Source organism: Hominimerdicola alba 8 (genome assembly GCF_000178155.2).
GTDB lineage: Bacteria > Bacillota > Clostridia > Oscillospirales > Ruminococcaceae > Hominimerdicola > Hominimerdicola alba_C.
In genome coordinates, this window is record NZ_ADKM02000062.1 from 57,672 (window position 1) to 115,342 (window position 57,671).

A 57,671-nucleotide genomic window follows, 5' to 3' on the forward strand; every position below is an offset into this window, starting at 1 on the left:
TTTTGAGTATTTCGTAATGACATCCGATCTGAGGTTTATGTTTACCAGTTCAAAATCTCGTTTCTGATTGAATATCAACTTTTTGAAATCATAGCTGGTACCGTTGCCCTCAGGCTTGTATAGCTTTGAACTGAGAGTCAGACAGTTGTTCTTCGAATCATCAACGTTGATGTAGCCCTCAAACTCGCATTTCATGTCGCTGTAAAGAGGCTCGCCGCCGACTATCTCCAGCTTATCCATATCGATACCGTCCTTATTGAGCGGTGCATACAGCAGTTGACCTCTTGCACGCTTTCTGTGAGCTACATTTCCGTTTTCATCGTAGCCTGCCATTACACTGCCGCGAAGACTGTCGTTATCGATCACTATAACATCAGTGTACTTCGCGTTGATAGCCTTACCGCCTGTCGAATCTCTCAGGTAGCCGTCAACGACAGCAGGCACACCCTCATAACCTTCAAGCACGCAGATATTTGTAGCATATCTGATCTGTGACTCAAAAGTATCCTGTAAGATATTTCCGACATCGTTGGCATCAGAATTGTAAAGTGTTCTCTGATAGAAATTATTCATCGGCTGAATAAAATTGAGTATCGCGCCCATTATCATGACCATTATGGTCGATACGATGATGAGTTCTATCAGGGTAAAACCTTTTTTGTTAGTCTTCATCGTTAAGCGCCCCCTTTACTCTCCCGCATGATTTGATTCATAGGTTTCCTTATTTACGAATTCACCATTCTCATAGTAAATCGAAACATAACCGGCGGTATTGTCAGTATTCTTCTCTGTAGCATAATCCACAAGATTAATAGTCTGACTTTTCGTAGAATTATCGCTTATCACCAGCGCACTGCTATTATCACCGCTAATATTCCTTATACCTATCTTCCTCATGCCGCCGTTAGCAGGATATATACGATCTAAGGATTCAGTACCTGCATCTTCTTTCTCATTGTTAAAAAATATAAAGCCGGGCTGAGCATAAATATCAAACGATTTGTCAGTCGGATCAGCATTATAAATGGTTATCCACCATTCGCCCGGAAGAACAGTTACACGCTCGATAGGTGAGATAAAGCTGAGCTGATAGGTCTTGTCTTCGGGATCAGCGAGCGCCGTGTAACCATAAACATCCTTGTTTACGACCTTAATAGTTCCGAAATCGAAGCTGACACCGTATTTTTCAGGCATTTCCTTAACGTTCAGCAGCGTAGGGTCAATGACCTTTGAATAATTGGAGAAATGTTCAAGGTTAGTTGTCTGTTCATTTGCGATACGGTTTCTGGCGTGCGACTTTATCTGCGCTCTTATGCAGCTAGTCGCAGCCATTGTAAAACCGGTAGTTGCAACTGCGAAAACAGCCATAGCGATGATACACTCAACCAATGTCATACCTTTGTTATTCTTTTTCATGAGTGACACCTCCTACGACTTAATAACTGTCATACCTGTCAAGAGTAAATGTTCTGTCTGCAAGTGATTCTGCGAAACCGTGTGCAACAGCCACCATACTCTTTGAAGATACGGGGTTGTAAACTATAGTATTGTTGTTGTCGCTTGTAACAAAGTTCTGTATGATACAGCTGCCTATGATGTTGGTCATTATGCTGTCCACACCGTCCTCAGCTGCCGGGTAGATCTTAAGACTCTTACCATTATTTGTCCACTGGAAAGTTGCTCTCGGACCATATATGGTGCACTGCATGTAGGTTTCCTGAGGTGCAACGAATGTAGCGCCCTCAGTCAGCAGCATGATTATGCAGCCGTGAGGCAGGTCGTAAATATCAGGGTCATTGTATTCCTTGTCTGTAGGATTCAGACCGTGACCTTTTTGAACCTCAAAATAGGTATCCCACTCCTGCAGATTAAATCTGTTGTTGGAGTTGAAGTAAGGTTTAGCAATGAAATTGCTGTAGGTGGATTCTTTGGTCCTTAAAGGTGCCTGAGTGGCATACTCATTATTTACAATACCAACGCCCGAATCAGATACAAGGTAGCAGAATCTCGGGTCATCGCCTTCAGAATCGTGATTCTGGTTCTTAACGATTATTTCGAGGTTATTCATAACAGTTGTGTTGTTACCCAGTATGATTACGATATCATGTCTGCCGTCTGCATTTGCTTCTGCATTATCAAGGTCAACAAGAATAGAAGCATTATTTATCTTCTGTCCATTGCCGCCCAGTACAAAACTCTTCTTGGCAACAACAGTAAAGTGCTTTGTATTGCCATTAGAATCTGAAACATCAACATCGCTTTCAAAATTCACGGTATCAGTAGGTTTACCATTATCATCTGTTGTCAAATGAGGTGTAGTGTCGCTTGCTGGTTTCAGAGTTACGCCGTCTGATTCATAGAAATTCTTGTAGGTATTGCAGATAGTCGAAACTGTCATACCCGATTCACCGGGCAGGCACATCATATGCTCAGGATAGTAGTAGTAAGGCAAGGGCGCGAAGTTGTTAGGAACAGTTGCTCTGCCTCCCAGAAGCGTCCAGTCTACAAACTCAACTTTGCCGCTGTTTTCAAACGTTAGGTTTGAATAACCAAATACCCTGTTAGCAATAGTATCAGCAGCACCACCCTTAGGCTTGATGTAAATGTTGCCATCAATTGTAAAACCCTTCAGTACATGTACATCGCCTTCAACATACAGGTCACCAATGATCTTACAGTTGTTGCCCTCTGAAGCAGCGCCCAAATAAGCTGAACCGTCAAAAACGTCATTCAGTTTGCGGACATATATGTTGCCATATACCTTGATACCATTGCCGTTACCACCGCCATTTACCGTTGCCTTATAATCATCTACTTTATTGGTAACTGACGCTGCCATTGCATCAAGCAGATTATCACCGTTTGTAAGTGTGATAGCACTGGGGTGAGAACCCATAGAGAACAGATGTGTGTAAATGTCGATCTCATGACTAGTTTCGCCAACAAAACATTGATCACCCATCATACACATTGCCTCATCTACCTGAATGTAGTTGAAAGCATTTTCACCCTTGGGTGCAACATCATATTTCGTAGGGTCGACAGCGTTTCGCTCTTTTACGTATTTACTGGTCAGACTGCCTGTGTTCTGGTTCATTGTAAAGGATCTCGAAACATAAAGTGTACAGCCCTTTGTCTGACCATTGTCCTTACCGGGTACATAGTAGGGGTTAGAAGTCATCTTAGGCGAACCGCCCGAAAATGCCAGTGTACCATAGATGCTGGTATCACCGTAGAACTTTGAGTTATTCTTTGTTACCGAATATATGGTATTTACATTGTGCGACTCTAACAGAGGTGCAGATGTATTACCATATACGCTGATGTTGTTGTACGATGAGTTACCACCGCCGTTAGTACCGATGATCTCCAGTGCACCCGGAACAGTTTTACCCATTGCCAGTTCCTTGGTAGACATGTAAGCAACTACCTTTGCCTCTTTGCCGAGATACTTACCAACAGCAATAGCCTTTAAGCTGTAATTGCTACCTTCTATCTTCACAACTCTCAGGGTTACTGTTATGTCGTTCCATCTGGCGTGTTTTGCACCGATAAGATTGCCCTCATCTACCTCGCCCGCACCATTCAGCTCGCCGATCTTGACCGTTGCAGTCGTACCCGACTTAGCTATGTCACGAAGTTCATCGAGCTTTTGCTGAATGAAATCATTCGTGTATGTGCCGTCAGCTATCATGTTCGTTTCCTTTACAACGAACGCCTCCAAACACGATGAAGCCGCAAAATACGCTTGTTTTTTGCGATACTCTTCATTGGTCCTGGAATTGGTATGCGCCACCAGCGAGATCGCTGCGCCCACGATAACTACCATCATTACCGCTACGATCGTCACTGTCATGAGAACTGCGCCCTGTCGATTGGACTTGTGTTTTCTTCTCATAACACAATTACCACCTTTCTTAATAAAATTTTTTCCCGACTTTCATGATCAAAATTAGAAATTTTAATCATTATTTATAGCAGTATTTGGCAGGCGGAGGTAGTTTCCGCCCACCAAATGCTATAACCTTGATCTGTGACCTTAATCCTTCTTGCTCTCTTCGGTTTCCTTAGTTTCCTTAGAATCCTTAGAATTGCCCAGAGTATCAGGATCAGGCAGCTTCTTGACTACCATCATGGTCAGTGTGCAGGAACCGGATACATCCTCTTCGGAGTACTCCTCGCCTTCCTTGCCTTCCTTGCCTTCCTCTTTTTCTTCCTTCTCGAACTGGTAGGAAATGCTCGATACGGTCATAGTCTTCTGATCGTTCTTGCTCTTCATGTGGTCGCAGAATTCCTGTACCTTATCTACCTTACCCTTAAAGTTGAAGGTTATCTCGTAAGAACCGATAGCCGCAGGTGCTGCAACGACCTCACCCTCAGTGGGAGCCGTTTCGGGTGTTACAACAGGTGCGCCCTCGTTAACATAACCCTCTACCAGCAGATCCGACTCAGTAACGATAGTTGGATCTACATAAACGTAAGGAGTGATCGGGTGGTTGGAATATGGCGAGATGGTGATATCAAGGTTTGTGATCTCGTCGCTTGCCAGCAGGTCATCTATCTGCTGCGATGCTACCTGAGTTTCCTGGATATCGTAGAACGACTCAGTCATCTTTGTAACTTCGTTGTATGCCTCTTTGATCCTGTCAGGAAGACCTTCGTCCTCCTTGATCCTCTTCTTCAGGTCAGATCTGGTGGACTTTGCATTATCCAGCGCTGTCTGTGAATCCTGAAGACCTTCTATCGCGGGCTTAATGAAAAACATTACACCAATTGCCCAAACAAAAATTACGATCAGTATAGTAAGTAAGATCCTATCACGATAATTCAGCTTCATTTATCATTCACCCTCTTCCATAAAATACAATACAAGATTGCTTATCTGAATAGTCTTATCCTCTTCCTTGACTTCTTCGTCACCCTTTGTCTGAGGTTCAACTACTCTGTAATCATAGTAGTCAACATTGGCAACGAAATCAATAGCCTTGAGATCATCGACCAGTTTCTTGACTTCTTCTTTTTCCTTTACAGTAACGGGTGAGATCGTGTAAGCGCCGTTGTTCAGATCGAATGCGATATCGGTGTATGTAGCCTCATGCTTGTCGATAACTTCCTGTATCTTGTCGAACTTATCCTTTGTAAGCTGAGGAAGTGTGTCGATATCCAGCTGAACCGTCTTAACATAGTTCTTATATGTATTGATCATTTCCAGTCTGTTATGCAGTACCTCGTTAGCCTTTACCTGCGCTTCGAGCTTAGCATTCTCAGCCTCGACCTTCTCGGTTTCCTTGTCGATGCCCGATGCTCTCAGCGAGATAAAGCCGTAAACAGCCGCGATCAGTATCGCAGATGCCGCAGCCAGTATACCTGCTGTGGTAAGCATAGAACTTATACCCGAAGATGCTTCCTTGCTGGTAGTTCTGTCAACTTCGAGGAGGTTTATCCTCTCAGTCTGCTTGTTTCTTCTGTAGAGTGCGCCGATCGCATTTGCGAAAACAGTGAACTCAAAGTTCTCGTAGCCTGTTATCTGAGCGGGTGTACCAAGAACAGAAGCCTTGATATCCAGACCGTCCAGAGCATCAACTATCTTCATGTAATCATCTATGAAACCATAGAGGATAACGTTAGCCAGACCTGAGCCGCCTCTTGCCTTGTTGAACTGCTCCATTCTGAAGATGTTCTCGTTCAGAGCTTCGAGCACGTAATCATCTGCATCATATTCATCAGGCGAGATCGGTACGTATCTTGCGAAAGCCATCTGTCCGTTCTCGAACAGTGTCAGACCCAGGAAGTTGTTGTCCAGCTGGCAAACCAGCAGCGGCATCTTGTCGGCATTCGACTTATCAGCCAGAACTATTCTCGCGATGGAGTTACAGCCGATGTTAACGCTTCTCAGATTGATGTTCATAACAGCGAACAGCTTTCTGAAACCTTCAACTATCGAACTCGGGCACGCAGTAGCCAGTACCTTTACCGCACCGGGATTATCTTCGCCTGCTTCACCTACAACAGTATATGAGATCGAATACTCGTTGGATATACCCATTTCCTGACTCATGTGGTTCTGTACCATCTGCAGGAACTCGGCACCCTTAGCCTTAGGAACGATAAGTTCCTTGAATACGATATTGCTGGACGAGAATGTTACGATAGCATCTCTGTCCATCATCTGCTCACTTCTCAGCTGAGTCAGCAGCAGTTCGGACAGACCCGAAAGCTGGATAACTTCACCGTTAACGATCATGTCCTCAGGCACCATTACGGAAGTCGAGTTGTCGATGCGGATCTTGTTAGCTGTATTGTCACCTTTTACGATGTTGATCTGCCTATCAGAAAAGTCAAATGATAGCATTTATTCCTTCACCTCAATATAAAAATTTTTACGATTTATCTCCGCCCTTTTCAGGACGGTAATTATATACGCGAGGCTTGAAGCCCCGACGTACATTATTCCTTTTCCATTTCTGCAATACCACCGTAAAGCATCGGGAATATAGCGGCAAGTACAAGACCTATGCCGACACCAAGGATAATGATCATAAGAGGTTCCATCAGACCGACCAGTCTTGTAACGGCTGCGTCTGCTTCTTCCTCGTAGAAGTCCGCGGTCTTTTCGAGTATGTCGTCCAGCGCGCCCGACTCTTCACCGACATAGATGATCGAGCAGAACATGCCCTCGAATATCTCAGTCTTTGAAAGTGCGGTCGAAACGGGAGAACCCTGCTTGACCTCGTCAACTACCTGAAGGAACATCTTATCGATATACGTATTGTTAAGTATCCTCGAGGATCTTTCAAGGCAGTCTACCATCGGTATACCGCTGGAGTAAAGGGACGAAAGTGTTCTTGAGAAACGGCCTTCGGCTATCTTTACCATCAGAGGACCTACCAGAGGCATCTTGATCTTCATGTAATCGAATTTCAGTTTTACCGACTCTACCTTCATCGCGTATGTCCATGCAAGCACCAGCACAACTACACCTATCAGCAGTGCATACCACTTCTTGATCACGAAATCACTGAAACCGAACAGAGCCTTCTGCAAAACGTTCAAGTTGTCTTCCGGCATCATACTCCTGAATATAGGCAGTATGAAAACGCTCATCGCAAGTACCAGAACGATTACCAGTACCAGCAGAACGCAAGGGTAGATCATAGCACCCTTGACCTTGTTGTTCAGCTTGTTGCTGTTTGCATAGTACTCCTGCAATCTCTTCATGGTAACATCGAGCGAACCTGAGATCTCGCCCGCATCTACCATCGAGATGAAGAAGTCGGGGAAGCAGCCTCGCTTTGCCTCCAGCGCACCCGAAAAGCTCTCGCCCTTCTGTACGTCTTCGTAGACATCTCTCCAGACTGCCTTAGCGCCCTTGTTCTCTTCCTCTTTATAAAGGATATCGAGCGCCTTGACTATCGTCAGACCTGACGACATCATTGCCGACAGCTGTCTGCAGCAGTATGCCAGTTCAGCCGTCTTGAACTTATGGGCAGTTTTTTTGCCGCCGCCCAAAGCCTCGTTATAGCTTACACAGAACAATCCCTGCTCATAGATCTTGTCAAGCAGTTCCTGCTCATTTTCAGCCTCGTAGGTACCTTTTATGGTCTTGCCCGTGGTATCCTTAGCGACGTAGCTATAATTCTTCATATTTGTAGATACACCTCCACCATTTTAATGCTTCACAGCCCATGCCGTCTGACTCTTCGATGCACCAAAACACATCAAGGCATAAAACCACAAAACATATTTTTATCATTATATCATTTTTTTGATTTTTTTACAAGACTTAATGCCAATTTTTTTGTAATTTTATTCACAAAATACTAATGATTTTTTTAGTCAGTTCTTACTATAAAGATAGCTGATTTAACATTTTTACAAAAAATTAAGCAGCACCGGGATTTTTTTTGTACCCGTTGACATAAACTGTTACCCGTCATTCTCAGCGGGGTCATTTTCATCATCATAAATACCGTTCTCTTCGCTTTCAGCCGCAGCCGAACGACCGCCGCCCGAAAGCAGTACAGGGTGCTTTTTGACATATATCTTGTAGGACGCCACATAAGTCACCAGTGCAGTGCCGAGCAGTACTATTATCGACCCCAGCACCCCTATCAGATAATTCCCGCCGCAGACTTCCGTCACCCATTTTGCGGGATAATAGAGCACCATGTAGAAGACTTCACCCTTGCCCTCAGCGTGGAAAGAATCGCGGAAGATAGCGGGGATGAAGTAAAACATGCCTATCAGTATCAGCACCGTCAGTATGGTCGTCATGCTCCACTCTTCATAAGCTGTATGCTTTCGCGCATCGTCAAAGAACACCCATATCAGGAACAGGCATATCACCACTGTTCCTATAACGGATTCCACATTCGGCTGTGTCAGGAAGTTCTTCACCCCGACCATCGAATAGGGCAGGAATGTCACCAGCGACGGGAACAATACCGCCCCCGTGAACGCCCCGAACAGCACCAGCGCCAGCAACAGACCAAGTCTTGCCAGAGTATAGCCGACTATGAAACGCAGCCAGTCATAGCTTTCGCTGCCCATGTCTATCAGCCTCCCGAATGTAAAGTATCGGCACTTTACTTTTCACCGTACTTACACAAACTTTTATTTATTTTATACAAATCAGTCGTTTGAAACATTTTGTTCAAAAAGATGCTCAACAAGCTCCTTAAGACCACTGTTCTGCGGGGTGTCCAGCTGCGGGTCTTTATCGAGTATCACCTTAGCCGCCGCCTGCGCCTTTACCAGAACATCCATGTTCTGCGACATATCAGCTATCTTCATCTTCGGCAGACCATGCTGCCTGCTGCCGAAGAAATCACCGGGACCCCTCAGTTTCAGGTCTTCCTGCGATATTTCAAAACCGTCATGGCTCTTTGAAAGTATCTTTAGCCGCTGAACGACTTCCTCAGTCGGGTTATCGGTTATCAGTATGCAGCTCGACTTGAACTGCCCTCTGCCCACACGCCCGCGCAGCTGATGCAGCTGCGAAAGCCCGAACCTGTCCGCATTTTCGATGACCATTATCGCCGCATTCGGCACATCTACCCCGACCTCGACAACAGTTGTCGAAACCAGCAGGTCAAGTTCATGTTCCTTGAACTGCTTCATGACCTTTTCCTTTTTGTCGGGTGCGAGCCTGCCATGCAGCAGACCCACACGGTAGTCCTTGAAAAAGCCCTCCGAAAGATTTTTCGCGTAGCTTTTGACATCTTGCAGGTCAGCCGCACTTTCCTCTATCATCGGGCAGACTATATAACCCTGCCTGCCTTCATCGAGATGCTGTTTCACATACCCGAAAGCCCTCTCCCTCAGCTTGCCCGTGACCGCGTAAGTTTCAACAGGCTGTCTGCCTTTGGGAAGTTCTTTCAGCACCGATATATCCAGATCACCGTATATCATCAGCGCCAGCGTTCTCGGTATTGGCGTTGCCGACATTACCAGCTTGTGGGGATTATCCCCCTTGCCCGCCAGCATCGCACGCTGTCCCACACCGAAGCGGTGCTGTTCGTCTGTTATGACCAGCCCCAGCTTTTTGAAAGTTGTGCTTGCCTGCACCAGTGCGTGCGTACCTACCACCACCGAGTACTCCCCTGCCGCGATGCCCGCCTTGACCTTTTCCTTCTTTTTGGCGGTCATCGAGCCTGTCAGCAGTACGACTTTCACGCCCAGCGGTTCAAGAAATCCGCACAGCGTTTCATAATGCTGTGCCGCCAGTATCTCGGTGGGAGCCATCAGCGCAGTCTGACAGCCGTTCTTGTAAGCGAAGAACGCCGCGCCCGCCGCCACAGCCGTCTTGCCCGAACCCACATCGCCCTGGATAAGGCGGTTCATCGGGAAATTCTTCTGCATATCGGCTATGCAGTCATTTATCGCATTTTTCTGACCATCGGTCAGTTCAAAGGGCAGACCGCTGTAATATTCATCGATGCTCTCGCCCGTCATCACACAGCCCGCATGTTCTCGGCACCTGCTCTTCATCATCAGCATACCCAGCGCCAGCGTCAGCAGTTCGTCAAACACCAGCCTGTCTTTCGCCATTTCGAGGGTGTGCATATCTGTGGGAAAATGAATGTTCTGCATCGCGAAGCCCAGCGAACAAAGTTCGTTCTCACGCAGTATCTCAGCGGGAACAGGCTCATATATCTGCGCCCCCAGTGAAGTCAGTGCCGCATGCACGTTCTGCCGCAGAAGATTTTGCGTGATGCCCTCAGTCAGCCTGTAAACGGGCTGAACGGGGTCAGTCCCCTCAGCGGGGTATATCTGCGGGGAATTTATCTCGCGCCGTATCAGGTTGCCCGTCAGCTTGCCGACCAGAAAATACTCCCGCTCGACTTCCAGCGATTTAAAAAGGTAGCCCGCGTTGTAAATGACTATCGTGAGATCGGCAGTATCATCGGTGAATACCGCCTTGTACACCGACAGCCCCCGCCTTATGGGAGCTTCGGGCAATTTGCGCACCACCCGCCCTTTCAGCACCACCGTTTCGTTCAGCGGCGCATCGCGAATGGTCTGCGGCGAATTCAGGTCGATGTAATAACGCGGGAAATGATACAGCAGGTCATAGACGGTCTTCACGCCCATATTCTCGTAAAGCTCGCTTTTCTTCGGACCCACGCCCGAAAGGTACATCACGGGCTTTGCAAGCTCCTTAATCATTCCCGACACCGCCTTGTCATACTTCTTCGTTTATATTATAACACATCTTCACAAAAATTGCAAGGGGGTTGGCGATGTTTTTTGTGATTAGTCCCTAAAACCCATAATAAAAAAAGAGAGCAGAACACATTCGGCTCTCTTAAATGGTATCTTTTTCCTTTTAATAGTTCACGGATTTATTTTTTTAACGACAATGTGCATAAAAAAAGCCTAATACATTTAAATAGTTTTCCAATTGAAATCAATAATATATTATGGTAAAATTTTAATAAGGAGGTGTACCTTATGTCAACAAATGAAACAAAAACCAAAATTTCCCACGATGACATAATGAAAATGCTTGATTCCTGTTACGGAAAGTGCATTAAAGGAATCCCTAAAGCTAGCAAACCTGTTGAAGAAATGGCTGATGACTATTTGCGAAAACACGGTTCACCGGACATAGCATGTAAAGCCATGCTAAAGAATCAAATTGCCAAATGCACCACTTCAGGTTTTTTATCAGGTTTTGGTGGTGCAATAATGTTGCCAGTAACTATTCCTGCTAACGTTGGTAGTGTTATTTATTTTCAGATGCGAATGATCGCATGCACCGCTTACATCGGTGGTTATGATCTTAATTGTGACCAGACTCAGACATTTGTTTACGCTTGTCTGGCTGGTGTCAGCGTTAACCAACTTGTCAAGCAGGCTGGTATTAAATTCGGGACAAAAATGGCAACTAGCCTTGTTAAAAAGATTCCCGGCAAAACTCTTACTAAAATCAATCAGAAAGTCGGATTTAGATTTTTGACTAAATTTGGTTCAAAAGGCATTGTAAATCTCGGCAAACTAATTCCCGGCGTCGGCGCTATTATAGGCGGCGGTCTTGATTGTGCGGAAACAACAATCATTTCAAACAGAGCCTATAAATGGTTTATAGAAGGAGATTTTTCTGGTAGTGATGATGAGCCGGAGGAAAAAGATATTATTGATTTAGAGATATAACAAAAAAGACCGCCCCTCACAGGACGGTCTTTCTTATTTCTATAAATCTATCAGCCCATCACAACAGTGATATTGGTCTGCTCGGTCATCTTGCACTCGCATACGAAGTCGCCCTCAACTGCCTCGCCGTTAACGGTTATCGACTTGATACCGCTCTGTACGTGGTCGGGGTTCTGTATGTCGATGGACAGGTGCTTGCCGCGGAAGTTCTTCTCTATCTTGAAGCCGTCCCACTCAGCAGGAATGGACGGGCTTATCACCAGACCCTCAGCGTTTGGCCTCATGCCGCAGATACCCTCAACACAGCCTACCATCACGGTCGAACCTGTGCCTGTCAGCCAGTGAACATGGCTCCTGCCCGCATAAGGCGAACGTGTGCTCTCGGTGAACTGACCGTGTACGTATGGCTCCAGCACTCTCTGCTCAGCCTTGTCGTTCATGCTTGCAGGCGCACTTTCAAGGAAGTACTCAAACGCCCTGTTGCCGTGACCCATCAGCGATTCTGCCAGTATTATCCAGCCCTGTGTCTGGCTGAATATACCGCCGTTCTCCTTAGTGTCGGGGTTGAATATGTGCATCAGCGCACCGTCAAAGTAGTGGTCTACATAAGGCGGTTCCATTATCTTTACGCCGTAAGGTGTGTTCAGTATCTCGTGAACGCTCTCCAGAGCCTTTTCAGCCTGCTCCTTGCTTGCAAAGCCCGAAATTACAGACCATGACTGAGGGTTCAGCCACATCGAAGCCTCAGGGTCAGCCTTCGCGCCGACTACCTCGCCGTTGTCGCGTATACCTCTGATAAATCTGTCCTCGTCCCAGCAGTCAGCCAGTGCCTTGCCCAGTTCAGCCTGAGCCTCAGTGATGTACCTGACATACTCAGCGTCCTTGCGCTCTTCTGCATAGCCCTTCATAACGCTCATCGCATAGTACAGCTGGAAAGCAACGAAAGTGGACTCGCCCTTCTTGCCCATTCTCAGACAGTCGTTCCAGTCAGCGTGCAGACCTGCGGGCATCTTGTGTGCGCCCAGTCTTTCCTGCGAGAAGCGTATAGCGTTCTTCAGATGATCGTAAACGGTAGCCTCTCCGCCGCCCTCTTCCGCATAAACGATGACTTCATCAAGGAATGCCTTGTTGCCTGTTTCACCGATATACTTAACTATTGTCGGGAACAGCCACAGCGCATCGTCCGCTCTGTAAGACGGGTGACCTGTTTCCTTAGCATATACGCTGTTCTCGTCGTTTTCATCGGGGCAAGTTTCGTGACCTGCTCTGTGGTCGAACTTAACGAGTGGCAGGCCGCCGCCGTTCGATACCTGCGCAGACAGCATGAAGCGTATCTTCTCAGCCGCCAGTTCGGGGTTGATGTGTATGATACCCTGTATATCCTGAACGGTATCTCTGTAACCGTAGCCGTTTCTCAGACCGCAGTAAATGAACGAAGCCGCTCTCGACCAGATGAATGTGATGAAGCACTGGTAAGCGTTCCATACATCGACCATGTTGTTGAACTCTTCGGAAGGTGTTTCTACCTGGAAGTTGTTCAGCTGACCATGCCAGTAGTCAACAAGTTCCTTGACCTCAGCATCTACCTTGCCCTCAGCCTTGTACTCAGCCATGATGTTCTCGGCAGTGATGGGGTCTTTCTGACCGAGAATGTAGATAAGTTCCTTAGTTTCGCCTGCCGCCAGTGTGAAGTCGGACTGCAAAGCGCCGCATGCGTTGGAGTTGTAGTTCAGTACGTTGTCGCACTTGCCGTTCTCAACAGCGATGGGGTTGCCGTAATCTCTGTAAGCGCCTATAAAGCTGTCAAGGTTGCCGTTGTAAGCCGAAACATCAGCGCCCACCAGACCGAAAAATCTCTCCTTGTGGTTAAAACCGTTCTCGTCCTTGCCGCTGTTCTCGTTTATGTGCTGAACTATCTTGTTGCCCTCAAAAGAGGTGCGTGTGATGAACAGTGTGTACTGTAAGTTTACCTGATCCTGCTCATAGTTGTTCTCGTTCGTGAACTCGATAAAGCCCCAAGTTGACAGGTTTCTCGCCTTGTCAGAGTCATTGGTGATCTTTATTCTCCACACCTCATAAGTCTTGTTGAGGGGCACATAGTAAGTCAGCGCAGACTTGATGCCCTTGTACTCAGAGTTGATGGTGGTGTAAGCAGTACCGTGATGGCACTCGGTCTTGTACTCATCAAGGCTCTTGCCTACAGGCTGCCATGTTGCAGACCAGTAATCCTTTGCATCGTTATCTCTGATGTAAACATATCTGCCCGGCAGACCGATGTTTGAATTGAAGCGATACCTTGCAATTCTGCCGTTTGCACCGCTCTTTACGAAGCTGTATCCGCCGCCGTTGTTTGAAACGATAGCGCCGTACTCAGGCGAACCGAGATAGTTTGCCCAGGGTGCGGGGGTATCGGGGCGAGTGATGACATATTCCTTGTTTTTCAGGTCAAAATAACCATACTGCATAGTCTTTCTCTCCTTTGAATTTTGAATTTCATATTATCCGCAAGCGATAAACGCCAGTCTCATTGTAACATATATCCGCATTTTTGACAAGGGGGTGCAGGGGCTTTTTTTCAAAAAAATCCGTAAATTTTTTAGTGCAAAGTGCAGTGATTTAAATTTATGTGGATATATTAAATCATTAAAAATAAATGAAAACGCACCCGCCACATTACAGCGGGTGCGAAAATTTTTTCGTTATAACAGTGATATCCTATTCAGTCCTGCTGATCTATGATCGCATATTTTCTGTCAATATTGTTGTCAGCAATACATTTCTCCACAGCTTCTTTGACATCTTCAAAGTACTTGTCCCAGTTCTCTATCTCATCGCGCCTGTAATGGTCAACTTGCATCCCGATGATCACGAACTCGTAATTCGGTTCGGAATCGGGATTCCATGCCTGTGAATCATGTATCTCTACTCTAACGCCAAGTTCATAGCCGTTTTCCTCTATACATTTATCTAACAGACGCTTTATCTCACCGGCATCAGTGATAAGTTCGGCAGAAGATGTTTCACTGTCGGCAGATACATCGGGCTTTTCGCCGCTGTTGTGCTTCACCGCAAATAAAACCACAATAGCCGCCGCTATAACGCAGAGTATGACCACTGTCAGCATCTTCTTTTTCATGCCGGCATCCTCCTTTAGTAAGAAATATTTGGGTCATTCCTGTAAAACCGAAGATGATACTCGCGGTAAAGACGCAAGTACTGTTATTTCGGGGATTATAGCATATATCCGCATCACTTTCAAGGGGGGGATATAAACATTCCTTAAACAGAATACAAATATTTTTCGCTGATATAAGTGCGGCTATTTCTTCTGACTGATAAGCGTATAAACAAAGTCCCCCGCTATCGCCGCCGCACAGATACAGCCGACTGCCGCCGTTATTTTCGGAAGTTTTCGGTAAAGCAGGCGCATCAGCGGGTGTACTGCTTTTACCAGCAAAAGACTGAGTCCGCCAAACATCAGCGAACTGTACAGTGCTATCCTCCCCTGAAAATTGAAACGCCACATGTGGTAGGACCATAGCTTTCTGCCAAGCGCCGCCTCTATGATATAAGATGCCGCCAGTTCCCCCGCTGTGGTGACAGCCATGCTGACAAGGAACACAAGCACCGCATTGTTCCTCTTACGGAAAACAAACAGCAGTATCAGCCCGAAAAAGCCGTAAATAGGCAGTATCGGCAGGTGCAGAAAACCTCTCGGTTCATAATGGCGGTACATGGCATACATCACTGCTATCTCATACAGCCACCCAACGAAACCGCACACCGCGAACTCGGCGGCATATGAAGCTGCAAGCGTAAGATCACACTTTTGTTTTTCTTTTTCCATCGCGTTCTCCTTTTGTACCAAAAAGCGGACTGCCGCATGACAGCCCGCGATATATCATTGTGTTCTGAAACAGTATCATACCGCTGTTGCCGCCCGCTGACGCAACATGCTATAGCAATCCAACTCTTTAAATTCACAAAATCCGGTCGCAAAAGCTGGGATTTATGGGTTTTGTGACTGGATTTTGTCTGAATTTTAAGGCGGATTGCTATAAACACAGTTCTTACAGACGATATGAAAACAGCGCCGCAATATCATCACTGTTCCAGCTTTTTGAGGAACGCCCTCGTCCTGTCATTTGACGGGTTGTCGATAACATCGGCAGGTGCGCCCTGTTCGACTATAACTCCGCCGTCCATGAAGACCACATGGTCTGAGATACTTCTGGCAAAAGCTATCTCGTGGGTGACTATGACCATAGTCATCTTCTCTTCCGCCAGTTCTTTCAGAACTTTCAGTATCTCGGCAGTAAGTTCGGGGTCAAGTGCCGAAGTCGGCTCATCGAAGAACAGCATCTTCGGCTTCATGTTCAGCGCCCTCGCTATGGCAACACGCTGCTGCTGTCCGCCCGAAAGCTGGTAGGGGTAATAATCAGCCTTACTGTCAAGCCCCATCTTTTTCAGCAGTACTTCCGCACTCTTTGCGACCTCTTCCTTATCGCGCTTCATGACATGTATCGGCGCATCGCAGATATTCTTCATGACCGAATAGTGCGGAAAGAGGTTGAAACTCTGGAAAACAAGGCTGAAATAACTCTTTATCTCCTTAAGTTCGCTTTTGGTAGCATATTTAGCATCTTTCACCGCTGTTTTGCCGCAGTAAGTGAGAGTGCCGCCGTCAACAGTTTCCAGCATCGACATGCACCTCAACAGTGTCGATTTGCCCGAACCCGACGGTCCCAGAATGGACACCACCTGACCTTCACTGACTTCAAGGCTGATATCTTTCAGCACTTCCAGGTCATCAAAACTCTTCTTGACATTTTTAACTTCAAGTAATTTCATGCAGCGTCCCTCCTATCTGTAATAGTTCATTTTCTTCTCGACAAGTTCCATAATGAAAGCCACGAGGAAGTTGAACACATAATAGAACAGACCTGCCACGAACAGCGGCAGTATGGTCGCCTGTGAAGCCGCCACCTGCTTTGCCACAGTGAACATCTCGGTATAGGCTATTGCAAATGCCAGCGAGGTATCCTTTACCAGCGTGATTATCTCATTGGTCACAGAGGGAAGGATATTCTTGACCATCTGCGGGAAAACTATCTTGAAAAAGCGCTGTGAGCGGGAATAACCCAGTATCTCACAGGCTTCGTACTGCCCTTTTGGCACCGCCTGTATGCCCGAACGGTATATCTCTGCAAAATAAGCCGCGTAGTTCAGTGAAAAGCCTATTATGACCGCATAAAAACGGTAGTCGGGCGAGATGGGCACTTTGAACAGGTAGTAAGGTCCGAACATTACCACCAACAGCTGGAGCATCAGCGGAGTACCTCTCACCACCGATATATACAGCTTTGTCAGCAGACTCAGCGGCTTGAATTTTGACATGCGCCCGAATGCTATCAGCAGACCCAGCGGCAAAGCGAACAGCAAAGTCAGAAAAAATATACTGAGTGTTGCGCCGAAACCTTCAAACAGCTTACGGCAAATGTCTATTATCTGCGGTACCAGCCCCGCATTTTCAGCCAGTATCATCATTCTGCCTTGTCAGCGGGGTCAAAGCACAGGCTTGCTTTGTCGATGCCCCTGTCAGCCCATTCATCGGCTATCTTTTCAAAGGTGCCGTCCTCATACATCTTTACAAGAGTATCCTGTACCTTATCTCTCAGCTCGGTATTGCCCTTGAGGAAACCAACGCCGTATCTCTCGGTAGAAACGTTCTCATCAAGGATAACATAAGCATCACCTCTGCTTGAAACTTCGTAGGCAGCAACACCGTAGTCCATGCAGATAGCATCTGCGGCACCGCTTTCGAGGTTCAGGAACGCGGTGTTATAATCACCCACCTGCTGGAGGTCTGCAAAAGTTGCAGCCAGCGCCTTATTTTCATCGCTGGCATCTTCACCGTCAAGTGCATGCAGTGCCGAAGAGTCAGCCTGAACGATGACTACCTTGCCTGCAAGACCCTTGAGGTCACTGATACCGCCGTCAGCCTTGACTACGACCACCTGTGAATTGTCGATATAAGGCGTACTCCATGTATATGAATCCTCTCTGCCGTTGATGGTGAAACCGTTCCAGATGCAGTCTATAGAACCCGAAGAAAGTTCCATATCCTTTGAATCCCAGTCGATAGGCTGCTTTACCAGTTCCCAGTCATTTCGCTTGCAGACTTCCTCAGCCAGCGACAGGTCAAAGCCAACATATTCACCGTTATCGTCCTTAAAACCGTAGGGCGGGAACTCAGCATCAAAGCCGACAGTAAAAGTCTTCTTGCCGTCAGCAGACTTTTTCTCACCCTTTTCACCCTTAGCGCCGCAGCCCGAAAAAGCTGCTGCAACAACTGCCATGCCAAGCACAGCAGCCATAACTCTCTTAAGAACCATCTTATGATCTCCTCCCGAAATTTATTGACATAAATTAACATTTTGATACATTTACCCAAAAAGTCCTTTACTATACTATCACATTAGCAGACCTTTGTCAATAGCATATTTCTCGGCAAATTTGTTAATTTTTCAGCCTTTTGCGGGCTTTTCGCACTTGAAAAAAAGCTGAGAACATGGTATAATAAAATACAGTCATCCCGCTGACACAACGCACTGAACAGCTTTTTAGCCGGCGGTTTTCAATAACCGTCCTTTGTTATACCATTATTTTTATGCTGTCTTAAAGGGATAACCATATACTATAATATAAAATTTGTTCCCGCGCTGACAGGCCGCACAGGCATGGCGGTTCAGCGGGGAACATTTGTTGTGAGGTTTTTCCTCCATGCAGGCGTTGGAAGAAACTTTAGCGGTGCATTTCGCATTTATTATTGCAATCCAACTATTTAAATTCACAAAATCCAGTCGCAAAAGCTCGGATCTATGGATTTTGTCTGAATTTTAAGGCGGATCGCTATAGTATGAAGCACCGTTCACGGCAGATATCGGGACAAACGGGAAGTGCCCATGTGGGTCTTGCGTTTTTAAACTTCGTCATTACACCGCGTTTCGGCGTCTGCCCCTCTTATGCACTTTGGCGTGGGCAGAGGCGGTGGGGTGCGTTCATTCTTCGTCTGTCATGTCGGGTGCGTTGTCAAGCTGCTGCGGGGAATACAGGAGTGTTCCTGCCGATAGTCGTACCGTAGTTCCGATAGGGGCGGCGAACAGCGTACATACTCTCCTACTGACAGCGAAAATCGGTCAAAAGTTGTACGTTTTTGTACAACTTTTAATGAAATATTTCCGAATTAAAATAAAAAACAGTTGTTTGCACAGGCTGTTGTGCGCCATTTTATTGCATATGCACATGAAACGGCGGTGGCTTTTTGAATTATTTTTTTCCTTTAACAAAAAAATTGGTACGACAAGGGGCAACGGCTGTGACTTTTCCGAAATGTGGTCAATTCTATATTGCGCTGCCTAAAAGTGCCTATATGACGCAGGAAATGACCGCCGAATATTTCAGCCCGATGCTGACGACTGCAAAACATTAACGAAAGGAGTGAGAATATGCCCATAGACCGCAAACACCGCCGCGAGATGCTTTTCGGGGCGGGCGCTGTGCTGTTCTCAGGGATCTTCAGGCTGGTGCTGGAAGATACTGTAATAAGTTACCACTGCATACTGGCGCTGATACTGCTGACAGTTTACCTGATATGGCTTTTCTCCTCACGCAGGCGTTTCCCGCAGAGGGGCATGCGGCGGCTGCTGACAGCTTCGGCGCTGCTGATGATGGTCTGGTGCATCGTAAAGACCATAAGGTACGAATTCATACCTGCTGACTCTTTTCTCAGCAGACAGATATGGTACTGGTATTACTTTCCTGTGATAATGCTGCCGCTGCTGCTGCTTATGGCGACTTTTTACATCGGCAGGACGGACAGCTATGAACTGCCTGCAGCATCGCCTGTGGCTTTCATACCTGCTACACTGCTGGCAGCGGGGATAGCCACAAATGACCTGCATCAGCTGGCTTTCAGATTTGAACACGGCATACCGAATACCGATGACCGCTACAGCTACGGTCCGCTGTATTACTGTGCCATCGGGTCTATGATATTCTGTCTGTGCGGGATACTTTTCAAGACACTGCGCGGCTGCACACGCAAGCAGTTTCGCAGGAGTTTTGTAATACCTGCTGGTGTGACCACTATGGCGGGTCTTTACCTGCTGCTGTACACCAACGACAAAAACCCGCTCCTGTTTCAGAGAATGTATGAATTTCCCGACATGACCTGTTTGTTCTTCGTGAGTTTCTGGGAGAGTCTGGTGATGACCCACATGCTGCCATCGAATGACGGTCATGAGGAGTTTTTCAAGGCTTCGCTGATAAATGCAGGGCTGGCTGACAGCGAGATGAACGTGGTGCTGCACGGTGAGAACAGTCCCCTGCCTGACAAGGAACAGCTGAAAGAAGCTGAGAACGGCGAAGTGATAAAAGACGGCATGCTGCTGAAAGTTCAGCCTGTGAAAGGCGGATATTTCTACTGGGCTGAGGATATACGCGAATTACAGCAGATAAACATGCAGCTGGAAGAAACGCGGTCATACCTCGAAGAAGAGAATGCGATGCTGGACGAGGCGCAGCACCTCGAAGAGGGCAGGCGGCGCACTGCTGAACAGAACAAGCTGTATGACAGCATATCACGAAGGCTGAAACCGAACTTTGACAGGCTTTCGGAGAGGCTGGAAGTTCTGCCCGATGACGAAGAGGGCTTCCGAAACAGCATGAAGAGGGCGGCGATAGATGCCGTCTTCATAAAGCGATGCTCAAATCTTCTGCTGCTGGCGGGCAGCGATGGATATATAGACAGCGGCGAACTGGCGCTATCGGTCGGTGAATCGCTGGGATATCTTGAATTATCGGGGATATTCGGCAATGCTGAGATACCTCGCGGTAAAAAGCTGACGGCTGATACGGTACTGCTGATGTACGAACTTTTTCAGGCGGCGGTGGAGAACGCTCTGCCTGCGCTGAATGCTGTGATGGTCACGCTGGACTTCGGGAATGGCATTGATTACAGGATAGAACTTGACAATGAAGACAAGCCCGAACTTTCAGCATTTGAGAAGAGGACGGCGCTGTTGGGCGGCAGGATATCGGCTGAAAGTTCTGACGGCAGCTGCTTCATCACATTTTCTGTGAAAGGGGGCGGCGGCGAATGACACTGACAGATGCGCCGATATCTCTGCTATCGGTCATGGGTACAGGCACTTTCCTGCTGGATATACTGATGCTGGCATTGATAATAAGACGGCACATCGCGGGGCTTGGCAGGCGGATATACTTTGTCTGCATACCTGCGCTGACAGCGGGGATACTGCTGCTGTGGAACATCACAAAAGTCACCCGCTGGCGGATAATGGAGATGCCTGTTTCAGAATATGAAGACCGTTCATACTGCCCGAACACATATCTCTGTCTTGGGCTTATGCTGGTTTTAGCGGTGCTGGGCATCGTGCTGTGGACAAGGCAGGAGATGGACATAAAGAACAGCCTGACACCGCAATCGCTGGAAGAAGGGCTGAACAGTCTGCCTGACGGGGTCGCATTTACCACTCCGCAGGGCGTGCCGCTGTTCGTGAACAGCACCATGCACCGCACCTGCATAGAGGCTATGGGCATACCGCTGTTTGACAGCAATCTGCTGGAACTCAGTTTGCAGAGAAACAAACTGCGAAAGGGGTGCAGTTCTGAGGTACGCGGCAAGAGGTACTTCCTGCACCTGAGAGATGGAAGTGTGCGCGATATACACAAGCGTCTTATAAATGTCGGCGGCGTAAAGGTATGGGAACTGACTGCTTATGATGTCACGGAACGGTATCAGAAGAGCCGTGAGCTGGAAGAGCGAAATGAACATCTGAAAGAAGTGAACCTCCGGCTGAGGGATTACAACAACGAGATGAACGCGCTGATACGCGAAGAAGAAGTCCTTGCGGCGAAGATACGCATACACGATGATGTGGGCAGGGCATTGCTGGCGCTTAAAAGCTACCTGATACGCGGAGGCGACAGGGCTGCGCTGATGGAGTTGTGGCAGTTCACTGCGGGGATACTGAAAGGCGAGAACGAACCCGATGACAGCGCAGACCCTATAGGGGCGCTGAGAGAAGCCGCAGAAGCGGTCGGGGTAAGGCTGACGCTGAACGGTGAGATACCCGATGATATGCGCAAGGTGCTGGTGATAGCGATACACGAATGTCTGACAAATACGGTCAAGCATGCAGACGGCAGTGAACTGACCGTTGACCTGACCGATGAAGACGGCGTTATGACCGCAGTGTTCACCAATGACGGCAAGCCGCCTGAGGGCGAGATAAGCGAAAAAGGCGGTCTTAAGAGCCTGCGCACAGCGGTCGAGCAGGTGCGGGGCGAGATGGAACTGGCAGCAGTTCCGCAGTTCAGGCTGACGATAAGGGTGGACAGAAAGGAGTAATACAATGGAAAAATACAGAGTGATGATAGTGGACGACCAGTCCATTTCAAGGCACTTGTTTGAGATGTACGTTAACAATTCGCCTAAATACGAACTGGCTTTCTCGCTGAGTTCGGCGCAGGCGGCTGATGTTTATATACTGCGGCATCAGGTAGACCTGATACTGATGGACATTCTTATGAATGACGGTTCAAACGGGCTTGATGCGGCTGAGAAGATAAAATCTTTAAGACCTGAGATAAAGATAATCGCGGTGACATCGATGCCCGAATATTCGTGGCTGGAAAAAGCGAAGTCCATCGGCATAGAGAGTTTCTGGTACAAGGAAGCAGACGAACAGACCATACTTGAAGTTATGGACAGGACGATGGCGGGCGACCATGTATACCCGCGCAGCAGCCCGACCGTAAAGCTGGGACTGGCTGACAGTTCGGAATTCACAGAGCGTGAACTGGAGATACTGCGGGTAGTGACCACAGGTGCGACAAACCAGCAGGTCGCGGAACAGCTGGGGATATCCGAGAACACGGTGAAGTCACATGTGCGTTCGATGCTTGACAAGACAGGTTTCAGAAGCCGGACCGAACTTGCCATAAAAGCCCGCGTCATCGGCATAACCATCAGCAATTCCTGATACGGTCATCAAACTGAATATGAAAAAGTGCGCCTGCGGCAATTTCCGCAGACGCACTTTTATTTTACAATATGACTATCCCTTTAGAACACCGGCTGAAAATGCGGTAAACAAAAGAATAATTGAGCGCCTCACGCCAAGAACCTTAAGTTCTGTATAGCCGCTGTTTTTGTGGTGTGTCAGCGGGATAACCACATTTTACAAAAAAGGTGGGAGCAAGCCCCCACCCTGATGTATATTCGGTACAGATATCAGAGCATCGATGCTCTCAGTTCTTCGCCGCTCTTTGGCGAGAGGTATGCAGGTGCGATATCGAATACGGTCTTGCAGCCTGCTGCGCCCTCTTTCTGGAGTCTTACAGCTGCCCTTGCGTATGCTACCAGTATGCTGGAAGTGAACTCGGGGTTGGAACCAAGTTTCAGGCTGTACTCGATGATGTGACGAGTTTCGCCGTTCACGCCAGTCTTGCCGCTTCTGAATACGAAGCCGCCGTGAGGGATACCGCTGTGCTTTTCGTTCAGTTCTTCCTGCGAAATGAAGTTTACAGTGGTATCATAGTCGGAGAAGTAGTTGGGCATGGTCTTGATAGTTTCCTCTATCTTAGCCTTGTCAGCGCCCTCTTCGGCTACAACGAAGCACTCTCTTGTATGCTTCTGTCTGGTGGTCAGTTCGGGGTCTTCGCCGTTTCTTACAGCGTCCATAGCTGCCTGAACGGGAACAGTGTACTGCTTGCCGTCAGCAACGCCCTCAACTCTTCTGATAGCGTCGGAATGACCCTGAGATACGCCCTTGCCCCAGAAAGTGTAATCCTTGCCATCAGGCAGTATGCAGCTGCCGTACAATCTCTGTACAGAGAACATACCCGGATCCCAGCCCACTGAGATAACGCTGACATTGCCGCCCTCTTTAGCAGCGGCATCGACATTTGCGAAATGCTCGGGGATCCTTGCGTGAGTATCGAAGCTGTCGATAACGTTGAACAGCTTTGCAAACTGAGGTGTCTGCACAGGCAGGTCGGTAGCGCTGCCGCCGCAGAGTATCAGAACATCGATCTTATCCTTGAAATCAGCCACATCATTTACAGAGTAAACGCCCACACCTTCGGTGAGTATTTTCAGTGAAGAAGGATCTCTTCTGGTGAATACCGCAGCAAGCTCGGTATCGGGGTTCTGTCTTATAGCAAGCTCAACGCCTCTGCCGAGATTGCCGTAGCCAACAATACCTATACGAATGTTTGACATATTGATCATTTCCTTTCTAACTAAAAAAGAACTTTACTCTGTTATTTTACCACAAAATCCTATTTCCGTCAATAGCGCAGCAGACCTCAGGACTGCTGTTTTCCGCATTTTCTACCATAATTTTCAGAGATTTCGGGCGTTTTGACGCAAGTTCGGTTTACAGCGATAAAGCGGGATTTTAAAGCATATCGCTTTAGTATGTTATAATGCCATCTGCACAAAAACAAGCATTTATTTTTATGCAAAAGGCAGAAATTGTTATTACTGTGCCACGCTCTGCCGAAATTAGCCGAAAATATGTTATAATTTGAGTGAGGTGATGTTATGGACACGATAGACAGCATTTTTACACGGCACAGCTATCGAAAACATGCTTTTGGCGATACATGCACCGGGATATGCCTCCTGCCGGTATGAGGGTCACATAACAGATGATGACCGTATCTGTGACAAACCGGCTGCGATACCGGATTGCTATAATTATCCTTTTGTTTACCGCATTTTCAGCAGGTGTGCCAAAGAGGCAGTCAAGTGTGAATATGAAAAAACTCCCACCGCGTGAGCAAAGGGAGTTTTTTTGTACTATAGCTTATTTTTTCTTCTTTGCGGCGAGTGCGATGACCACACCGATGAGTGCAGCGGCACCGACCGCAATGGCGACTATAAGACCTGTGTTGGACTTCTTTTCGGTCTTTTCTTCGGTTTCGGAGGAGTTTTCTGCCTTTGATACAGCCTTGCTGTCAGCGGGGGCTTCTTCCTCTGCGGCGGGGGCTTCCTCTGCGGGTGATTCGCTTTCGGCAGTGCTTTCTGCGACCGACTCGGCTGTGCTCTCTTCGCCGCCTATCGGCGGGTCATTGGCGATATCGCCGTTGCCGCTGACCTTCTCGACCGTTTCATCGGCAAAGCCCTCTATCTTATCGGTGGGCAGACCTGATATCGTGAAATTGATGGTAATGGGGTCGGTGGTCTTCCATGCGTAGTTATCCATCGGCGGGTCGGTGACGGCAGGTTCGCCGTAGGCGTTCTTTATTTTCAGCATTTTACCGTCAAGTTCGGAATCTTCGGGGAGCGGCTGTTCGATGAACGTATACTTGACACCGTCGATGGTAACATCATCTATATTGACGACCACTGTCGGCTGAAAGCCCTCTTCCTCATCGGGGGCTTCAAGCGGAAGTTCAAGATACAGACCGAAGTAGCCGCAGTAGTAGTCACCGCCCGAAACATCTTTGCAGTCGTAGCCGCTCATATCAACGGTATAGGAACCGTTGCCTGTGATGTTGACATCGTGGTAGGTGCTGGAAACTTCCATAGTGCCCATCTCATCCATAGCGGGTTCACTGGTGCCGCGACGGTAGTCCCACCAGTCCATTATCATCCACGCTATACCTGCCTGACCGTAAACGCCGTTCTCATCGGGCTGAGGTATCTCCTCCTCTGCCGCATAAGCGGTCACGCCCGATGCCATCATAGACAGTGATGCGATGCCCGCACAGAAGACAGATGCCGTTTTTTTCAGTATGCTTTTCATATCAATATCCTCCATTATCACAAAGACAGCCTTACGCAGAAGGTCTGCCATACTGACATTATCCTTTATGACTATCCCTTTAGCACACCAACTATAGCAATCCAACTTTTTAAATTCACAAAATCCAGTCGCAAAAGCTGGGATTTATGGGTTTTGTGACTGGATTTTGTCTGAATTTTAAGGCGGATTGCTATAAAAATGCGGTAAACAAAAGGATAATTGAGCGCCCCATATTTTTCCCCCGCCTGCGGTATTGCAAAAAAACGCCAACTATTGCTGAAAAACTTTTTGGTACGGTGTGTCAGCGGGATAACCATATTCTTTTTACACTGCATTTTTTATGCTGAACTAAAGGGACGGTCAATTTTTGTTATATTTGATAACGATTTCATTATAAACTATTTCAGACTGCTTGTCAAGCAGATATCTATATAAATCAGACAAAAATTCTGGTAAGTTTTGCAAAAATATAATAAAATTAAACAGTTTGCTCTTCAAGCTGAGATTTGGCGGTATTTTTACAAGAATTGTGATGTCTTTATAAATTTTGTCTATGTTAATAATATCTATTTGCTTATGTCTATTTTTGTTCACAATCACGAAATTTTTGTTTTTTCCGCTTCGGTTAATGACAAATAGAGATTTTTCTGCTATTATAATATGTGTATACGGCGTAAACATGAAGGGGTTGTTGAATATGTTTACATGGAATTTTCAATATGTGTCAAAAGCTAGGCTGGAAGAATCTTTCAAACAACTGATGCTCGACCCGCAAAAAGGCGATATCCTTATAAGGATACACACAGCTATCCATCTGGAAGAGGAGGCTGTGGATCTGGCGAGATTCATATCAAATCTGGTGCCGCAGGCGCACATCTTCGGGACAAGCACCTCAGCTATAATCAGCTGGGGCAAGCTGATACAGAATCAGTGCGTCATCTCGGTGACACAGATGAACGGCGGCAGGATAAGGACTGCACTGCTTCCCACATTTGAGGAGGACGGCATGCCCGTATACCCCGATCTGCTGTGCCAGAACGTGAAAGATGCTGTCATAGACAGGGATACCAAGCTGCTGCTGACTTTCCTGACGAGAAAGTATCTGGGCGTTTACAACTTTGTGGAAAAATGCAATTCACACTTTCCGGGTGTGCAGATGATAGGCGGACTTGCCAACACCTCTGAGATAAACCTTAAGCGTTTTTTAGATTCGGGGTTCGTCTTCAATGAGAACGGAAGCACCAACAAAGGCATACTGGTAGCGGCGATAAGCGGCGAGGGCGTTGAGTCTTACAGTTCCTACGCTACGGGCGTACAGACTATAGGCGATGAAGCCGAGATAACCGATACTTTCGGCACCTGCATACTCTCAATAGACGGCAGGGACGCGGCTGAAGAATTCCGCATCGGTGTCGGTGATGAGTTGAAAAACCGTCCTGAACTGACGAACCTTTTCCCTTATGTTTATTCGGACGCAAGCGACATACCGATATTCGTGCGATTCTCGGACGACCGTTCGATAAGCGATATATTCGACAAAAGTGTGGCGATAAACAGGCTGGCTTACGAGGCTCACCCATACCTGAACACGGAGACGAACCGCGAACTTATCTGTGCGAACCACAATGTCAGGGTGGGCAAAAAGCTCAGGCGTGCTTTCATTTATGACAGAAAGGTCATATCCGACAACCGCTCACTTTTCAGGCGCATAGAGAACTTCGAGAAGGCTGAAACTATCTTCGGGTATTCCTGCATAACGAGGTCGATGATATATTCTAACTGCGTAAAGTGGGAACTTTCCGCATATGAGAACTCAAACATGTGCGGCTGCATAACTGAGGGTCAGATAGCCAACGTTAACGGGCGGAACACTTTTGCGAACTGCTCTTTCGTGGTATCGATAATAGGTGAAGAGCCTGCAACTCAGATGTACAATCCCTACGCTTTCTCCCATACTGATACGCTGGTGGCTGACAACCGCGAACTGCTGGGCTACCTGTATGATGTTGAGAAAAAGCTGATACAGAAAGAACATGCTGCCGCTGCTGACAGCCTCAAGGCATTCGTGCGCGACTGCGAACTCAAGCTGCTTTATTCAGAACGGGACGAGATACCGAATGCCGCTGCGATGAACATGGATATACAGCTGAAAGGCTACGACAGGATATGTATGATAAACGTGTTTGACACTGCGGATATGAATGTGGTATTCTCTGAAAAGCAGCGAGATCTGACCTACAAGAACTATCTGTCAAAGTGCGTCAGCTTCGCAAAACAGAAGGGTTATACCATTTATCTGCTGAAAGACTGGCATCTTGCCATCGGTGCGCCATCTTACATGTTTGCGCTGTCTGAATTTGTGAACGACATGGAACAGCTGCAGCGGGAACTTTTTGAAACTACCGAAGACTACATCGCCATAGTGCCGATATTCTGCGTGATAGATGACTGCACGATGGATAATCTGGAACAGGCATACAGTTCTGAGAGGATAGAGATGGCGAGGAAGAACATTCAGTTCTCTGTGCGCGATGCAAAGTCGGGTCAGCTGGACGAGGACAGCATACGCGAGCGCTACCACATGGTAAACGTGATAAACTACGCCATTGCCCACGACAAGGTCTTGCCGTATTTTCAGGGCATACACGACAACCGCACAGACACCATACACCACTACGAATCGCTTATGAGGCTGATGGACGAGAACGGCAAGGTGTACTATCCGGGAAGTTTCCTCGATGTGGCACGTTCTTACGGTCTGCTGTACGATTCGCTGTCAAAGATCATGATAAAGAAGGTCTTCGGGCGTTTCAGCGGCATAGAGGACAAGAGCGTGAGCATAAATCTGGGCATGCGGGATATCAAGAACCGTGATGTGGTGGATTTTATCTACGATTCACTGGCATCTGTCAGCCACCCTGAGAACTTCGTATTTGAGATACTGGAAAATGAAGATATAGACGACTACGACACGCTTGTCGCTTTTGTTGACAAGATACATGAACTGGGCGGACAGATATCCATAGACGATTTCGGCAGCGGTTTTTCAAATTTACAGCACATCGCAAGCATACATTCGGATTACCTCAAGATCGACGGTTCGATAGTGCGCAGGTGTGTGGATGACGAGCAGAGCGCTAATCTCATCGCGCTGATATCGGGCTGGAAGAAGATATCTGCACGCAAGGTACAGATAATCGCAGAATTCGTTGAGAATGCCGAGATACAGGAATTGCTGATGGGTTTCGGCATAGATTATTCGCAGGGATATCTGTTCTCGAAGCCTTCGCCCGACATAGAAGGGGTGTAGCGAATGGCAGGCAAGAGAAAAAACGAAAAACTGATCTGCATGCTGCTGGAAGATATCGGCAGTGACTTCTCAAAAGAACTGGTGAGAGCTGTCGCAAATGCCATACCACACGGACGCGGTATCAGGCTGACTGTGTTGCCCGGGAAATATGATGACGGTCTGGGTTCTGACAGCATACATAACTACAAGAGCGTGTACAACTCGGTATTCAGGCTGAGTTCGCTGTGTGATGTTGACGGGTTCATAATCCATCTGGGCAGTGTAAATGAGCGCGACCGCAACAATGAACAGATATATTCAAGCGTTATGAACAAGCACCGCGATGTGCCTAAAGTGCTGGTGGCTTCAGACCTGGAAGATGTGGTCACGGTCAATTACGACAACGAGTCGGGCATACGCGAGGCGGTGGAATATCTTGTCAACGCTGACGGGCTTACAAAATTCTGCATGCTTGGCGGCAGAGATGACAACAAGGACGCAAGGGCGCGCAAGGATATATTTGAGAAATGTCTTGATGTATACGGTATCGTGCTTGAGGAGAAAAATTTCGCATATACCGATATGACGAGCAACTGCGTCAGTGAAGCGGGCAGACTGCTGGACGACAACCCCGATGTGCAGGCGATATTCTGCGTAAATGATGCGGCTGCAATGGGACTTTACGAAGCTATGGCGCAGCGCAGTCTGGTGCCCGGCAAGGATATAATGGTGTTCGGATTTGACAACACACGAATGTCGGGTGAACTGATACCGCCGCTGACTTCCATCGGGTCGGACAAAATGTCGCTGGGGCAGCGGGCGCTGGAACTGCTGCTGGAAATGATGAACGGCAGCAGGGCGAAGTCTGACACTGTACCCACAAGGCTGTACGGGCGGGGATCTTTCCCGTATGAAACGTACGACTACAACCGCAAGGAGCTTGTGAGCGCTGACCCTGCTTTCATCTACCGCATGTTCGATGACTGCTTTTACCGATACAAAAGTTCTTACATAGACCGCGAAGCAATAGATCTGAAAAGGCTGTTCTTCGAGATATTCTCGCGAATACTGATGGCATCGAAGCGAAGATATATGAGCATAGAGAACTTTGAAGAGTTGGCGGTGATGGTGGACAAGTTCTTTGAGAAAGGGGCTATGGAGTACACAGATGCGCTGAAGCTGACCAAAAGCATCGAACGGATACAGGACGGCATCAACCGCGTACAGCGTTCGCTGGCGGCTACGGTGCTGGTGAACAGGCTTTTCGCGCGAATGAAGGACAAGGCGATAATCTCGCAGTCGAAGCAGATGACAGTCCGCGAATACGTATACGCTTTTGAAAGGTCTAAGATGGAGTCTTTCCTGATAGCGGGAATGAACGGCAGCGGCAGCGAAGCAGACATCTACCACAGTTTTGACCAGCTGGGGCTGAAAAACTCGGCACTGTATGTTTTCGATAACGCGGTGGACTACAGCGGCGGTCCTGACACGGTATTCCCTGAAATAATAAAGCTGAAATGCGTGATGCGTTCGGGCGGGCTGTACATACTTTCTGAGGAAAGACAGCGCTGCCGCGTGAGCGAAGTGCTGGAGCGTGACGAACTTTCGGCTAAATGCAAGGGATTTGTGGCATTTCCTGTATTCTGCGGCAAGATGATATACGGTCTGCTGATGTGCGAACTGACAAGCGACATCTACGAGCGCGGGGAGTTCATAGCAATGCAGTTGGGTCGGTCATTTGCGCTGTGCGACAAATACAAAATATGATGACAAAAAGGACGGTGCTGAACATCAGCGCCGTCCTTGTGTTTTATCTGCTGAGTTTTTCCATGAAAGCCTGCTTGTTCTCGATGGCGGTGGTGGTGGGTCTGCCGAGATCGTCCCTTGAACCGAGAGCGCACTTCACTTCGATGAAACTCAGTTCATGCCTGTCCTTTGCAGCTGAAAGTGCGCGGTCAAGGGCATCAAAGCTGTCTGCACTGACGGCATGGGGATAGCCGCAGGCTTTTGCTATGCCCACAAGGTCTGCCTGACCCGCAACGGTGGGCATGCCGCCGACAGTTTCGTGGGCTGAATTATTTATCACCACATGGACAAGGTTTGCGGGCTTCTGCGCACCTATCACCGCCATCGCGCCCATGTGCATCAGCACTGCGCCGTCACCATCGATGCACCAGACGCGCTTTTTTGGCTTATTGAGTGCAACGCCCAGCGCTATTGAAGAACTGTGACCCATTGAACCTACTGTCAGCAGGTCAAGTCCATGACCCTGTGAATTCGCTTCTCTTATCTCGAAAAGTTCACGGCTCGCCTTGCCTGTGGTGGATATTACGGGGTCATCGCCGCTGACTGCTGTGATATGCTTTATGACATCTTCGCGGGTCATGGTGCAGTCGTTTTTATAGGTGACTTTCGGGGCATCGGTCAGTGCGCCCTTGCGTATGACGAAAGCCGCCTGTCTGCCTTTTCGGAACACCTCGCGGAACTCTGCCATAGCCGCGCTGACTTCTTCGTTGGGAGTATCCGCGCCTATCACAAAGACAGATATGCCCATATCTTCCAGCAGTTTCACCGTGACCTCGCCCTGATAGATGTGCTGAGGTTCGTCATGGACACCCGGTTCACCGCGCCAGCCGACCACGAACAGCATCGGTATGGCATAGACCTTTTCATTCAGCAGACTTGCCGCAGGGTTTATGATATTGCCCTCGCCGCTGTTCTGCATATACACCACAGGCACTCTGCCCGTTGCCAGGTGGTAGCCTGCCGCCAGCGCCGCGCAGTTGCCCTCATTTGCGGCTATGATGTGGTGTCTGCTGTCGATGCCGTACCTGTCCATGAGGTAGTTGCACAGCGCTTTCAGCTGACTGTCAGGCACGCCTGTATAAAAATCTGCGCCTATTATTTCTGCAAATTCCTGTACTTTCATATTTTCCTCCTGCGGCAGACCTACACTTCGTCCACCAGTGTTATTATCTGCTTTATCGGCATCAGCATTTCATCTGCCTCTTTTGCACGATGGTTTATAAGTATGCTCTCAGCGGTTTTCTGCATGGCGGGAAAAGCCGCCCGCGTCAGCTGATTGGCATATATCACTATGCTGACCCCATGCGCCGCCAGTTCTTCTTCGGTGATGCTGTTGAAACTGCTGGGCACGACCACAAGAGGGGTCTTCTTGTCCACCGCCCTGAACCTGTCGCAGAAATCCAGTATCTCCGTCGGGTCAGTCCTGCGGCTGTGTATCATTATGCCGTCAGCACCCGCCGCTGTGTATGCGAACGCCCTTGTCAGCGCATCTTCCATGCCCTTTTCGAGGATAAGGCTCTCTATCCTTGCTATTATCATAAAGTCATCGGTCAGCTGTGCCCGCTTGCCTGCGGCTATCTTGCGGGTGAAGTCCTCTATATCAGCCTGTGTCTGGCTGACATCGGTACCGAAGAGGCTGTTGCGTTTAAGACCGCACTTGTCCTCGATTATGACTGCCGAAACTCCCATTCTTTCCAGCGTGCGCACCGTGTAGACGAAATGCTCGGTCAGCCCGCCTGTATCGCCGTCGAATATAAGCGGCTTTGTGGTGACCTCCATTATCTCATCGATGGTGCGGAAGCGGCTGGTGAGGTCAACCAGTTCAATATCGGGCTTGCCGCGCGCTGTGCTGTCACACAGGCTGGAGAGCCACATGCCGTCAAACTGGTCGAGCCGCCCACCGCGCTCTACCACAGTGCGCTCAACTATCAGCCCTGTAAGACCGCTGTGGGCTTCCATTATCTTGACGATGGGTGTCAGCCCGATAAGCTGTCTGAGTCTTTTGCGGCGGTATTCGGGCATAGCTAGTTTTCTTCTCAGCTGCATGTCTATCTTATGCACGTTCACGTTATAGGTATAGGGGATATTCACCAGACTGCCGCCGTACTTTGCAAGAAGTTCTTCAACATGCGCCCTGATGGCGGCGGCGGGACCCTCAGTCCAGTTGTCGCCGTGTACCACATAGTCGGGTCTTAAAGCGGGTATCACATCATCATAGAGCATATCCTCCTGCATGATGACCTCATCTACGCCCTTGATACTGCGGTAAAGCGAAAGCCTTTCCTGCTGGCTTATGGTGGGAAATTTGTTATAGCGTATCAGCGCCCTGTCAGACAGGCACCCCACCACGACTCTTCCCAATGAAGCCGCCTGCGCGATGACTTTCATATGTCCCTCGTGTATGACATCGGTGCAAAAGCATGTGTATGCTGTTTTCATTTCGTTCTCCTTTTTCTGATATATGGTCTATCCGCTGACACACCACAAAAACGGCGGTTTTACAGAACTTAAGGTGGTTGGCGTATATCTCTCCCCGAACACGCGGGCAAGGGATAGCGCTGACATGTCTGTTTTCAGCAGTATTCCAAAAACAGCGCCGCCCTCGCAGGACAGCGCCGCTGTATATCAGTTATTCCTGTGAGCGTCTTCAAACTTTTTGGTGCGCTTCTCCAGTTTTTTCTTGGCGTAGTCTTCTTTTATGATCTCTTTGCCGCGCTCGATAGCAAGTGCATCTGCGGGGACATCGCCTGTTATGGTAGAACCTGCCGCAGTATATGCGCCCCTGCCCACCGTCACAGGTGCGACAAGGTTGGTATTACAGCCGATGAACGCATTATCACCGACTACAGTCCTGTACTTCTTCTCGCCATCGTAGTTGGCTGTAGCCACACCACAGCCGAAGTTTACGTTACTGCCGACATCAGAATCGCCCACGTAGGTCAGGTGCGAAACTGCCGTACCCTCACCGATGGTGGAATTCTTTATCTCAACGAAGTCGCCTATCTTAACGCCCTTGCAGATGTGTGTATCGGGTCTTAGCTGGACGAAAGGACCTATCTTCGCGCAGTCATCGACCACCGCATCATACGCCTGTACGTTATTGAGGTTCACGCCATTGCCGATGATGGTGTTTTCGAGGATACAATTCCTGCCGATGATGCAGTTTTCGCCTATCTTAGTGCCGTTTCTCAGTTCAACACCTGCATCGATGCGGGTGCCTGCGCCTATCTCGACATTTCTGCCGATGCTGACACCGTCAAGGCAGGTGAACTCGATACCGAAGTCAAGCCACTTGTCTATCACCGACATTCTGGCTATATCGTTGAGTTTCAGCAGACCGCGCCTGTCATTTGCACCCAATGCAACATTCGGGTTCTCGGATATGTAAGCGTCAGCCGATTTGCCCTTGTTTATCATAAGTTCAACGCAGTCGGTAAGGTAATACTCGCCCTGTGCGTTGTTGGGCTTTATCTCGAACAGCACTTCCAGCAATGCTTCGGTGTTGAACCAGTAGCAGCCCGAATTTATCTCGTTTATCTTAAGCTGTTCAGCAGTGCAGTCCTTATGTTCAACTATGCCTGCGATACCGTCGGCAGTGCGGACTACTCTGCCATAACCTGTGGCATCATCGACTTTGGAAGTGACTACGGTTACACCGCAGTTCTTCTTCTCATGAAGTTCAAGTGCGCCTTTTATGGTATCGGCATCTATAAAAGGAGCATCGCCGCACAGCACCAGTGTGCTGCCGCCCACATGGGCTTTAAGAAAATCAGCCGCCATCATGACTGCATGACCTGTACCCAGCCTTTCAGCCTGCAAAACGGTGCTTACCTTGCCGACAGAACTGCGCTTTGCAACATATTCATCTATCATTTCGCCTGCAAAGCCCTTTACGATGCAGATATCGCTCAGACCTGCGTCCTCACACGCACTCATGACCCATTCGAGCATCGGTTCGCCCAGCACATTACAAAGTGCTTTAGGCGAATTTATCTTCATGCGCTTGCCCTGTCCGCCTGCAAGTATTATAACATTATTTGACATAACTCTAACCCCTCATAGCAAAAATTATGCTGCCGCGCAGCTGTGACTTTACCCTTTATTATAATACTTTCAAACGTTTAAGTCAATCGCTATTTTTCATATATTTTTTGCTCTCTGTTTGGCGTTTTTACTGCGTTATGAGGGCATTTATCACTTTCGTCTGCTTAATCTATAAAAGTCGCATTCGAGATTTGTAAAAGATACACAAGAATGTTTACGCTTGGGTTAAATATTGTGAAAACCTCTTGAAAAATTCGTGAAATATGGTATAATATCTAAGTAAGGATATATGGTATAGGCTGTCATACAGGCAGTTTGAGAAGAGAGGAAATGAATATGAAAATAAGAAACAGATTTATCGCAGGTCTTTGTTCTGCGGCGCTGGCGGCATCGGTGATGCCTGTTTCGGCAGACAGCGCAAAGACCGATTTTTATGAGGCTACTGCTGATAACGTGAAGATACTCGGCAGGACGGTATATGTTGAAGATGCGCTGTGGTTCGCAAATTCTGTGGCAGGTGTCGAGTTCACTGCAACAGGTTCGCAGGTCACTTTCAATCTGAAAATTTCGGGCGACCCCACAAGGATAGGCATTTTCGTTAATGACAAGCTGGTACAGCGCGGTCTTGCAAAGGGCGCAAAGAAGATGTGCAGTGTAACAGTACCTCTTGAAGACGGCGAGAACACTGTGAAGTTCCTTAAGCTGTCTGAGGGTCCGCAGTCGAACATCTCGATACAGAGTATCGAGATAGACGAGGGTGCTGAGATAAAGCCAGCAGCTGCAAAAGCGCACAAGATGGAATTCATCGGTGACTCGATAACCTGCGGCTACGGTATCGACCTGCCGCTGAAAGACCCCGAAACGGGCAAGAACAACACTTTCTCCACTTCAAGCGAAGATGCTTCAAAGACCTACGCTTATCAGATAGCTGAGATGTTCGATGCTGATGTGAATTTCTTCTCCGGCAGCGGCTACGGCATCTGGTGCAGTTACGGCGGCAGCAAGGAGAACACTATGGACCAGTACTACAACCAGTGCGGTCCCCATACATGGAACAGCATAACTGCTGAGGGCTACACGCTGATAGAGTCTTACGACTGGGATTTCAGCAAATACCAGCCCGGATGCGTTGTGATAAATCTGGGTACAAATGACTGGTCGTATTTCCAGAGTCAGGGTGACACGACTGATTTTGAGGAAAGCTACATAGATTTTCTGAAGATGGTACGCGCAGGAAATCCCGATGCAAAGATAATCTGCACACTGGGGCTGATGGGCGCTGACCTGTTTGGCGAGATAGAGAGCGCGGTCGATGACTACAAGAGCGAAACTGATGATGAAAATGTTTATACCTTTGAACTGGAGCCTATAATGTCAGGTTCGGAGGGGTACGCTGTTGACTATCACCCGACTGCGGCATCAAACACCCGCGCGGCGAGCAAGGAACTGGGTCCGTATATTGCAGAAGTGATGGGCTGGGAGTTGGGAGAACTGCCTGATAACGGCACGCTGACACTCGCACCCGACAATCTGGTGACCGGCGAGTTCCACGAGCAGCCTGCGGAAGAGCCTGTGGAAAGTCAGGCGGAAGAGAGCAGCGCTTCTGAAGCTGAGAGCGAGAGTTCAAGCGAGGCTGAGTCATCGAGCGGGGCTGAGTCTTCTTCGGCTGATGACAGCAAGGCTTCGAGCACCGCTGACAGCAAGGCAAGTTCGGCTGCTGCAAACAACACAAGCAGTGCAAAAGCCACAACAAATCCCAACCAGACCGCGAACCAGAACCCTACGACCGGCATGGCAGGCGGCATGGCTATGATCGCTCTTATGGGCGGCGCAGTGATAATCTCCAAGAGAAAGAAATAACTGATCTATACCTATAGCAAAAGGCACTTATGCGGTGCCTTTTGCAGTTTAAAATAGTCATACTGATATATTATTAACAAGCAGAATTCAATTTCAGATTTTTGTGAAAAATTTTCAAAATTGCTTGCATTTTTGAAAATAATATGCTATAATATATTTGTGGATATTTATACAGTATTTTTCGTGGCTGCTGCCATGTGAATTATAGTAAGTATATGATCAGGGAAGGAAGATATTTATGACATATATGCTCAACAGTATAGATGAAGCGATCGACAGAAAGTTTCTTGTAACTAAGCAGATGAAGGCTCAGGCTGAACCGGGCAGCATCATACATGTGCTCAACGCCACCAAGAAGAAGGACGGTATCGTTGTAGATTACCGTGTTACCGATGTTGGCAAGGGCTACTCTTTCAGAGATTACGCAGCAAGGTTTGGCAGCGTGAGCGAGTTCTGCAAGTGGGCAAGACCCGATAACTTCATTGCAAGACATTATGAGTCATTTGATCTTAAGGAGATCCAGAACTACATCAAGGTCACTGACAGGAGTTTTGTAACTTTTGCTCTGCCGATAATCATTGTAGGTGTGCTGATATTTGCTGCACTGGGCATCTTCGTTGTCAAGGGTGTTGGCGGTATCGTTCTGGCAGCTATCGGTTCTCTGATCGTAATTTTCGGTATGACATGGTTCTTCCGCTGGCAGAAAAACAAGGTCAAGCTGGATCTGTACAGCAAGATCAGTTCTGACTGGGGCGTTCAGTTCAAGTAATTTTCAGACCATACATCGCGTGATGTATGGTCTTTTTTTACATATACTAACTAGTCTTTAACTATGTGATACAACAAAACCGCCGTCAGATATTTCACCTGACGGCGGTTATTATTTTCGTATCAGAAGCCTGAATCTCTCATCTTCTTCTTGAAGTTTGAGTTTACTTTGGCGTTCTTTTTCTTCTGCTTAGCGAGTTTTCTCATCTCGTCGAGAGTCATTGGAACTTCTTCCTCATCGTCATCGTCATCATCATAAGATGTCGAAGCAAAAGATGGCTTGCGCATCAGATCATCGGTAGTTACCGACTTAATGCTCTGGCTCACCGCCGGTCTTGAAGAGATATCACCGACCTGAATAGATGTCTGACCAACGCCCGGCATCTTCATCATGTTGGATACGCCGCTGCCTGCGGGACGAACTGTAGTGCCTGCGCCCTGGAAACCATTCTGCATAGGCTGCTGGAAGCCCATATTCTGCTGTGGGTAGCCGCCCTGCATGCCCCGCTGGAAGCCCATGTTCTGCTGAGGATAGCCGCCCTGCATGCCCTGCTGGAAGCCCATATTCTGCTGAGGATAGCCGCCCTGCATGCCCTGCTGGAAGCCCATGTTCTGCTGAGGATAGCCGCCCTGCATGCCCTGCTGGGGATAACCCATGTTCTGCTGAGGATAGCCGCCCTGCATGCCCTGCTGGGGGTAGCCCATGTTCTGCTGGGGATAGCCGCTCTGGACACCCTGCTGAGGATAGCCCATGTTCTGCTGAGGGTAACCGCTCTGCTGCATACCCTGTCTTGGATAGCCCTGCTGCATCGTAGGAGGAATGCTGAAACCTGCTGCGCCCTGTGCTGTAGCATCATCAGGGTGATCGAACATAGTCTTGACACCGCTGTTGGCAGCGTTTACGCCTGCATTTGGTGCTGCTGCTTCCTCAAAGAAAGGATTGCTTGAATCTACGCTGAAACCGTCAGCAAACTCGGCAGGAGCACCGACTGTTTCGGTCTTGACGCTGTTTGCAGTTTCGGCAGGCTTTGCTTCGGAAGAAGAAGTATCAACATCAAAGCCATCCATAAGATCCATCATGCTTGGCTCTGCCGCAGGTGCTTCGGGAGCGGGTGCTGCTTTGCTATCGGGTACAGGAACGATATCCCTGAGCAGTGTACCTTCTTCGGGAGAAGTAAGCACGCAGCAATCGCCGTTTGCGGGATCATCCTGTGCAAGTATCATAAGGCTTGCTTTGCCTGTACCTGCAACGCTGCCGTCCCTGAAATTCAGTGTTACCATCTTTTTGGCTACCGCACCGTTGGGGCTGTCGATAAAACGTCTTACAGCAACAGTTTCAGCGGGGATAGTTTCTACCTGACCGCCTTTTACTGTAATGGTCGTGATGCCTGTGGTAGGCTGTTCGTCGCCGTCAACGATAACACAAACAGCAGACTCGTTCTCGGAAATATACTCAGGCTTGTTCTGCATTATCATGTCTGCATACTGTTTTGCCAGATTATAGAGTTCGTTTATTTCCATAGTATTATACACCATTCACCTTTCCGCAATTATATCTTAGCCCTGTCTTGTGTAGAAGCAAAGCTGGTTCTTACCGCTTTCCTTTGCGTTGAACATTGCAGTTTCTGCGCATCTGAACAGGTCATCTGCGGTCATAGCATTCTCCGGGAAGCTGGCTGCACCGTAGCTTGCTGCAACGGTGTATACGTTACCGCCCATTGTGATAGGCTCACTGAAAATGCCGCTGATGCCCGCAGCGTACTTGTAGATAGCTTCATTTGTCATACCGCTGCCGAGTATTATACCGAACTCGTCGCCGCCGATCTTAGCTGCGAAATTGTTGCCGCCGCAGTAGATCTTGATCTTCTCGGCGTACTGCTTGAGAAGGTCGTCGCCTATTGCGTGGCCGAAGTTATCGTTGATGCGTCTGAAATCGTCCAGATCTATGTAGATCATTACGCAGTCGCCGCTCTGTTTGATCTGCTTTTCAAGGCGCTCCATGAAGTTCTGTCTGTTGGGCATGCCTGTCAGCTTATCGTAGTAAGCCATGTACTTCATGCTCTCTTCCTGCTCTTCTATGATGCGGTTCTTCTCAATAGCTTCCTGATAGCTTTCTTTCAGTTCTTCGGTCATCTGCTCACTCTTGTTTGTATAGAAGTAGATAACTGCTGCGATGCCGATGGTTATTACGTTTACGACAAAGCCGGGCAGAGCGTTTCTTCTGCCCATTGCGACCATCTGTATCAGCAGATACAGCGCGTTCAGACCGTTGAGAGTCGCTGCTGCGATCATACCTTTCTTACGTGCGAAAAGGGTCATTACTACAGTTGCAACAACTTCGATCTGTCCGACTACGCCTGCCATCGCACTGTTGCCCTGCGGTGCACCGCCTGCTGCCTTCACTGCTCTAGCGTTATCTGCTGACATTTTTCCCTGTATTGCAACACACGCGAGATAAACAACAATGCACACTATCATTATTATAAGATTCCTGGTTTCCTTTTTCTTTTCCATTATGAATACACTCCGTTAACCAAATTTTCCAATATTACCTAATTTTCCATATATGGGTCACTTCATCAGAAGTTAGCCGTATGAAGTCTTGCCTTTCTTTCGGCGGCAAGCTTCTTGTTCCGCTCTATCATTTCTTTGAGCAGATCCACTTTTTCCTGAGCAAACTCAACATCGTAAACGCATGCCAGCGAGATATCATCTTCTGTGCCGAAATGCGACCTCTTGGTTATGTTCTTCACCACTGATGCTTCCAGAGAGGGCGAGTTGACCTGCGATGCGAGTATTACATGATAATCCCTGAAATCGTACTCACTGCCGAAAGACGTATAAAGTCCGTCAGTCGAAGAGAACAGCGCTATGGGGCGCTTGTCATCGATATAGAAACTCTCGAACATCGAAGCTGCGTTAGCGTTACACATCGATGAAGTGATATTGGCAGGATTTGCCTCTTCATACTCCATCGGCATTACAGCCTCGCCGTCTTCAAATATCGCAACGAAGCTGCCGTCGCCTATCTGCACGCCGAAAGTAAAACCTCTGCCTGCCACAGCCGCGATAAGTGTTGTGCCGTAGTAGGATTCCGGGTTTATCGCCTCGAATTCTTCCTGCGTGAAAGGCTTCTTCTCGACAGCAGTTACAGGATTTTCTTCAAGGTGCTTCATCACCTTAGTATTCCATGCTGCGATTATCTGCCTTTCGATATTTCTGATTATCATTTTGTGATTTTTCGGCAGATTCTCTTCAAACGCATCCGGGTCTTCATAGAACCTGTCGATAGTTTCGATAGTGGCTTCAACAGCGCACTGCGAACCTATATTACTTCGGAAGTGTTTTTTACTTCCGTGACCGTCCGCCACTACAGCGATAGCGTAACGGTCGGTTATCTTGTGTGCCGAACTGTCCTGACACACTATTCCTTTTGCCACGTGGCTGGCACCCATTACCGAGTGGCTAAAGCCATTAAAAGACATTTTCTTCCAACACTCCTTCCGACATCTTACGATTTACCAGCCCGTATCGTAAGGAACGTCGCCTGCGTCAGTCTGGTCACCGACCAGTTCCTGGATCTGCTGACCCAGCATCTTCTGCTTAGCTGCGTATACGTCCTCATCGCTGAGTTCTTCGTTAGTTTCGTCGGAAAGTGTCATTGACTTACTTCCTATCTGGGAAGCTGTTACTGCGATTATCTTGATCATCGCAGCAAGCTGTCCGCCTGTGTAAGCGTGAACAACAGTGTCCTTAGAGCCTGTGAACTCTTCCAGCATATCATCGTTTGCTTCATCACCGATACCCAGTGCAGCCTTAAGACCGAACTTATACCAGCTGTTGGCCTGAAGTGCCTTCAGACCTGCCTTATAGTCATCAGAAGGATAACCGTCTGTCATAAGGAACATTACGGGTGCGAACGAAAGTGAAGGTGAATTCAGGAAGCTGTTTCTGGACATTCTTGCAGCCAGTTCGGTGAATGCAGCGCCCATGCTGGTAACGCCCTGTGCGCCCAGTCTTGCCCACTCGAACTCTTCGATGGAGATAGGTGCTGAGTACATCCACTTAACATCTGTATCGAAAGTCAGAACTGCGACCTTAACATCAGTATCAGCTTCACCGACTCTTCTTATCTCAGGTATCAGCTCTTCCATAACGGTGTTCAGCTGACCCATCTTCTTGCCCTTCATGCTTCCCGAAGTATCTATCAGGAAGAAGATAACAAGGCTCTTTTTAGATACCGCTGTGGCGCCGAGGGGATCATCATCGTCAAAATCCAGCAGATCATCAACAGTGGTGTTTTCCTTGACCTCATTGTTATTATTATTCATAAATCATTTCGCCCTTTCCTAAAAATTTATATTTTCGCGGTGACTTTACCGAAATCGACCTCTAAGTCCTTCCATATAGGGAAGCCTTTACCCGGCTGTATCGGATAATACTTACCATCGGGAAGTTTTGCGTTCCATGTATCCTCAGTACAGTTCTTGATACCCAGAACACCTGGCTTGAGCTTGTTCTCGACCAGCTCACCTGCTACTGTCAGGAAATCATCGCAATCGGGGTCTATCTCGCACTTATAGAACTTACAGCCAACGTAAAGCGGCATTCTGTTCTCTCTGTTGCTGAAACCGAGTGTTGCGAACTCTGTGCCGCACTTGGGGCAGCGGAAGGTCTTTTCATCGGTCTTGGCAAACATGGAGGTGAAATTTGTTCTGCCGCACACGCACTGTATTATCTCAGATCTCAATCTGATGAACAGCTTCTGCCATTCATTCTCGATTATACGCTTATTGGGGTCTGAGATACCCTGAGTGAATGAAAGTATGAAAGCATCTCTGATATACTTGGGGTATATCCTCCAGAACTTGATAACATTGTCGTGGATGCCTCTTACAGGTCTGTTCGTGGCGTTGTCGGGGTCATAAACGAACACAGCGTCCTGACCGTAGTGTCTGAGTTCCGAACTCTCGGTCAGGCAAACGTCCTTAACGACCTTTTCGCCCTCCATCGGGTCACCTCTGAACAGCAGCTTGAAGAGTACGACTGCCAGCGAGTATTTATCTGTCTGCACATCAGGCTTTGCGATGCCTCTGACTACTTCGGGTGCCATGTAGCCGGGCTTACCGCCGATACCGAAGTTTGAACCTTCGGGCGCGATATTATCGCAGTCGCAGACCAGTACGGCACCTGTATTGACGTTGATGAAGAAACCACCGTCGTTAAGGTCCTGATAGCTCTTGCCTGCGCGGTGCAGCTGTCTGAACGTATTTGCGATATTGATGACCGCAGTCACCATAGCGTACAGGCTTTGAAATCTTACAGCCTGTTTGGTCGCCCTGCCTGTCAGCGGGTCGATGACCAGCTTATAGGTATTGAGTATATCCACAAAAGAGTCAAAACTCTCAGGTTTCAGCTCCATGATATAGCCGAATGTGCCGTCAGCATTTTCCTTTGTGAGATATTTTGGCCACAGGAACTTATTGCTGGGCGCACCGTCCTGGATATTGTTCTTGATATTCTGTCTGAATTCCTTCGGACGCTTTATCTTATCGACATCATACCATTTCAGCGCCCATTTCTGGGAATTGAATTCTACGAGGTAAACGATACCCTGACCACCGCTGCCGATGACCTTGAGGACTTTCGCTCTTCCTCCGAATTCCATCTCGACCTCCTGGCCGATCTTTAATTCAACCATCTGATACTTCCTCCAATTTCTTCCTTATATCGGCTTCTGCTTCAGACCCACGCCTACCTGCACCGTTTCAAAGTCAATGTTATAAGTAAGGCAATACTTATGTACATATGAATTCTCGTAGCAGCGTATAGTAAGCTCGGGACAATAAGAAAAAGCATTCTTGTCGATGAACTTGACACTGTCGGGCAGGAACAGCTTTTCGAGTTTTTCACACCCTGAGAAAGCCTCGACACCGATACTGCTGACAGTATTGGGTATATCTACCACGCTAAGGTTAGCGCAGAACTCAAAGGTATTATCCGGTATTTCCAGTATACCCTTTGGTATCTTTATCATCGCCAGCTTACCGCACTGGCTGAATGCGCCCTGCTCGATGACCCTAAGGCTTTCGGGCATCTCAACGCCCTTTAAATTCTTGCACTCGGAGAACGCATAGTCGCCTATAGCTATCATAGTAGAAGGCAGCTTTATCGAACGCATGAAGTTGAATCTGTCAAAGCAGAAGCTGTCGATCTTTGTAAAGCCTTCGGGGATCGTTACATTCCTTGCGAGCCTGTATCTGGTAGCGTCGGATGACTTGAATATCTTGGTATCAGGTCTGAGCTTCGGTGCTTCGGGCTTCTTTTCTTCCTCAACGGGTTCTGCGGGCTTTTCGGGCTCTTTGTTCTTCGACATGGAAGAATCGTATGGCCAGCCCAGCGTATAGGTGAAGCAAGCCAGCACGAATTCTGCCGCATTCTCGGAAACGAACAGTTCGTTTATCATATAACTCTTGGCGCTCAGCAGGGCATATTCCCTGTTGGTCTTTTCTTCCTTGACCATGTTTTTGAGCACGCCTGCCCTCATAGCATTTACCAGCAGTCTGCGTTCCTTGTCGTAGGCTGCGAGGTAGTCGTTCAGCATCGACACGAACTGAGTCGGGTCATTGATAAGTATGCTGCCATGCTTTTCCATGATGGTCTTCAGTATATGCTGGATCTCAATGGTATTTTCAAAGCCTTCGATATTCTGCGGAGCGGGTGCGCCGCAATTGGGACATTCTATGGCTTTGGGCGGCAGCTCAGCATTACATCTTTCACACTGCATAAATCTTCTCTCCTGACATATAAAATTTATTTACGCCGTTCATTTTCTGCCTGCGCAGGCTGTTCTGCCATGCGCAAAATGTTCAAAATCATATCACACGAACGACGTCGTAATGGTAAATATTTTATCTAAATTGCACTCTAAATACATTTATTTAAGTATAGCACTTTTTGATAAAATTGTCAAGTAAAAATGACGCTCTAAGGCTGGATTTTACCGAAATTAAACAAAGATAACGTTTTCGACAAAAATTCAGCGGCAAGGTTCTGAGAACATCAGAACAATGCCGCTGAAAATATTATCCTGCCGAATAAACAGTGTATCACGAAATGCCGACAAGACCCTTAAACTGCGGGTCATTTCAGCTATGGTATCCCTCAGCGGCATCAATAGCTATGCCGATGCGCCTTTTTACGGCTCCCATCGAGGCGAAAGCGGCATCAGATACCATGATACACCTGCCTTTCCGTTACGCAAAACGACTATTCGCGCGGCTTATCGGATCATTTCTTCTCGGTGGTCTTATGGAGAGTCTTATTGATCTCATCGACCAGATTGGTGATATCACCGATCGAACTGTTGATGATGCCTGAACTCTCATTGGTGACATTTACATTATCGTCCAGTGCGCTGAAAGCATCTATGGTAGTTTCCAGAATGGTAACGAGCTGACCGACACTGTCTGCGTCCATCGTGGAGTTATCGTTACAGAACGCCACGACATTCTCCAGCAGATTTCTTACGACGCCCGCTCTCTCGCTGGTCTTGGTGGTAGACTCACCGATAGTTTCCATATTCTTCATGATATTATCAACGCCCTCTTTCAGCTTATCTGAAAGTTCAAGACATTCGTAAGTGATCTCTGCCAGTTTCTCATGCTGTTCTGCCAGCTGGCTGTGTCTTGCCACCATTATGCTCTTGGCATGGATAACGCAGTTATCGGGCGTATTCAGACCTCTGTAGATAGCTATAGCCATATCGCGGCATGATCTGTAGCCACATGCACGACAGTCAAAGTGCTTGTCATCTTCTTCGATCTTGCCCATGCTCTCATAAACATTTTCAAGCTGTCTTTCAGTGGGGACGGGTGTAGGAGTCACAGGCTTATAGTTTCTCAGGAAGTCATTGAGTTTCAGTTCATCATCGAACTTCTTGAAAAGTCTGTCATCGCCTCTGCCCATGAAGCCTGATTTACGGCGGCTCTTCGCCTCGTTCTCGACTTCTTTCATGGTTACCATCACATCGAACATTGTCTGGTTAGCGCCTGCGCCGGGTCCGATATTACAGCCGAACTCACAGGAGAGCACATCAAACACTTCGGGGTGTTTGAAGTCGGGCATCTCGGCATACATATCCAGTTCACGGTACACCTTGCCCACGCCCTCTGATGTAGTGATATTGATATCGGGGTTGTGGAGCCAGAGGTTATCTCTAAGTCCGCCCGGACGCGAATAGACAGCGCCCACCTGACCCTGCTGGTCATCGAAGCGGTACTCATAGTCATCGGTATTTGAAACGGGTATGCTTATGCCGTTTTTCTCGAAATACTCGCCCAGTTTCTTGAAGGTGACGTTATAATCAACAAGACCTGTTTCCTCGAACTCATATTTCTTGGCGATACATGAAGTCAGCGCCGCGATGGGGTTATTTCTGTTAAGATACTTCTTTATGTAAGTCGCGCTGCACAGAGTAGGGCTGTGTATAGGCGAGAGGTTAGCCAGCAGTTTAGGCTGATAAGTTTCAACATACTTGACGATGGAAGCGCAGGGCTGTGTTATCACGTTGCCTACCTTTTTCTGCTCGATAGCCCTCAGATGTGCCCATGAACAGATATCTGCACCGAAAGAGCCGTCATATATCATGCAGCCCTGTTTACGGAACCAGTCAAGTATGCCCTTCCACTTTGTGGGGAAGACCGCCTTGATAGCCGGGGTCGCAAGTATTATCATTTTCTCTTTCTTCATTCTGCTCATGCACTCATCGGTATCATCGATATAATCTCTCGCACCGTGATTACAGTTTTTAACACATTCGCCGCAGCCTATACACCTGTCATTATTGACCATTGTGATAAATCTGCCGCCATCGATTATCTTTGTGATATTCGCCTCAGGCGCAGGACATGAACGCACGCAGGCATTACAGCCAACACACTTATCAGGTCTGACAATAAGTAACTCACTCATAATACACACTCCTTACCGCCCGCACTGCGGGCATGCTAACACCCAATTTACCCTAAAAGTAAAATATATTTTATGACTATCCCTTTAGCACACCGATCATGTCAGCAATATCCTCTTTTCCCCGATATCAGGGGAAAATAAGACTGCCTACCATTGTCTGAGCCATCGGGACGACACTATCATTTTTTCAACTCATTAGCCTGTTTCAGCAGAGCACTGAGGTCAACGCCCGACTTTTTGCCGCCCTCAGCCGCTTTCTTTTCTTCGGGCTTTTTCTCTTCCGTCTTTTCTGCATCTTCGGCTGTTTCTTCTGTTTTTTCTTCTGTTTTTTCTTCGGCTGATCCTTCAGCCTTTTCATCAGCGTTATCAGCTTCGCTGTTCTCGGTTTCGCCGCCCTTGAGCGCACTTGCCTGCTTCATCAGTTCTTCGAGTTTCGCATTGGACTTTTTCGGCTGCTCGCCCGCTTTTCTCGATTCGGGAGCTTCGGGGAGATCCGCCTCGACCAGTTCGGGCACCTTAAATTCGGGAATGCCGCCCTCAGTCAGCTTGCTCTCGGTCTCTTTCAGCAGTTTTTCAGCTTCTGCGCCCCTTTCGGTTATGGCAGCAAGAGCCTCATTCAATGCAGCCATCTGCTTGCCGAGTTCCTCGACATCTGTGAGCATCGAAGCCCTGAGGTTATTGTTTGCTACCTTCATCTTCTCGGAAGAATTCTTTGTTTCCGCGTCAGTTTCGGCAGCCTTTTTCTCGGCTTCGTAGATTATCTCGGCAGCTGTATGGTTGGCATCTTCAAGCATCTCCTTGACCAGAGCCTCAGCCGCAGCCTTTTTATCTTCCGCTTCCTTATTGGCATTGCCGACCAGTGCATTAGCGGACTGCTGTGCTGCTATGAACACCTGACTCAGTGCCGCAGCTTCATCATCGGATTCATAAGCGCTCAGTTTAGACTTGACATCTTCCAGTTCCTTGACAGCAGCAGCGTGGCTCTCTTTAAGAGCAGCAAGTTCTTCTGCCAGCTTTGCCTTGTCTTCCTCAGCTGCTTTCAGCTTTGCGGAATTTGTTTCATTCTGCACCTGCAGGCTGGTCAGCTTGACCTTTTCCTGTGCAAGCACAGTTTCATGGGCTTTTTCCTCATCGCTGCCCTTCTTGTATTCTTCCATTATAAGTTTTGTTTCACGGAGTTCATTCTTGAGGTCAAACACCTGACCGTTCAGAAATTCCAACCTTTTTATAACTTCATTTCTGTCATAACCGCCGAACTCGACAGTCTTTATAAACCTGGTTTCCGCCATTCTATCATTCCTCCTGAAGCCGCATTTTTTTGCGGCAGCCTATTGAAAATTATACACAAATAAGGCTTATGCCTACCCTTTCATATAATTTATACTATTAAGTATAAAACTTTTTTTCACAATTGTCAATAGATTTTTTCACATATAAAGAAGTTTTTTCTACGTTTTATGCAAATAAGTTCAGTTAGTTTAGATTTGTCTTGTGTGACTGCCCAAAATTTGCGCCTTTCAACCAGTTTTGTCATTCACGATTTATTAAAACTGTACAAATTCATTCAGCTTTTCTGAACGCAGAAATTAGCTAAGTCTTTTTGTGCAACTTTGCTAAAATCACAGATTAACTCCGCCCATACATTTGTACGAACGGAGTATATCAACATATATTCAGATATTCTTATCTGTATCTGTTTTTTTCGGGCTTTACCAGTCATCTTCGCAATCTTTGATAAGCTGCTGCACCTCTTCATTAAAATACAGTCCGATATCGAACAATTTATCTGCCTGCTGCTTAGTGATCCTGCCTGTCAGCGAATAGACGAACTGCCCATGCTGACGCTGCATACCGTCCCACGAGTCGATTATTTTTATCCAGCCCGCCTTGCCCAGCGCCCTTTCGGGGAATTTTGCGCCCGGTATGAACCTGTCAGCCAGCATGATAGCACAGCGGTTATGGTTATAATAATCACAGGAATATGTATCGCCCTGCGGCGACATCCAGCCCAGCTTGAAGCTGTCGCTGTTCTTGAAAAACATCTTTTCCAGCGGGAGGGGGTATTTCTTATCCGACTCTATCACTTTGACGAAATTATAGTCGTCCTCTTTAAAGCGGTAATAGCCGCCTTTACCATCGAGCACTACGGGCAGCTGTTCTTCCTTGACCATCGTTTCAAAAGGAGTACCTTTCAGTGTTTCAAGTGTATCATGGTACTCATTGCAATAATAGCCTGCCGATGACTTATAAACAGCATATTTCTTCATAGTGCTCACCGAGCTCACCACCTTCCTGCTCACAGACTTTCCGCGCACAAGCTATGTGCCTGTTTCTGTCCATTCATTCACTATTCTATCACATTCTACCCGCTTTTGTCAATAGTTTAAACATACCATAACGGAAATCGCACATATCAGACAAGGCATATCTGCGAATAAGCGCGCAAAAAGGCGCGCAGACCTTTCATTCCGCGCGCCTGACATATATCATTTTCAGATATTTGCGAATGCCTGTTTCAGGTCATCGAGGATATCCTCGACATTTTCAAGACCAACAGAAAATCTTATCATGCCGCCGTCGATGCCTGCTGCTTTGAGCTGTTCATCGCTGAGCTGGCGGTGTGTTGCAGATGCGGGGTGCAGAACGCAGGTACGGATATCTGCGACGTGCACTTCGTTGGAAGCCAGTTTCAGGCTATCCATGAACTTGACAGCAACTGGTCTGCCGCCCTTTATCGAGAAGCTGATAACGCCAGATGCGCCCAGCGGCAGGTACTTCTGCACCAGAGGATAGTACTTATTGCCTTCTAGACCCGGATAGAACACGCTCTCGACCTTATCGTTGTTATTCAGATATTCTGCTACTATCTTAGCGTTCTCAACATACTGCTTCATACGTACAGGCAGTGTTTCCAGACCCAGATTGAGCAGGAAGGAGGAGTTAGCCGCAGGGTAGCAGCCGAAATCTCTCATAAGCTGCATCCTTGCCTTTACGATGAAAGGTGCGAACGGGTACTTCTCGGTATATACAGTGCCGTGATAGCTTTCGTCAGGCTCGGTCATGCAGGGGAACTTGCCGCTTGCTGCCCAGTCGAACTTGCCGCTGTCAACGATAACGCCGCCGACCTGTACAGCATGGCCGTCCATATACTTTGAAGTGGAGTGTATAACGATATCAGCGCCCCACTCAATAGGTCTGCACAGTATGGGGGTAGCAAAAGTGTTATCTACCACCAGCGGCACGCCGTTTGCGTGTGCTGCTTTTGCGAACTTCTCTATATCAAGTACAGTCAGTGCGGGGTTGGCGATAGTTTCACCGAACACCAGCTTGGTATTGGGCTTGAATGCCGCCATCAGTTCTTCTTCGGTGCAGTCGGGGTCAACATAGATGCACTCGATGCCCAGCTTCTTCATGGTTATGCTGAACAGGTTGATAGTGCCGCCGTAGATGGCAGTCGATGCGATAAAGCTGTCGCCGCTCTCGCAGATATTCAGTATAGTGCAGAGGGTAGCCGCCTGACCCGAAGAGGTACACATTGCAGCCACGCCGCCCTCCAGTGCTGCTATCTTCTTCTCGACAGCATCGGTGGTGGGGTTTTCAAATCTGCCGTAGATAAGGCTAAGTGTGGGGTCATCAAACACAGCCGCCACCGCATCGGTGGAGTCATAAACGTAGGTCGTGCTCTGTACTATCGGCACAACTCTCGGCTCTCCGTTTTTAGGGGTATAACCCTCATGCAAACATTTGGTTTCGATCTTCATTATTATCTGTCCTTTCGATCATATGTATATTTCAAGCTGAAATCGTTCAGCCTAATGTCGTATATTTTTGGGGGACTTTCCTGCCGACGCTATCGCTCATAAGATCTCAGCGAAGTTTTCATGCGCAGGGGGAGGTCGGCATCTGCACTGCGGGCATCACCTGTATAGGTATAGCTCAGTGTCAGCGTGCCGCCGTCTTCTGTCGGGTAGACAGCTTCCGCCGTCTGACTGCCGCTGTCGTTCTTCCCCAGAAAATATCTGCCTTTTACGCCGCATCTGCTTATCAGGTCGCCCTGTTCGCGCTCATCATATCCACCTGATCTGTCAGAAGCCTTAGCGCAGGCAGTTTCAAGGCTGACAGACGGGGCATACACCGCCCTGAATGTCAGTGCGGCGCTGTTGTCGGGGGCGTACAGTTCGTCCGTATCATTTGATGTCAGATAAAAGCCCGCTGTTGGCACGACTTCTTCAAGTCTGCCCTGTGCGCCGAAGTCAGCCGTGACTGTCAGGCTGTCATCAAAGCAGAAAGTCAGCAGGCTGTCCCATGCTTCACGCACGCGCTGTTCCTGCAAAGACTTGCGGACATTCTTATTTATCCTGTAGGTCAGGTTGAGGAAACTGCCGCTGTCAAGTTCGTATGAACCCGATATAAGGTCATAATCAGACAGCGAGGAATTGTGCAGGACATAGCCCCGTCTGCCCGCACCGACTTCATCGCGCCGCACCTCAACACCTTTTGACGGCGAATCAGCTTCGATGCCGAAGCCCAGAAATGTGAAAGCATTGGCACTGCCGCAGGGCATCACCATAGCGCCGAAGTCGCCCGCGTCACCTGCACTGCTGTACATTATCAGTCTGCCGCCGCTGTCGGGGTAGAGGTCGCACTCGCCCGTCAGGTCTTCATCGGGGCTTGTTTCGAGGTCGGCATAAAATTCTTCGGGCATACTGAAACGGAAGCCGTATTCCTCACTGCAAACTTCAAATTTGCTTTTTTCACGCCCGCTGACAGAACTGCCCGTATCGGTCTTTGCGGGCAGTTCATCTATACTGCCGTCAAACCCGCAGGCTGTCAGCCCAAAACACACCGCAAGGGCGATGATAGGCGCTCTTTTCATTTACAAGACTCTCTTTCTATCCGATATTATCTCACAGGTTCTTTCATGCGTCTGATGCACAGCACCCCTGCGGTCACCATGCCGACAAGCACCAGCACAGGAAAGCCGAAAAGCGTGATATACAAGGCGCTTTCGGGCGACATATCTTCGGTAAAGCCCAGCACGCCTATAAGCACGACCGCCTCCGCGAACAGTGTCAGGAACGCTGTCAGCAGTGCCGCGCCGAAATACATCACCCAGAAAGGCGGTATCATATCACGGTGAGCGGGAAACCTCTTTTTTGATGTGATGAATCTTATCGCAAACACAAAATGTGTCAGAAACAGCAGACAGCCCGCCGTGTATGCTATGGCGTTGTAGCCGTACACATAACCGCCCAGAAAGCCGACAGAATGACCGCCTATGCTTTTTTTGCCGAGAAGCTGCACCGCCGATGCCGCCGCACCGACGGGAACAGCCGCCAGCATACAAAAAATATCCTTTAAAAGTGTTTTTATATTTGTCTTTTTCATTTTGTCACCTCGCATCAAAGTCAGTTCACATGTATCGAATTGTAATCGACTTTGCTCATGCTGACTGCGCTTTCCATAGCTATCCTCGCGGCTTCGGTGACATTCATACTGCCGCCTGCCGTGAACACAGCCTTTTGCAGTGCTATGCCGAAAACTATATGCAGTTCGCCGTCCTCAGCGTAGTGATTTGCGACTTCTGCCAGCGGCAGCCACAGCCGCCCCAGATAGTCTGTCATGCTTTCGCCCACCTGACATGCACGCGGTCTGCCGAACTGTTCGCCGCCTGCCGTGTAGGAGATGTATCTGAAAATGTCGTTGACATCGGGCAGAGTGCCCCCGCGCTGTTTGACAGCGCCGCCTATCATCGACCACACCGACAGCTTTTCATTGACCAGCGGCTCGTTCAGCAGGTCACCGAAAAACAGCTTTCTTCCCTGTTTATCGGTCATCACTGTAAATATCTGATCTTCTGTCAGGTGGTTCTTCTTCATGAACATCACCCGCACATCTTTCTGGCAGGCATACCCTGCCAGCGAACCAACTGCGCAGACAAGCGACTGCGGATGTATCTCGCCGCTTCCGCCGCGCATGGCATTGACCAGCCTTTCCAGCACTGCGTCAGCACCCTTTTGCAGTTTTGCTATGTCCAAATTTTTTCACTGTCCTTATTACGTATTTTATGCCCTCAAAGTACAGCACAGCCGTACCGATGCCGCCTGCGATGCCTGTCACCAGTCTGCGCGGGTTGTCAGACTCTTTTATGCCCAGCTGTTGTATCAGCCAGTCGGTGAAAGTAACGCCGCACAGAGCGACAGCCGCCCATGACGGCAGTTTCTTCCGCTTAAACAGCAGTGCAGAAGCGATGATATGACCTGCCAGCACGCCTGTGCATCTGGCACAGACAGGCATCTGCCACTGACCGATGAAAAAGCTCCTGTCAGCCCGCTGGTGACAGCCGCATCTTTCGCCGTACTCCATCGCTTTGAGCCACAGCTGTTCCTTTTGCTGTGCCGTCATGCCTTGAACTTCTTATCACAGTTCGGGCAGACCCAGTATGCGCGGGTCTTGGTTTCGATCTTGGTATCCTTACCGCACAGACCGCACAGCAGTCCCACAGGACCCATTATAAGATACCCGCAAATACCGCTGCAAACGCCGTAATCGCCGCCTTTTGTGGTAGTTTCGTTTATAAGGCGGCAGTCGGGACAGCCGCACTTGGGGCAGACTTTGCCTGTGTAACCGTAGTTATTATAGCCGTAATTATTATAATCCATGTTATCTCCTTAGGTTTATGTATATGTCCCCGCACAGTGCGGGGACAGCATCGCTATATTCTTTTATCATTTATGACTATCCCTTTAGCACAACATCTGAAAATGCGGCAAACAAAAGGATAATTGAGCGTTGTATATCTTTCCCCCGCCTGCGGCGGGGGAAAGATATACGCCAAGAACCTTAAGTCCTGTATAGCCGCTGTTTTTGTGGTGTGTCAGCGGGATAACCCTGTTATCTTTTATACGTTTATCTCTGCCACATCGTCGGAAACGCCGTTAGCTTCGATTATGGGCTTTACGACATTATCGATGAACTCATCGACCTGCTGGGGGCATCTGCCGATGTAGTTTTCGGGCTTCATTATCTCAGCCAGTTCTTCGCGTGTTACCATGAAGATAGGGTCAGCCGCAATGAGGTCTGCGAGGTCGTTGTCAAGACCGTCTTTCTTGACATGTTCGCCTGCTATCATCGAAAGTTTTCTGATATGCTCGTGAAGTTCCTGTCTGTTGCCGCCCTTTTCGCAAGCGTCCATGATTATGTTCTCGGTAGCCATGAAAGGCAGTTCAGCCATAACGCGGCGGGTGATCATCTTGTCATATACCACCAGACCGTTATCGGGGTCGGTAACGTTGAGCATGATGTTCAGTATAGCGTCAACGCCGAGAAAAGCCTCAGCCACAGAGATACGCTTGTTTGCGGAGTCATCAAGAGTTCTCTCGAACCACTGTGTACCTGCGGTGAATGCGGGGTTGAGGACATCGCAGATAACGTATCTTGCCAGCGAGCAGATACGCTCATCGCGCATGGGGTTTCTCTTGTAAGCCATAGCGGAAGAACCTATCTGGGTCTTCTCGAAAGGCTCTTCTATCTCCTTGAAAGACTGGAGAAGTCTGATATCGTTGCCGAACTTCATGGCACTCTGCGCGATGGCAGCCATTACCTGACAAACCGCAAAGTCAACTTTTCTCGAATAGGTCTGACCCGATACAGGAACGACTGCGTCAAAGCCCATTTCCTCAGCGATGAGTCTTTCAAGTTCCTTTACCTTGTCGGTGTCACCGTGAAACAGTTCCATGAACGATGCCTGTGTGCCTGTTGTACCCTTTGAGCCCAGCAGTTTCAGTCTGCCCATCTGGAAATCAAGGTCTTCCAGATCCATGACCAGTTCGTTGCACCAGAGAGTTGCTCTCTTGCCCACTGTGGTCAGCTGTGCGGGCTGGAGGTGGGTATAAGCCAGACATGGCAGACCCTTATACTTGTCAGCGAACTTAGCCAGCTGATCTATTACCTTTACCAGCTTTCTCTTGACTATCTTCATGGCATCGCGCATGATGATGATATCTGTGTTATCGCCCACATAGCAGGAAGTTGCGCCCAGATGGATTATCTTGTCGGCGTTGGGACAGCACTTGCCGTAGGTATGTACATGCGCCATTACATCGTGGCGCACCAGCTTTTCTTCCTCAGCCGCCATAGCGTAGTCGATGTTGTTGACGTTTGCTTCAAGTTCATCTACCTGTGCCTGAGTAACGTTCAGACCCAGCTTCATCTCAGCCCTTGCCAGAGCTACCCAGAGCTTTCTCCAGGTGGTGAACTTCTTGTCAGCCGAGAAGATGTACTGCATCTCCTTGCTGGCATATCTTGTGCAGAATGGTGATTCATAGCTGTTGGTTGACATAGTGATTACCTCTTTCGTTTTATCGTTTAGGGCGTTCTGCCTGTCCGCGCACGAACAGGTACAAAACATGAAATACAGATTTATTATAGCACATATCGCCTGAAAAATCAAGGCGGCGTAAGACATATGATATTACTCTGACATACCATAGCAAAAAACTCTGTATCTGAGGGTATTTTTGCACAAAAAAAGTGTGCAGTCAGCCTGTGACTGCACAACTCTGTCATGAAACTTTTGCTTTTTCAGCCATATCCTCAGCGAAGATGCCGTAGCCCCTTGTGGGGTCATCGATAAAGACATGGGTGACCGCCCCGACAAGCCTGCCGTTTTGTATCACGGGCGAACCGCTCATGCCCTGAACTATTCCGCCTGTTTCTTTCAGCAGGCGGGGGTCGGTGATGTGTACCACCATATCATGTTCGGCGCTCTCGCTGAGGTCGATATGCTCTATCTCGACATCGTAGGCAACGGGATTTTCGCCGTCCAATGAACTGTATATCTGTGCCGCGCCGCGCACTATCTCCTGCTTGTAGCCCAGCGGAAGGGCTTCTTTGTCATCGGGACAGTTTTGCAGAGTGCCGAACAGACCCTCACGGCAATTGAGAGTTATCTCGCCCAGCACTTCATCACCCGAAAATTCGCCCACCAGCTGACCTGGACAGCCCTCAGCAGAGGGGACAAGACCTGTTATCTCGATATCACCCACCGCACCCTCTGAAAGGGGGAGTATCTCTTTTGTGTCGCTGTCGCAGACAGGGTGACCCAGACCGCCGAATGCACCTGTGTCAGCGTCATAGAAAGTCAGTGTGCCGATGCCCGCAGAGGAATCCCGCACCCACATGCCCGCCTTATAACTGCCCTCGCAGTAGGTCGGCATAAGTGTGAGGGTCATATCTTTGCCGCCGCGTTTCAGCCTGACCTCACAGCCGTTTTCGCGGCAGGTTCGCACAGCTTCGGAAACATCGCGGTTAGAGCGTATATTCTCACCGTTCATGGAAATAATTATATCACCTTTTCTTATCCCGCATTCGCGGGCGGGACAACTGCCGCCGACTTTCGTCAGTTCGACCACTATGACACCGTCTGTCAGCAGTTTGATGCCGAAGGCTTCGCCGCAGGGCACAAGCATCGGGCGCGGTTCGCTGACTGCTGTGACATTCTTTACAGGGACGCTTCCGAACAGCAGAAGGGTGCTCTCGCCCGAATGTGAAGACCGCCCCGAAATATCTGTGAGGGCGGTGGTATAACACTTTCGGGCGGGGCGGGAGGATATTCCCAAAAAGGTGTTCAGGGTGAGTTCTTCGCCGCCGGCAATATTGTAGCTGTCGGGCAGTGCCTTGTCATAAAAGCCGACCGCTCCCATCAGCCCCATAACTGCCGCCGCGACCGCAGCGGCGGTGCGTCTTGCTTTTGTTTTTATCTTCATCTGCATCTTCCTTTGCTTTGATATCAATTTTTATGATCATCTCTTTAGCACACTGACAAAAACGCCTATACCTATATAAGAAACATCGAGTTGATGTCATACTTTGCCCGCCGCAGACGGGGAAGTAAGAGCGCCAACTGTTTCAAGTTCTTATATGACATCTTTTATTTTGGTGTGTCTGCGGGATAACCACATTCGTTTTTTGCATTAAGGCTGATATTTCATGAAAAGCGAACTGTGCCGATAAAATATCTGCCGATATTATTTTTGACCGATGATGAAATTTCATGCGGCGGTGTGCATAAGTATTATTTGTATTGGCAGAAGCGGCTGAAATTTGCGCGAATAGCAAAATTTTCAAAAATGCGCCTTGAAATGCCGTGAGATATGTGCTATAATATTTTACGTTTATTCGGTACGACCATTTAAATATGTGGTCATCCCGCTGACACACCACAAAAACAGCGGCTAAGGGGCGCTCAATTATCCTTTTGTTTACCGCATTTTTATAGCGATCCGCCTTAAAATTCAGACAGGATCCAGTCACAAAACCCATAGATCACAGCTTTTGCGACCGGATCTTGTGAATTTAAAAAGTTGGATCGCTATAGTTGGTGTGCTAAAGGGATAGTCATATTTAAATATTATCACGAAGCAGAGGTAAAATATGTCAAAAAAAGACAGACTTAAGGCTCAGGCACAAAAGCAGATACTTGAACGCCGTGAGTTGGAAGAAGAAGAGCGGGAAGCACGCGAAGCCGCCCGTCACAAGCAGAGCAAGTCGGCTAAAAAACTGCTCAACAAGACTAAATACGGCAGGTACGGAAAGGAACCGCTTGGCTTTCTGTTCATACGCCTGCTGATGCTCGTGCCGTTTGCGTGGTCGGGCATATACTACGGACTTATAATGATATTCGGCACTTTCGGCGGGTACATAGAACCTCAGCCTCCGACTTGGGTCGGGTGGTGCATGCTGGCGGGCGATCTGCTGGTGCTGGGCGGCATCATCACCGAGTTCTGCAAAAAGCACATACCCGCATTTATCGTCATTTTCGCAGGTACAGGGCTTTATCTGAGAGCGGCGCAGTATTTCATCGACTACCTCAGCGACAGGCTGGACAAGGTGTGGGTCGAGGAAGGCATGAAGTCGATAAACACCGAGTACATGAAGCACCATTACCCGATGGCGGCTGTGGCGGCGCTGGAACTGGTCATACTGGTATGGTGGATAATACTGAGGATACTTGCGGCAAAGCGGGCACAGCATCTCAGGGATACAGCGCCCGTCAAGTCGATAGTGGAGGAATGATGTATGTCAACAAAGAAAGTGTTAATTGTGATATTTACGGCGTTGATGGTGTTAGTTTCTACGGTAGCACTGGTGGTGGGGATATCAGCATTCAGGCTGATAAAGCGCTGTACCGAGAGCGTGAGCGCCGAATTCATCGGGTATGACATAGTCAAACGTTCAAGTACAGGCAAAAGCAGCTACAAAAACTACTACCCGAAATTCAGGTACGAATACGGCGGCAAGCTGTATGAGGTGACCGGAAGCAACACATACGCCCGCGACAAGGCTGAGGGCTATGTGCAGGAGATATACATAGACCCTGATTCGCCCGAAGATTTCATAGACCCCGAAAACAACAACAAGCTGATACCCACGAT

The 57,671-nt window shown here is 48.3% G+C and carries 47 protein-coding genes (2 of these 47 cut by a window edge); 11 read left to right on the forward strand and 36 right to left on the reverse strand.

What is annotated here, in order from left to right; all coding sequences use genetic code 11:
• The 8 genes from CUS_RS05660 to recG all read right to left on the reverse strand — a co-directional run.
• Positions 1-672: the start of a PilW family protein gene (locus CUS_RS05660; RefSeq protein ID WP_002848436.1), read on the reverse strand. Its footprint begins 1,506 nt before the window's first position; only the first 672 of its 2,178 coding nucleotides appear in the window; the start codon lies at positions 670-672; its stop codon lies beyond the left edge, outside the window.
• A 15-nt stretch (positions 673-687) separates the two neighbouring features.
• Entirely contained in the window at positions 688-1,416 is a 729-nt protein-coding gene (locus tag CUS_RS05665; RefSeq protein ID WP_002848652.1) for a type IV pilus modification PilV family protein, read from the reverse strand.
• 19 nt (positions 1,417-1,435) lie between these two features.
• Positions 1,436-3,898 (reverse strand): hypothetical protein, encoded by a 2,463-nt coding sequence (locus tag CUS_RS05670; RefSeq protein ID WP_002848526.1) that lies wholly within the window; start codon positions 3,896-3,898, stop codon positions 1,436-1,438.
• Between the two features lie 141 nt (positions 3,899-4,039).
• The gene (locus tag CUS_RS05675; protein ID WP_002848257.1) at positions 4,040-4,765 is read right to left on the reverse strand and encodes a hypothetical protein; all 726 of its coding nucleotides are present in this window, start codon (positions 4,763-4,765) and stop codon (positions 4,040-4,042) included.
• Between the two features lie 75 nt (positions 4,766-4,840).
• Positions 4,841-6,352 (reverse strand): pilus assembly protein PilM, encoded by a 1,512-nt coding sequence (gene pilM / locus CUS_RS05680; RefSeq protein ID WP_002848197.1) that lies wholly within the window; start codon positions 6,350-6,352, stop codon positions 4,841-4,843.
• Between the two features lie 95 nt (positions 6,353-6,447).
• Positions 6,448-7,644 carry a type II secretion system F family protein gene (locus CUS_RS05685; protein WP_002848482.1) on the reverse strand — a complete coding sequence of 399 codons (1,197 nt, stop codon included), beginning with the start codon at positions 7,642-7,644 and terminating at the stop codon, positions 6,448-6,450.
• 282 nt (positions 7,645-7,926) lie between these two features.
• The gene (locus CUS_RS05690; protein ID WP_002848192.1) at positions 7,927-8,550 is read right to left on the reverse strand and encodes a hypothetical protein; all 624 of its coding nucleotides are present in this window, start codon (positions 8,548-8,550) and stop codon (positions 7,927-7,929) included.
• Between the two features lie 81 nt (positions 8,551-8,631).
• Positions 8,632-10,668, reverse strand: a complete 2,037-nt coding sequence (gene recG, locus CUS_RS05695; protein WP_002848334.1) for an ATP-dependent DNA helicase RecG — start codon at positions 10,666-10,668, stop codon at positions 8,632-8,634.
• Between the two features lie 285 nt (positions 10,669-10,953).
• On the opposite strand from recG, the gene CUS_RS05700 reads away from it, so the two are divergent.
• Positions 10,954-11,655, forward strand: a complete 702-nt coding sequence (locus tag CUS_RS05700; RefSeq protein WP_002848610.1) for an EcsC family protein — start codon at positions 10,954-10,956, stop codon at positions 11,653-11,655.
• Positions 11,656-11,705: 50 nt separating this feature from the next.
• Here CUS_RS05700 and CUS_RS05705 read toward each other — a convergent pair whose 3' ends face one another.
• The 6 genes from CUS_RS05705 to CUS_RS05730 form a co-directional block, all read right to left on the reverse strand.
• A complete protein-coding gene (locus CUS_RS05705; RefSeq protein WP_002848532.1) occupies positions 11,706-14,120 on the reverse strand; it encodes a GH36-type glycosyl hydrolase domain-containing protein in 2,415 nt (804 codons plus the stop codon).
• A 254-nt stretch (positions 14,121-14,374) separates the two neighbouring features.
• Positions 14,375-14,791: a hypothetical protein gene (locus CUS_RS05710; RefSeq protein ID WP_002848515.1), complete on the reverse strand. Its 417-nt coding sequence runs from the start codon at positions 14,789-14,791 to the stop codon at positions 14,375-14,377.
• A 183-nt stretch (positions 14,792-14,974) separates the two neighbouring features.
• A complete protein-coding gene (locus CUS_RS05715) occupies positions 14,975-15,502 on the reverse strand; it encodes a putative ABC transporter permease (RefSeq protein ID WP_002848493.1) in 528 nt (175 codons plus the stop codon).
• A 257-nt stretch (positions 15,503-15,759) separates the two neighbouring features.
• Positions 15,760-16,506 (reverse strand): amino acid ABC transporter ATP-binding protein, encoded by a 747-nt coding sequence (locus CUS_RS05720; RefSeq protein ID WP_002848337.1) that lies wholly within the window; start codon positions 16,504-16,506, stop codon positions 15,760-15,762.
• 12 nt (positions 16,507-16,518) lie between these two features.
• On the reverse strand, positions 16,519-17,199 hold the full coding sequence (locus CUS_RS05725; protein WP_002848166.1) for an amino acid ABC transporter permease: 681 nt from the start codon (positions 17,197-17,199) through the stop codon (positions 16,519-16,521).
• On the reverse strand, positions 17,199-18,050 hold the full coding sequence (locus CUS_RS05730) for an amino acid ABC transporter substrate-binding protein (protein WP_002848335.1): 852 nt from the start codon (positions 18,048-18,050) through the stop codon (positions 17,199-17,201). The genes CUS_RS05725 and CUS_RS05730 overlap by 1 nt, the downstream gene beginning before the upstream one ends.
• Positions 18,051-19,163: 1,113 nt before the next feature.
• Between CUS_RS05730 and CUS_RS05735 the strand changes: the two genes are divergently transcribed.
• Genes CUS_RS05735 through CUS_RS05745 form a run of 3 tightly spaced genes read left to right on the forward strand, consistent with a single transcriptional unit; the run spans position 19,164 to position 22,724 of the window.
• Positions 19,164-20,819, forward strand: coding sequence for a histidine kinase N-terminal 7TM domain-containing protein (locus CUS_RS05735; protein WP_002848332.1), 1,656 nt, complete (start codon positions 19,164-19,166; stop codon positions 20,817-20,819).
• Positions 20,816-22,090, forward strand: a complete 1,275-nt coding sequence (locus CUS_RS05740) for a hypothetical protein (RefSeq protein ID WP_002848646.1) — start codon at positions 20,816-20,818, stop codon at positions 22,088-22,090. Before CUS_RS05735 ends, CUS_RS05740 begins: the two co-directional genes overlap by 4 nt.
• Before the next feature lie 4 nt (positions 22,091-22,094).
• Positions 22,095-22,724, forward strand: a complete 630-nt coding sequence (locus CUS_RS05745) for a response regulator transcription factor (protein ID WP_002848350.1) — start codon at positions 22,095-22,097, stop codon at positions 22,722-22,724.
• Positions 22,725-22,975: 251 nt separating this feature from the next.
• Here the strand turns inward: CUS_RS05745 and CUS_RS05750 are convergent, their stop codons facing one another.
• Both CUS_RS05750 and CUS_RS05760 read right to left on the reverse strand, forming a co-directional pair.
• The gene (locus tag CUS_RS05750) at positions 22,976-23,965 is read right to left on the reverse strand and encodes a diaminopimelate dehydrogenase (protein WP_002848248.1); all 990 of its coding nucleotides are present in this window, start codon (positions 23,963-23,965) and stop codon (positions 22,976-22,978) included.
• 589 nt (positions 23,966-24,554) lie between these two features.
• Entirely contained in the window at positions 24,555-25,547 is a 993-nt protein-coding gene (locus CUS_RS05760) for a hypothetical protein (RefSeq protein ID WP_002848415.1), read from the reverse strand.
• Between the two features lie 670 nt (positions 25,548-26,217).
• On the opposite strand from CUS_RS05760, the gene CUS_RS05775 reads away from it, so the two are divergent.
• Together CUS_RS05775 and CUS_RS05780 are read left to right on the forward strand one after the other, a co-directional pair.
• Positions 26,218-28,806 carry a bifunctional diguanylate cyclase/phosphodiesterase gene (locus CUS_RS05775; protein ID WP_227945241.1) on the forward strand — a complete coding sequence of 863 codons (2,589 nt, stop codon included), beginning with the start codon at positions 26,218-26,220 and terminating at the stop codon, positions 28,804-28,806.
• Between the two features lie 3 nt (positions 28,807-28,809).
• The gene (locus CUS_RS05780; protein WP_002848270.1) at positions 28,810-30,552 is read left to right on the forward strand and encodes a LacI family DNA-binding transcriptional regulator; all 1,743 of its coding nucleotides are present in this window, start codon (positions 28,810-28,812) and stop codon (positions 30,550-30,552) included.
• 43 nt (positions 30,553-30,595) lie between these two features.
• On the opposite strand, the gene aepY is transcribed toward CUS_RS05780, so the two are convergent.
• Positions 30,596-31,714 carry a phosphonopyruvate decarboxylase gene (aepY, locus tag CUS_RS05785; RefSeq protein ID WP_002848346.1) on the reverse strand — a complete coding sequence of 373 codons (1,119 nt, stop codon included), beginning with the start codon at positions 31,712-31,714 and terminating at the stop codon, positions 30,596-30,598.
• Positions 31,715-31,734: 20 nt separating this feature from the next.
• Positions 31,735-33,030, reverse strand: coding sequence for a phosphoenolpyruvate mutase (aepX, locus tag CUS_RS05790; protein ID WP_002848497.1), 1,296 nt, complete (start codon positions 33,028-33,030; stop codon positions 31,735-31,737).
• A 22-nt stretch (positions 33,031-33,052) separates the two neighbouring features.
• Between aepX and CUS_RS20365 the strand changes: the two genes are divergently transcribed.
• Positions 33,053-33,232 carry a hypothetical protein gene (locus tag CUS_RS20365; protein WP_080559523.1) on the forward strand — a complete coding sequence of 60 codons (180 nt, stop codon included), beginning with the start codon at positions 33,053-33,055 and terminating at the stop codon, positions 33,230-33,232.
• On the opposite strand, the gene glmU is transcribed toward CUS_RS20365, so the two are convergent.
• A complete protein-coding gene (glmU, locus tag CUS_RS05795; RefSeq protein ID WP_002848345.1) occupies positions 33,217-34,635 on the reverse strand; it encodes a bifunctional UDP-N-acetylglucosamine diphosphorylase/glucosamine-1-phosphate N-acetyltransferase GlmU in 1,419 nt (472 codons plus the stop codon). The genes CUS_RS20365 and glmU overlap by 16 nt on opposite strands.
• Positions 34,636-34,971: 336 nt before the next feature.
• On the opposite strand from glmU, the gene CUS_RS05800 reads away from it, so the two are divergent.
• Positions 34,972-36,495 carry a GDSL-type esterase/lipase family protein gene (locus CUS_RS05800; RefSeq protein ID WP_100084541.1) on the forward strand — a complete coding sequence of 508 codons (1,524 nt, stop codon included), beginning with the start codon at positions 34,972-34,974 and terminating at the stop codon, positions 36,493-36,495.
• 238 nt (positions 36,496-36,733) lie between these two features.
• The gene (locus tag CUS_RS05805; protein WP_002848631.1) at positions 36,734-37,264 is read left to right on the forward strand and encodes a hypothetical protein; all 531 of its coding nucleotides are present in this window, start codon (positions 36,734-36,736) and stop codon (positions 37,262-37,264) included.
• Positions 37,265-37,386: 122 nt separating this feature from the next.
• Here the strand turns inward: CUS_RS05805 and CUS_RS20630 are convergent, their stop codons facing one another.
• The 17 genes from CUS_RS20630 to spoIVB form a co-directional block, all read right to left on the reverse strand.
• The gene (locus CUS_RS20630) at positions 37,387-38,784 is read right to left on the reverse strand and encodes a hypothetical protein (protein WP_265335119.1); all 1,398 of its coding nucleotides are present in this window, start codon (positions 38,782-38,784) and stop codon (positions 37,387-37,389) included.
• 36 nt (positions 38,785-38,820) lie between these two features.
• The gene (locus tag CUS_RS05815) at positions 38,821-39,777 is read right to left on the reverse strand and encodes a diguanylate cyclase domain-containing protein (protein ID WP_002848553.1); all 957 of its coding nucleotides are present in this window, start codon (positions 39,775-39,777) and stop codon (positions 38,821-38,823) included.
• Positions 39,778-39,842: 65 nt separating this feature from the next.
• Positions 39,843-40,703, reverse strand: a complete 861-nt coding sequence (locus CUS_RS05820) for a PP2C family serine/threonine-protein phosphatase (RefSeq protein WP_242831541.1) — start codon at positions 40,701-40,703, stop codon at positions 39,843-39,845.
• 78 nt (positions 40,704-40,781) lie between these two features.
• Entirely contained in the window at positions 40,782-41,594 is an 813-nt protein-coding gene (locus tag CUS_RS05825; protein ID WP_002848630.1) for a vWA domain-containing protein, read from the reverse strand.
• Between the two features lie 26 nt (positions 41,595-41,620).
• The gene (locus CUS_RS05830) at positions 41,621-42,964 is read right to left on the reverse strand and encodes a serine/threonine protein kinase (RefSeq protein WP_037276716.1); all 1,344 of its coding nucleotides are present in this window, start codon (positions 42,962-42,964) and stop codon (positions 41,621-41,623) included.
• A gap of 24 nt (positions 42,965-42,988) precedes the next feature.
• Entirely contained in the window at positions 42,989-44,050 is a 1,062-nt protein-coding gene (locus tag CUS_RS05835; protein WP_002848591.1) for a leucine-rich repeat domain-containing protein, read from the reverse strand.
• Positions 44,051-44,553: 503 nt separating this feature from the next.
• Positions 44,554-46,236, reverse strand: a complete 1,683-nt coding sequence (locus CUS_RS05840) for a [Fe-Fe] hydrogenase large subunit C-terminal domain-containing protein (RefSeq protein ID WP_002848484.1) — start codon at positions 46,234-46,236, stop codon at positions 44,554-44,556.
• Positions 46,237-46,415: 179 nt separating this feature from the next.
• Positions 46,416-47,525 carry a hypothetical protein gene (locus tag CUS_RS05845; RefSeq protein WP_002848169.1) on the reverse strand — a complete coding sequence of 370 codons (1,110 nt, stop codon included), beginning with the start codon at positions 47,523-47,525 and terminating at the stop codon, positions 46,416-46,418.
• Positions 47,526-47,945: 420 nt separating this feature from the next.
• On the reverse strand, positions 47,946-48,503 hold the full coding sequence (locus CUS_RS05850) for a hypothetical protein (protein WP_037276757.1): 558 nt from the start codon (positions 48,501-48,503) through the stop codon (positions 47,946-47,948).
• A 225-nt stretch (positions 48,504-48,728) separates the two neighbouring features.
• Entirely contained in the window at positions 48,729-49,997 is a 1,269-nt protein-coding gene (locus tag CUS_RS05855) for an O-acetylhomoserine aminocarboxypropyltransferase/cysteine synthase family protein (protein ID WP_002848627.1), read from the reverse strand.
• 89 nt (positions 49,998-50,086) lie between these two features.
• Complete coding sequence (locus tag CUS_RS05860) at positions 50,087-51,112, reverse strand: hypothetical protein (RefSeq protein WP_002848654.1); 1,026 nt, start codon at positions 51,110-51,112, stop codon at positions 50,087-50,089.
• A gap of 26 nt (positions 51,113-51,138) precedes the next feature.
• Positions 51,139-51,624: a hypothetical protein gene (locus tag CUS_RS05865; RefSeq protein ID WP_002848246.1), complete on the reverse strand. Its 486-nt coding sequence runs from the start codon at positions 51,622-51,624 to the stop codon at positions 51,139-51,141.
• 20 nt (positions 51,625-51,644) lie between these two features.
• Complete coding sequence (locus CUS_RS05870; RefSeq protein ID WP_002848522.1) at positions 51,645-52,274, reverse strand: hypothetical protein; 630 nt, start codon at positions 52,272-52,274, stop codon at positions 51,645-51,647.
• Positions 52,243-52,641, reverse strand: a complete 399-nt coding sequence (locus CUS_RS05875) for a DUF2085 domain-containing protein (protein ID WP_002848556.1) — start codon at positions 52,639-52,641, stop codon at positions 52,243-52,245. The genes CUS_RS05870 and CUS_RS05875 overlap by 32 nt, the downstream gene beginning before the upstream one ends.
• Positions 52,638-52,898 (reverse strand): hypothetical protein, encoded by a 261-nt coding sequence (locus CUS_RS05880; RefSeq protein WP_002848310.1) that lies wholly within the window; start codon positions 52,896-52,898, stop codon positions 52,638-52,640. Before CUS_RS05880 ends, CUS_RS05875 begins: the two co-directional genes overlap by 4 nt.
• Positions 52,899-53,137: 239 nt before the next feature.
• Complete coding sequence (purB, locus tag CUS_RS05885) at positions 53,138-54,577, reverse strand: adenylosuccinate lyase (RefSeq protein WP_002848348.1); 1,440 nt, start codon at positions 54,575-54,577, stop codon at positions 53,138-53,140.
• Between the two features lie 223 nt (positions 54,578-54,800).
• Positions 54,801-56,003 (reverse strand): SpoIVB peptidase, encoded by a 1,203-nt coding sequence (spoIVB, locus tag CUS_RS05890; RefSeq protein WP_002848264.1) that lies wholly within the window; start codon positions 56,001-56,003, stop codon positions 54,801-54,803.
• A 667-nt stretch (positions 56,004-56,670) separates the two neighbouring features.
• Here spoIVB and CUS_RS05895 point away from each other — a divergent pair.
• Both CUS_RS05895 and CUS_RS05900 read left to right on the forward strand, forming a co-directional pair.
• Entirely contained in the window at positions 56,671-57,312 is a 642-nt protein-coding gene (locus CUS_RS05895) for a hypothetical protein (RefSeq protein ID WP_002848254.1), read from the forward strand.
• 3 nt (positions 57,313-57,315) lie between these two features.
• On the forward strand, positions 57,316-57,671 hold the 5' portion of the coding sequence (locus tag CUS_RS05900; RefSeq protein WP_002848518.1) for a hypothetical protein. Its footprint extends 76 nt past the window's final position; only the first 356 of its 432 coding nucleotides appear in the window; the start codon lies at positions 57,316-57,318; its stop codon lies beyond the right edge, outside the window.

What these genes read in the sequence shown, in the direction of transcription:
- CUS_RS05665 (WP_002848652.1), bottom strand. Translation starts at nt 1,416, where the DNA reads ATGAAAAAGAATAACAAAGGTATGACATTGGTTGAGTGTATCATCGCT.
- CUS_RS05670 (WP_002848526.1), bottom strand. Translation starts at nt 3,898, where the DNA reads ATGAGAAGAAAACACAAGTCCAATCGACAGGGCGCAGTTCTCATGACA.
- CUS_RS05675 (WP_002848257.1), bottom strand. Translation starts at nt 4,765, where the DNA reads ATGTTTTTCATTAAGCCCGCGATAGAAGGTCTTCAGGATTCACAGACA.
- pilM (WP_002848197.1), bottom strand. Translation starts at nt 6,352, where the DNA reads ATGCTATCATTTGACTTTTCTGATAGGCAGATCAACATCGTAAAAGGT.
- CUS_RS05685 (WP_002848482.1), bottom strand. Translation starts at nt 7,644, where the DNA reads ATGAAGAATTATAGCTACGTCGCTAAGGATACCACGGGCAAGACCATA.
- CUS_RS05690 (WP_002848192.1), bottom strand. Translation starts at nt 8,550, where the DNA reads ATGGGCAGCGAAAGCTATGACTGGCTGCGTTTCATAGTCGGCTATACT.
- recG (WP_002848334.1), bottom strand. Translation starts at nt 10,668, where the DNA reads ATGATTAAGGAGCTTGCAAAGCCCGTGATGTACCTTTCGGGCGTGGGT.
- CUS_RS05700 (WP_002848610.1), top strand. Translation starts at nt 10,954, where the DNA reads ATGTCAACAAATGAAACAAAAACCAAAATTTCCCACGATGACATAATG.
- CUS_RS05705 (WP_002848532.1), bottom strand. Translation starts at nt 14,120, where the DNA reads ATGCAGTATGGTTATTTTGACCTGAAAAACAAGGAATATGTCATCACT.
- CUS_RS05710 (WP_002848515.1), bottom strand. Translation starts at nt 14,791, where the DNA reads ATGAAAAAGAAGATGCTGACAGTGGTCATACTCTGCGTTATAGCGGCG.
- CUS_RS05715 (WP_002848493.1), bottom strand. Translation starts at nt 15,502, where the DNA reads ATGGAAAAAGAAAAACAAAAGTGTGATCTTACGCTTGCAGCTTCATAT.
- CUS_RS05720 (WP_002848337.1), bottom strand. Translation starts at nt 16,506, where the DNA reads ATGAAATTACTTGAAGTTAAAAATGTCAAGAAGAGTTTTGATGACCTG.
- CUS_RS05725 (WP_002848166.1), bottom strand. Translation starts at nt 17,199, where the DNA reads ATGATACTGGCTGAAAATGCGGGGCTGGTACCGCAGATAATAGACATT.
- CUS_RS05730 (WP_002848335.1), bottom strand. Translation starts at nt 18,050, where the DNA reads ATGGTTCTTAAGAGAGTTATGGCTGCTGTGCTTGGCATGGCAGTTGTT.
- CUS_RS05735 (WP_002848332.1), top strand. Translation starts at nt 19,164, where the DNA reads ATGCCCATAGACCGCAAACACCGCCGCGAGATGCTTTTCGGGGCGGGC.
- CUS_RS05740 (WP_002848646.1), top strand. Translation starts at nt 20,816, where the DNA reads ATGACACTGACAGATGCGCCGATATCTCTGCTATCGGTCATGGGTACA.
- CUS_RS05745 (WP_002848350.1), top strand. Translation starts at nt 22,095, where the DNA reads ATGGAAAAATACAGAGTGATGATAGTGGACGACCAGTCCATTTCAAGG.
- CUS_RS05750 (WP_002848248.1), bottom strand. Translation starts at nt 23,965, where the DNA reads ATGTCAAACATTCGTATAGGTATTGTTGGCTACGGCAATCTCGGCAGA.
- CUS_RS05760 (WP_002848415.1), bottom strand. Translation starts at nt 25,547, where the DNA reads ATGGCAGACCTTCTGCGTAAGGCTGTCTTTGTGATAATGGAGGATATT.
- CUS_RS05780 (WP_002848270.1), top strand. Translation starts at nt 28,810, where the DNA reads ATGGCAGGCAAGAGAAAAAACGAAAAACTGATCTGCATGCTGCTGGAA.
- aepY (WP_002848346.1), bottom strand. Translation starts at nt 31,714, where the DNA reads ATGAAAGTACAGGAATTTGCAGAAATAATAGGCGCAGATTTTTATACA.
- aepX (WP_002848497.1), bottom strand. Translation starts at nt 33,030, where the DNA reads ATGAAAACAGCATACACATGCTTTTGCACCGATGTCATACACGAGGGA.
- CUS_RS20365 (WP_080559523.1), top strand. Translation starts at nt 33,053, where the DNA reads ATGGTCTATCCGCTGACACACCACAAAAACGGCGGTTTTACAGAACTT.
- glmU (WP_002848345.1), bottom strand. Translation starts at nt 34,635, where the DNA reads ATGTCAAATAATGTTATAATACTTGCAGGCGGACAGGGCAAGCGCATG.
- CUS_RS05800 (WP_100084541.1), top strand. Translation starts at nt 34,972, where the DNA reads ATGAAAATAAGAAACAGATTTATCGCAGGTCTTTGTTCTGCGGCGCTG.
- CUS_RS05805 (WP_002848631.1), top strand. Translation starts at nt 36,734, where the DNA reads ATGACATATATGCTCAACAGTATAGATGAAGCGATCGACAGAAAGTTT.
- CUS_RS20630 (WP_265335119.1), bottom strand. Translation starts at nt 38,784, where the DNA reads ATGGAAATAAACGAACTCTATAATCTGGCAAAACAGTATGCAGACATG.
- CUS_RS05815 (WP_002848553.1), bottom strand. Translation starts at nt 39,777, where the DNA reads ATGGAAAAGAAAAAGGAAACCAGGAATCTTATAATAATGATAGTGTGC.
- CUS_RS05825 (WP_002848630.1), bottom strand. Translation starts at nt 41,594, where the DNA reads ATGAATAATAATAACAATGAGGTCAAGGAAAACACCACTGTTGATGAT.
- CUS_RS05830 (WP_037276716.1), bottom strand. Translation starts at nt 42,964, where the DNA reads ATGGTTGAATTAAAGATCGGCCAGGAGGTCGAGATGGAATTCGGAGGA.
- CUS_RS05835 (WP_002848591.1), bottom strand. Translation starts at nt 44,050, where the DNA reads ATGCAGTGTGAAAGATGTAATGCTGAGCTGCCGCCCAAAGCCATAGAA.
- CUS_RS05840 (WP_002848484.1), bottom strand. Translation starts at nt 46,236, where the DNA reads ATGAGTGAGTTACTTATTGTCAGACCTGATAAGTGTGTTGGCTGTAAT.
- CUS_RS05845 (WP_002848169.1), bottom strand. Translation starts at nt 47,525, where the DNA reads ATGGCGGAAACCAGGTTTATAAAGACTGTCGAGTTCGGCGGTTATGAC.
- CUS_RS05850 (WP_037276757.1), bottom strand. Translation starts at nt 48,503, where the DNA reads ATGAAGAAATATGCTGTTTATAAGTCATCGGCAGGCTATTATTGCAAT.
- CUS_RS05855 (WP_002848627.1), bottom strand. Translation starts at nt 49,997, where the DNA reads ATGAAGATCGAAACCAAATGTTTGCATGAGGGTTATACCCCTAAAAAC.
- CUS_RS05860 (WP_002848654.1), bottom strand. Translation starts at nt 51,112, where the DNA reads ATGAAAAGAGCGCCTATCATCGCCCTTGCGGTGTGTTTTGGGCTGACA.
- CUS_RS05865 (WP_002848246.1), bottom strand. Translation starts at nt 51,624, where the DNA reads ATGAAAAAGACAAATATAAAAACACTTTTAAAGGATATTTTTTGTATG.
- CUS_RS05875 (WP_002848556.1), bottom strand. Translation starts at nt 52,641, where the DNA reads ATGACGGCACAGCAAAAGGAACAGCTGTGGCTCAAAGCGATGGAGTAC.
- CUS_RS05880 (WP_002848310.1), bottom strand. Translation starts at nt 52,898, where the DNA reads ATGGATTATAATAATTACGGCTATAATAACTACGGTTACACAGGCAAA.
- purB (WP_002848348.1), bottom strand. Translation starts at nt 54,577, where the DNA reads ATGTCAACCAACAGCTATGAATCACCATTCTGCACAAGATATGCCAGC.
- spoIVB (WP_002848264.1), bottom strand. Translation starts at nt 56,003, where the DNA reads ATGAAGATAAAAACAAAAGCAAGACGCACCGCCGCTGCGGTCGCGGCG.
- CUS_RS05895 (WP_002848254.1), top strand. Translation starts at nt 56,671, where the DNA reads ATGTCAAAAAAAGACAGACTTAAGGCTCAGGCACAAAAGCAGATACTT.